45 protein-coding genes (2 of these 45 cut by a window edge) are annotated in these 57,671 nt (G+C 53.5%); 25 read left to right on the forward strand and 20 right to left on the reverse strand.

The genetic code is table 11. The features are described from left to right. The 4 genes in view from HCH_RS04435 to HCH_RS04450 are tightly spaced (at most 16 nt apart) and all read left to right on the forward strand, a layout consistent with a single transcriptional unit that may run on beyond the window. Positions 1 to 1,636, forward strand: the 3' portion of a protein-coding gene (locus tag HCH_RS04435) for a circularly permuted type 2 ATP-grasp protein (protein WP_011394943.1). The gene continues 860 nt to the left of window position 1, outside the view; the window shows 1,636 of its 2,496 coding nt (coding positions 861-2,496); the start codon falls outside the window, past its left edge; its stop codon occupies positions 1,634 to 1,636. A gap of 16 nt (positions 1,637 to 1,652) precedes the next feature. After that, on the forward strand, positions 1,653 to 2,549 hold the full coding sequence (locus HCH_RS04440; RefSeq protein ID WP_148212476.1) for a transglutaminase family protein: 897 nt from the start codon (positions 1,653 to 1,655) through the stop codon (positions 2,547 to 2,549). Further along, complete coding sequence (locus HCH_RS04445; RefSeq protein WP_011394945.1) at positions 2,524 to 3,975, forward strand: circularly permuted type 2 ATP-grasp protein; 1,452 nt, start codon at positions 2,524 to 2,526, stop codon at positions 3,973 to 3,975. The genes HCH_RS04440 and HCH_RS04445 overlap by 26 nt, the downstream gene beginning before the upstream one ends. 1 nt (position 3,976) lies before the next feature. Next, positions 3,977 to 4,930, forward strand: coding sequence for an alpha-E domain-containing protein (locus HCH_RS04450; RefSeq protein WP_011394946.1), 954 nt, complete (start codon positions 3,977 to 3,979; stop codon positions 4,928 to 4,930). A gap of 20 nt (positions 4,931 to 4,950) precedes the next feature. Here HCH_RS04450 and HCH_RS04455 read toward each other — a convergent pair whose 3' ends face one another. The 3 genes from HCH_RS04455 to HCH_RS04465 all read right to left on the reverse strand — a co-directional run bounded on the left by HCH_RS04455 (position 4,951) and on the right by HCH_RS04465 (position 6,509). Further along, a complete protein-coding gene (locus HCH_RS04455) occupies positions 4,951 to 5,274 on the reverse strand; it encodes a hypothetical protein (RefSeq protein WP_011394947.1) in 324 nt (107 codons plus the stop codon). A gap of 117 nt (positions 5,275 to 5,391) precedes the next feature. After that, a complete protein-coding gene (locus HCH_RS04460; RefSeq protein ID WP_011394948.1) occupies positions 5,392 to 6,084 on the reverse strand; it encodes a PspA/IM30 family protein in 693 nt (230 codons plus the stop codon). A gap of 17 nt (positions 6,085 to 6,101) precedes the next feature. After that, positions 6,102 to 6,509 carry a YjfI family protein gene (locus HCH_RS04465; RefSeq protein WP_011394949.1) on the reverse strand — a complete coding sequence of 136 codons (408 nt, stop codon included), beginning with the start codon at positions 6,507 to 6,509 and terminating at the stop codon, positions 6,102 to 6,104. Between the two features lie 192 nt (positions 6,510 to 6,701). On the opposite strand from HCH_RS04465, the gene HCH_RS04470 reads away from it, so the two are divergent. The 3 genes from HCH_RS04470 (at position 6,702) to HCH_RS04480 (ending at position 14,752) form a co-directional block, all read left to right on the forward strand. Next, complete coding sequence (locus HCH_RS04470; RefSeq protein WP_011394950.1) at positions 6,702 to 7,343, forward strand: hypothetical protein; 642 nt, start codon at positions 6,702 to 6,704, stop codon at positions 7,341 to 7,343. Between the two features lie 73 nt (positions 7,344 to 7,416). Continuing rightward, complete coding sequence (locus HCH_RS04475; protein WP_011394951.1) at positions 7,417 to 9,411, forward strand: flotillin family protein; 1,995 nt, start codon at positions 7,417 to 7,419, stop codon at positions 9,409 to 9,411. A gap of 88 nt (positions 9,412 to 9,499) precedes the next feature. Further along, positions 9,500 to 14,752, forward strand: coding sequence for a DNA repair ATPase (locus HCH_RS04480; protein WP_011394952.1), 5,253 nt, complete (start codon positions 9,500 to 9,502; stop codon positions 14,750 to 14,752). Between the two features lie 64 nt (positions 14,753 to 14,816). Here HCH_RS04480 and HCH_RS04485 read toward each other — a convergent pair whose 3' ends face one another. The 6 genes from HCH_RS04485 to HCH_RS04515 all read right to left on the reverse strand — a co-directional run bounded on the left by HCH_RS04485 (position 14,817) and on the right by HCH_RS04515 (position 21,156). Beyond that, on the reverse strand, positions 14,817 to 15,368 hold the full coding sequence (locus HCH_RS04485) for a zf-TFIIB domain-containing protein (protein ID WP_011394953.1): 552 nt from the start codon (positions 15,366 to 15,368) through the stop codon (positions 14,817 to 14,819). Between the two features lie 1,173 nt (positions 15,369 to 16,541). After that, positions 16,542 to 16,913 (reverse strand): hypothetical protein, encoded by a 372-nt coding sequence (locus HCH_RS04495; RefSeq protein ID WP_011394955.1) that lies wholly within the window; start codon positions 16,911 to 16,913, stop codon positions 16,542 to 16,544. Positions 16,914 to 17,030: 117 nt separating this feature from the next. Continuing rightward, positions 17,031 to 18,695 (reverse strand): pyridoxal-dependent aspartate 1-decarboxylase PanP, encoded by a 1,665-nt coding sequence (panP, locus tag HCH_RS04500; RefSeq protein WP_011394956.1) that lies wholly within the window; start codon positions 18,693 to 18,695, stop codon positions 17,031 to 17,033. A 227-nt stretch (positions 18,696 to 18,922) separates the two neighbouring features. Further along, the gene (locus tag HCH_RS04505) at positions 18,923 to 19,204 is read right to left on the reverse strand and encodes a DUF503 domain-containing protein (RefSeq protein ID WP_011394957.1); all 282 of its coding nucleotides are present in this window, start codon (positions 19,202 to 19,204) and stop codon (positions 18,923 to 18,925) included. A 25-nt stretch (positions 19,205 to 19,229) separates the two neighbouring features. Continuing rightward, complete coding sequence (locus HCH_RS04510) at positions 19,230 to 20,291, reverse strand: DsbA family protein (RefSeq protein ID WP_011394958.1); 1,062 nt, start codon at positions 20,289 to 20,291, stop codon at positions 19,230 to 19,232. A gap of 211 nt (positions 20,292 to 20,502) precedes the next feature. Continuing rightward, positions 20,503 to 21,156 carry a TetR/AcrR family transcriptional regulator gene (locus tag HCH_RS04515; RefSeq protein WP_011394959.1) on the reverse strand — a complete coding sequence of 218 codons (654 nt, stop codon included), beginning with the start codon at positions 21,154 to 21,156 and terminating at the stop codon, positions 20,503 to 20,505. 298 nt (positions 21,157 to 21,454) lie between these two features. On the opposite strand from HCH_RS04515, the gene HCH_RS04520 reads away from it, so the two are divergent. The 3 genes from HCH_RS04520 to HCH_RS04530 all read left to right on the forward strand — a co-directional run bounded on the left by HCH_RS04520 (position 21,455) and on the right by HCH_RS04530 (position 26,799). Then, on the forward strand, positions 21,455 to 25,198 hold the full coding sequence (locus tag HCH_RS04520) for a DUF1631 family protein (protein ID WP_011394960.1): 3,744 nt from the start codon (positions 21,455 to 21,457) through the stop codon (positions 25,196 to 25,198). A gap of 272 nt (positions 25,199 to 25,470) precedes the next feature. Then, complete coding sequence (locus HCH_RS04525; protein WP_011394961.1) at positions 25,471 to 25,740, forward strand: hypothetical protein; 270 nt, start codon at positions 25,471 to 25,473, stop codon at positions 25,738 to 25,740. Between the two features lie 264 nt (positions 25,741 to 26,004). Further along, positions 26,005 to 26,799 (forward strand): DUF3592 domain-containing protein, encoded by a 795-nt coding sequence (locus tag HCH_RS04530; protein WP_011394962.1) that lies wholly within the window; start codon positions 26,005 to 26,007, stop codon positions 26,797 to 26,799. 78 nt (positions 26,800 to 26,877) lie between these two features. Here the strand turns inward: HCH_RS04530 and HCH_RS04535 are convergent, their stop codons facing one another. Then, complete coding sequence (locus tag HCH_RS04535) at positions 26,878 to 29,064, reverse strand: FAD-dependent oxidoreductase (protein ID WP_011394963.1); 2,187 nt, start codon at positions 29,062 to 29,064, stop codon at positions 26,878 to 26,880. Between the two features lie 184 nt (positions 29,065 to 29,248). Between HCH_RS04535 and hemB the strand changes: the two genes are divergently transcribed. Genes hemB through HCH_RS04550 form a run of 3 tightly spaced genes read left to right on the forward strand, consistent with a single transcriptional unit; the run spans position 29,249 to position 33,492 of the window. Beyond that, entirely contained in the window at positions 29,249 to 30,256 is a 1,008-nt protein-coding gene (gene hemB, locus HCH_RS04540; protein WP_011394964.1) for a porphobilinogen synthase, read from the forward strand. A gap of 28 nt (positions 30,257 to 30,284) precedes the next feature. Further along, positions 30,285 to 32,423, forward strand: a complete 2,139-nt coding sequence (gene ppk1 / locus HCH_RS04545) for a polyphosphate kinase 1 (RefSeq protein WP_011394965.1) — start codon at positions 30,285 to 30,287, stop codon at positions 32,421 to 32,423. A 34-nt stretch (positions 32,424 to 32,457) separates the two neighbouring features. Further along, positions 32,458 to 33,492, forward strand: coding sequence for an AI-2E family transporter (locus HCH_RS04550; RefSeq protein WP_011394966.1), 1,035 nt, complete (start codon positions 32,458 to 32,460; stop codon positions 33,490 to 33,492). A gap of 8 nt (positions 33,493 to 33,500) precedes the next feature. Here HCH_RS04550 and HCH_RS04555 read toward each other — a convergent pair whose 3' ends face one another. The 4 genes from HCH_RS04555 to HCH_RS04570 form a co-directional block, all read right to left on the reverse strand. Next, complete coding sequence (locus HCH_RS04555; RefSeq protein ID WP_011394967.1) at positions 33,501 to 34,055, reverse strand: hypothetical protein; 555 nt, start codon at positions 34,053 to 34,055, stop codon at positions 33,501 to 33,503. 244 nt (positions 34,056 to 34,299) lie between these two features. Continuing rightward, the gene (locus HCH_RS04560) at positions 34,300 to 34,557 is read right to left on the reverse strand and encodes a YfhL family 4Fe-4S dicluster ferredoxin (RefSeq protein ID WP_011394969.1); all 258 of its coding nucleotides are present in this window, start codon (positions 34,555 to 34,557) and stop codon (positions 34,300 to 34,302) included. A 112-nt stretch (positions 34,558 to 34,669) separates the two neighbouring features. Beyond that, on the reverse strand, positions 34,670 to 35,155 hold the full coding sequence (coaD, locus tag HCH_RS04565; protein WP_011394970.1) for a pantetheine-phosphate adenylyltransferase: 486 nt from the start codon (positions 35,153 to 35,155) through the stop codon (positions 34,670 to 34,672). Between the two features lie 189 nt (positions 35,156 to 35,344). Next, positions 35,345 to 36,790, reverse strand: coding sequence for a coniferyl aldehyde dehydrogenase (locus HCH_RS04570; RefSeq protein WP_011394971.1), 1,446 nt, complete (start codon positions 36,788 to 36,790; stop codon positions 35,345 to 35,347). Positions 36,791 to 36,951: 161 nt separating this feature from the next. Between HCH_RS04570 and HCH_RS04575 the strand changes: the two genes are divergently transcribed. Next, entirely contained in the window at positions 36,952 to 37,611 is a 660-nt protein-coding gene (locus HCH_RS04575; RefSeq protein ID WP_011394973.1) for a TetR/AcrR family transcriptional regulator, read from the forward strand. A gap of 19 nt (positions 37,612 to 37,630) precedes the next feature. Here the strand turns inward: HCH_RS04575 and yihA are convergent, their stop codons facing one another. After that, positions 37,631 to 38,299: a ribosome biogenesis GTP-binding protein YihA/YsxC gene (yihA, locus tag HCH_RS04580; RefSeq protein ID WP_011394974.1), complete on the reverse strand. Its 669-nt coding sequence runs from the start codon at positions 38,297 to 38,299 to the stop codon at positions 37,631 to 37,633. A 282-nt stretch (positions 38,300 to 38,581) separates the two neighbouring features. Here yihA and HCH_RS04585 point away from each other — a divergent pair, with 282 nt between their 5' ends. The 3 genes from HCH_RS04585 (at position 38,582) to HCH_RS04595 (ending at position 40,922) form a co-directional block, all read left to right on the forward strand. After that, entirely contained in the window at positions 38,582 to 39,187 is a 606-nt protein-coding gene (locus tag HCH_RS04585; RefSeq protein ID WP_011394975.1) for a c-type cytochrome, read from the forward strand. Positions 39,188 to 39,409: 222 nt separating this feature from the next. After that, positions 39,410 to 40,015 carry a thiol:disulfide interchange protein DsbA/DsbL gene (locus HCH_RS04590; RefSeq protein WP_011394976.1) on the forward strand — a complete coding sequence of 202 codons (606 nt, stop codon included), beginning with the start codon at positions 39,410 to 39,412 and terminating at the stop codon, positions 40,013 to 40,015. 109 nt (positions 40,016 to 40,124) lie between these two features. Then, positions 40,125 to 40,922, forward strand: coding sequence for an endonuclease/exonuclease/phosphatase family protein (locus HCH_RS04595; protein ID WP_011394977.1), 798 nt, complete (start codon positions 40,125 to 40,127; stop codon positions 40,920 to 40,922). Between the two features lie 60 nt (positions 40,923 to 40,982). Here the strand turns inward: HCH_RS04595 and rpmG are convergent, their stop codons facing one another. The 3 genes from rpmG to radC all read right to left on the reverse strand — a co-directional run bounded on the left by rpmG (position 40,983) and on the right by radC (position 42,277). Further along, entirely contained in the window at positions 40,983 to 41,138 is a 156-nt protein-coding gene (gene rpmG, locus HCH_RS04600; protein WP_011394978.1) for a 50S ribosomal protein L33, read from the reverse strand. Positions 41,139 to 41,149: 11 nt separating this feature from the next. Further along, entirely contained in the window at positions 41,150 to 41,386 is a 237-nt protein-coding gene (rpmB, locus tag HCH_RS04605; protein WP_011394979.1) for a 50S ribosomal protein L28, read from the reverse strand. 216 nt (positions 41,387 to 41,602) lie between these two features. Then, positions 41,603 to 42,277: a RadC family protein gene (gene radC / locus HCH_RS04610; RefSeq protein ID WP_011394980.1), complete on the reverse strand. Its 675-nt coding sequence runs from the start codon at positions 42,275 to 42,277 to the stop codon at positions 41,603 to 41,605. A gap of 159 nt (positions 42,278 to 42,436) precedes the next feature. Between radC and coaBC the strand changes: the two genes are divergently transcribed. From coaBC to argA, 7 genes are all read left to right on the forward strand, one after another. Then, complete coding sequence (gene coaBC / locus HCH_RS04615; protein ID WP_011394981.1) at positions 42,437 to 43,657, forward strand: bifunctional phosphopantothenoylcysteine decarboxylase/phosphopantothenate--cysteine ligase CoaBC; 1,221 nt, start codon at positions 42,437 to 42,439, stop codon at positions 43,655 to 43,657. Between the two features lie 16 nt (positions 43,658 to 43,673). Further along, entirely contained in the window at positions 43,674 to 44,132 is a 459-nt protein-coding gene (dut, locus tag HCH_RS04620) for a dUTP diphosphatase (protein ID WP_011394982.1), read from the forward strand. Positions 44,133 to 44,280: 148 nt separating this feature from the next. Next, positions 44,281 to 46,929 (forward strand): phosphomannomutase/phosphoglucomutase, encoded by a 2,649-nt coding sequence (locus HCH_RS35095; protein WP_011394983.1) that lies wholly within the window; start codon positions 44,281 to 44,283, stop codon positions 46,927 to 46,929. Positions 46,930 to 46,997: 68 nt separating this feature from the next. Continuing rightward, positions 46,998 to 47,906 (forward strand): acetylglutamate kinase, encoded by a 909-nt coding sequence (gene argB, locus HCH_RS04630; protein WP_011394984.1) that lies wholly within the window; start codon positions 46,998 to 47,000, stop codon positions 47,904 to 47,906. 131 nt (positions 47,907 to 48,037) lie between these two features. Next, positions 48,038 to 49,330, forward strand: a complete 1,293-nt coding sequence (locus HCH_RS04635; protein ID WP_011394985.1) for a hypothetical protein — start codon at positions 48,038 to 48,040, stop codon at positions 49,328 to 49,330. Positions 49,331 to 49,386: 56 nt separating this feature from the next. Continuing rightward, positions 49,387 to 50,532, forward strand: coding sequence for an acetylornithine deacetylase (gene argE, locus HCH_RS04640; RefSeq protein WP_011394986.1), 1,146 nt, complete (start codon positions 49,387 to 49,389; stop codon positions 50,530 to 50,532). Between the two features lie 105 nt (positions 50,533 to 50,637). Further along, on the forward strand, positions 50,638 to 52,065 hold the full coding sequence (argA, locus tag HCH_RS04645) for an amino-acid N-acetyltransferase (RefSeq protein WP_238384969.1): 1,428 nt from the start codon (positions 50,638 to 50,640) through the stop codon (positions 52,063 to 52,065). 16 nt (positions 52,066 to 52,081) lie between these two features. Here argA and HCH_RS04650 read toward each other — a convergent pair whose 3' ends face one another. Continuing rightward, positions 52,082 to 53,251 carry an aminopeptidase gene (locus tag HCH_RS04650; RefSeq protein WP_011394988.1) on the reverse strand — a complete coding sequence of 390 codons (1,170 nt, stop codon included), beginning with the start codon at positions 53,249 to 53,251 and terminating at the stop codon, positions 52,082 to 52,084. 121 nt (positions 53,252 to 53,372) lie between these two features. Here HCH_RS04650 and HCH_RS04655 point away from each other — a divergent pair, with 121 nt between their 5' ends. Then, positions 53,373 to 57,245: a DUF1631 family protein gene (locus HCH_RS04655; protein WP_011394989.1), complete on the forward strand. Its 3,873-nt coding sequence runs from the start codon at positions 53,373 to 53,375 to the stop codon at positions 57,243 to 57,245. 65 nt (positions 57,246 to 57,310) lie between these two features. Here HCH_RS04655 and ntrC read toward each other — a convergent pair whose 3' ends face one another. After that, a protein-coding gene (gene ntrC, locus HCH_RS04660) for a nitrogen regulation protein NR(I) (RefSeq protein ID WP_011394990.1) crosses the window boundary here: on the reverse strand, positions 57,311 to 57,671 show its final stretch. Its footprint extends 1,076 nt past the window's final position; only the last 361 of its 1,437 coding nucleotides appear in the window; the start codon falls outside the window, past its right edge; its stop codon occupies positions 57,311 to 57,313.

Genomic DNA, 57,671 nt, shown 5'->3' on the forward strand with positions numbered 1-57,671 from the left:
GATTATCCGCCGAGTGGACGATGCCTTTTGCGACCCCCTGAACTTCCGCGCCGATTCCATGCTGGGCGTGCCGGGACTGGCGCAGGCGCAGGCGCTTGGACGTGTGGGAATGGCGAATCCATTGGGCGGCGGCTTTCTGGAGTCGCCAGCGATGCTGCCGTTTCTCCCTGCATTGTCGAAGCACTTTCTGGCGGAGGAACTCAAGCTGCCCAACGTGGCCACCTGGTGGTGCGGGCAGGAGAAAGAACTCAAACACGTCCTGCAGAATCTGGACGACCTGGTGATCAAAACGGTGGATCGCCACGCGTTGGTGCGTTTTGGACCCAAAATGAGCGCACGGGAGCGCGATGCACTAAAACGGCGCATCCAGGCGGAGCCTTGGCGCTATGTTGGGCAGGAATTGTTGAGCTTTTCCACCACGCCCACATTGGTCGGCTCGGAGATTCAACCGCGACATCTGGTGTTGCGAGGGTTCGCCGCAGGAGATGGTGAGCAATATGACGTTATGCCGGGCGGCTTGACCCGGGTCTCGCCGGATGCGCATACCTTTCTGGTGTCCAGTCAATCCGGCGGATGGAGTAAGGATACATGGCTGCTGAAAAGCTCTGGCTCCATGCGCGATGTGTTGCGGCTGAGCCCTACCAAACAACGACGCATCGCCTCGGCGGTGCTTACCAGCCGGGCGGCGGAAAATCTGTTCTGGCTGGCGCGCTATCTGGAGCGGACGGAGTCGCTGCTGCGCCATATTCGCGCTTATGTGCGACGCTTGGAAAATTATATCGACTATGGTTTTGACACCGACAAAGCCGTGCTGGAAGGCATGTTGCCGGCAGTGGAGGCGTTCTGTTCTCTTGATCGCGAAGGTCTGCCTACCGTTGAGGATTTGAAACAGTATGTGCTGGACTCCTCCCGCATTGGCGGAGTCGCTTTCAATCTGCGCGGCGCTATCAACTCCGCTTACACCGTGCGGGACCTGTGGTCCGGCGACTGCTGGCGCGCGGTGGAGGAACTTGAGGAATTGCTGGAGTACAGCGAAAAGAACCGCAGCGTGCTGGCGTTGGACCAGTTTATCCAGCCATTCCTTACTGCTCTGTTGGCGTTTTTAGGCGCGAGTCAGGAGAGTCTGGCGTTGAATCAGGGAGGACTATGGCTGCAACTGGGTCGTCGCTTGGAGCGGGCGCAGAACACGCTTTCCAGCACCCATAAAATCTGCGCGGAATTGAACGAAGACAACGAGGCGGGGCTACGGGAAATGCTGCTCGAAGCCCATGACTGCCTGAGTAGTCATCGTCGCCGTTATGGCACTGAGTTGCCTTTTTACACCCTATGGAAACATTTATTACTGGAGCCTACCAACCCGCGCTCGTTGGTCTATGCTGTCAGTGAGCTGGAGCCTTTGTTGAGCTATTTGAACCCAACGCCGCAACAAGGGCTGATCGGTCTCGAGAAAAACGTTCTGGCGATTCTTACGCCGCTGCGACTGGCGGATGCGGTGGAGTGGCGCGACCTCGAATTGACTCAGACAGAGTTGGCTCCCTTTTTGCAAAACCTGACACAACAACTAAATCAGTTCGGTCTGAATATTGAGCACCAATACTTCAAGCACGCCCAACCCCTCACCCGATTCATGCGCTGACGGCGTATTGCTGAGAGTGAAGCACGAGACGGTCTACCGCTATCCGGGACCGGCTTCGCTCGCCTATAACGCCGCCTGGCTGGAGCCGCTGTCCGGTGACGGTCAAATGCGCATTGAGCACCGCTTGAAGGTGGACCCCAAGCCGCAGTTTCAGAATCTGAGAACAGACGCCTTTGGCAATCAGATGCACTACTTTGAAGTGCATAAGCCTCATTCTGCGCTCAAGGTGGTGAGCGAGGCGATTGTGGAACGCCGCCCGAGACCGCATAACGAGGCTTGCGCGGCGCCGTGGGAGCTTGCGCGCTACGCCGCAGCATCCAGCCCGGCGGAGCGCACGGCGCTTTGCTCTTTCGCTTATCCAGACGCCTCTATTCCGATTATTGATGAAGTGATCGACTATACCTTGGTCAGTTTTAAAAAAGGGCGCGCGTTGAATGAAGCAGTAAAAGAATTCTCCGCCCGCATCTATCGGGACTTCAAGTACACGTCCGGCGCCACGCAGGTGGACACCAGCGTCACGGAATTCTGGGAGTTGCGCAAAGGCGTGTGTCAGGACTTCGCCAATCTGGCGGTGTTGGGGCTGCGGGCCATCGGTCTGGCGGCTGCTTACGTCAGCGGCTACGTGCTTACTTATCCTGCGGAGGGCGAGAAAAAGCGCCAGGGCGCGGACGCCTCTCATGCCTGGTTCGCCGTGCATGCGCCGGGCTACGGTTGGATTCATGTGGACCCGACCAACAACATGTGGGTGGCGAAAGAACATATCATCGTGGCGATAGGGCGGGGTTACACCGACGTACCGCCGCTCAAGGGCGTTTGTTACGGAGGGGGCCAGCAGCAGCCTGAAGTTGCGGTAACCGTAGACATAATAAAACGAGAGGATCTCTTCCATGGGCATTCAATGGAAAGACTATAAATACCCTGAACTCTATGACGAATTGATTGATGGCAAAGGGAAGCCAAGGAAAGTGGCGGAAACGTTGGCCAGACATATGGCGGAAATGGAAGACGAGGAACTGGAGCGACTGAAAAGCACCTCCGAGCTGGCGATCAAGGAAATGGGCATCACCTTTACCGTCTACGATCAGGAAGGCGGCTCTATCGACCGGCAGTGGCCCTTCGACATTATCCCCAGAGTGATGAGCAAAAAAGAGTGGGATGTGGTCGACGCCGGACTTAAACAGCGCGTCAAAGCGCTCAATATGTTTATCGACGACATCTATCACGACCAGAAGATCGTTAAAGATAAAGTCTTCCCCAAAGATCTGCTGAGCAAATCCAAGAACTTTCGTAAGCAATGTATTGGCGTGAACCCAGCGCATGGCGTGTGGGCGCATATTTGCGGTTCGGATTTGGTGCGCCATTCCGATGGGCAGATATACGTGCTGGAGGACAACCTGCGGGTGCCGTCGGGCGTGTCCTATCTGCTGGAAAACCGGCAGGTCATGAAGCGCGTATTCGCGGACCTGTTCGGCGACTTCAGCATCTTGCCGGTGGACGATTATCCCTCGCAGCTGTTCGATACGCTGGCGGCGCTATCGCCGCGCCCGGCGGATTATCCTCAGGTCGTGGTGCTGACCCCGGGCATTTATAACTCCGCTTATTTTGAGCACGCTTATCTCGCTCAGCAGATGGGGTGTGAGCTGGTTGAAGGCACTGATTTGGTGGTGACCGATGACGACTGCGTTTACATGAAAACCATTTATGGTCTGGAGCGGGTCGACGTGATCTATCGCCGCGTGGACGACCTGTTTCTGGACCCGGAAGCCTTCAATCCTGATTCCGTGCTAGGCGTGCGCGGTCTGATGCGGGCCTGGTTGAAAGGCAATGTGGCGCTGGCCAATGCGCCGGGCGCCGGCGTGGCGGACGACAAAGTGGTGTACGCCTTTGTGCCGGACATGATCAAGTACTACCTGAGCGAGGAAATGATCCTGCCCAATGTGCCCACTTATTTATGTATGAAGGACGATGATCGCAAATACGTGCTCTCGCATCTGGAGGAACTGGTGGTGAAGCCCGCCAATGAATCTGGAGGCTATGGCATGTTGGTCGGGCCTAGGTCCACCAAAAAAGAGCGGGAAAAATTCGCGGAGCTGATTGAAGCCGACCCGCGTAACTATATCGCGCAGCCGACCCTGAATCTCAGCACTGCGCCTACGCTGGTGGACGGTAAGGTGGAGCCGCGACACCTGGACATGCGTCCTTTCATTCTTTCCAGCGACCAGATTTACGTGACCACCGGCGGACTGACCCGGGTGGCGCTGAGAAAAGGATCGCTGGTGGTGAATTCCTCCCAGGGCGGGGGGAGTAAAGATACTTGGATCATAGACGAGGAGGCCTGAAATGCTCTCACGAGTAGCCGGAAACATATACTGGATGGCCCGGTATCTTGAGCGTGCGGAGGACATGGCGCGCCTGATCAACGTCAACGCCAATCTGACCCTGGACTTGCCGAAAGGCTTGTCGCCAATTTGGGGACAGCTCATCGCCATCACCGGCGTCGGCGAACTTTATGAAGGTGAATTTGATGAGCGCTCGGTGCTGAAATTCTTGATTGCGGAAAACAACAATCCGGTTTCCATCCTGTCCTGTATGGCCTATGCGCGGGAAAACGCCCGCACCATTCGCGATGTCATTCCCCGGGAAGTGTGGGAAGCCATCAACCGGGTTTACCTTTACGCCAAAGATCATGCGCAACAGGCGTTGACCAAGCGCGGTCGTTATCCTTTTCTTTTCGAAATCATCAGTGAATGCCAGCATATAACCGGTATTCTGGCGGGCACGATGAATCACGACGCGGGATATACCTTCCTGAAGGTGGGGCGCAATCTTGAGCGGGCGGATATGACCAGCCGCATCATCGACACCCGTTCCGCTAACTTGGTGCCAGACGCCATAGTGACCAAAGCCACTAACGATAACCTGCAATGGATGAGCGTGCTCAAGTCGCTGACCGGCTATCAGATGTATCGGCGCGAAATGCAGGTGCGTATCCAACGCCAGGAAGTGTTGAAATTCCTGATTCAATCGAAAGTGTTCCCCAGGGCGATAGCCCATGCCATGTCGGAAGTGGAGAAAGCGTTGGAGTCGCTGCCGAACCATGAAAAGGCGCAATTGGTGATTCATCGCATCAACCGGCAGATCGACAATGTGGAGATCGCCAAGCTGAAGCAGACGGAGCTGCAGAACTTTATGGATCAATTACAGGTAGGGTTTGCGCAGACTCATGAGGAACTGGGCGTCGCCTATTTTGGCGGCCAGGTCAGCGCTCAGACGCAGAGCCAGGACGCAGCATAGCGGCTGCGCCCTGTATTGGATCACTCCAGCAGAGACTGGGCGAAGGCGATCAGCTCTTCCGCCGCTTTCTCCCGGATAGCAAGGGTGTCTTCAGGATCAATATCGTACTTCTGCGCCAGTAAAGTGAAGTCCTCTGCGCGCAGAGATACGGTCAGGCGGGGACGGATGGGGGTTTTGTTGTAAGACAGCCCCAGTATCTTGCGAATCATGTCCGGCGGATTCAGGTCCTGCTCCAGAGCCGCCCGCTTCAACACTTGCTGCACTTCCTTGGATACGTCAAAAGCAAGTTGGGTGGCTCTCACCGCTTTTTGTTCTTCAAGCCAACGATCTTTACCTTTATTCAACGTTATCTCCTGGCGCCGCTCCGGTTATCAGGTCGCCTTTCATATGATTTCTCATTGATAGTAAAAGCAGCCTGTGAGGGCTGCGTAGATGTCATTAGCATGTTTGTCGCAACGCATTTAAGACTTCTGCGCCTTCAGGCGATCAAGAATGTCGCGGGCGCTGTGTTTGTCCCCGGTCAGACCGGCGGCGTCAAGTCGCTTGGCCAATGGGTCTTCATTACGCTCAGCCTGTAGTTCTTCGCCGGCTTCTATTTGATAGTCCGTCATCTGCTGGCTGCGCTTGATGCGCTCAAGCGTCTCTCGCGCCGATCCCAGATTGGCGTTGTGGGCGGCGGCGCTGTCTGCAATCTGCAGCGTGGCTTTTTGCACTTTATCTGTAGTCTGTACGACAGCGAGATCGCGCTCGTTATCGGCGATTAATTTTTCCGCCTTCTGAATATTGTTCTTGAGACGCTGGATCTGCTCGTTATAGCGGCGGCTGATGGCTAGCTGTTCGTTCACGTCCGCTTCCAGCTTGGCGATTTTCTCCGCTGCTTGCAGGGCGAGCGCTTCGTCATTCTGTTTGAGCGCGGCCAGGGCTTCGGCTTCACGCTTGGCGATGTCCAGGCGTAGAGACTTTGTTGTGGCGTCCGCCTCCAGTTTATGGGCCATGACATCCGTCAGGCTGCGTTTTGCGTCCTCAATATGGCCTTTGGCGGTATCAATTTCTTTTTCAATGGCGCGTACGCCGTCCGCATCCATCACGGCTTCTCCCATTTCCCTCACGCCCCCGCGTAATGCGGTCAGTAGCTTTTCGATGATGCTGCTCATGGAACACCTCCGGTGATCTATTTCAAATACTCTTCAAAGGCCTGGAAACAGTCGTTGGCGTTGCGGGCCAAGGTCACCAGTTCTTTCAGGACGTTTTCGAGAATGGATAGAGGCGACAGGGCGCCGTAAATGACGTAGAAGTCGTCGACAATGGCGAAAGCGCTCAGGGGCATCGGTAAGCTCATTTCCAGTAGCGACTCATTTAACTCCGCGAGACGGGATTCCAGCAGTTCCCCCTTGCGGAATAGATAGCTGATGCATAGGATTTGTGTCTCTGTAGCGGTTACGTATATCGGTAATGCATCCAGGTCCGACACCTGCACCTGCAACACCTCCACTTCTCCCCGAATCGGGAGGCAGTCGAATGTGTGGCCTTCATAAGCGGCGTCGGATAACTTGAGGGCTAAATCGTTTATTAAACTCACCGTTGTCTCCTCGCGACATAATATGTCCCGCGTCGATCGTAATGGTCGCGCCATATCATGTCAATCTAAAAAAGCGTCGGATTTACAGCTAAGCTTAAACGCTAAATGATTTGTTTGAAGGACGAAATTTTCTGTTGACATAATATGGCCGTCCTGAGTATTAATGACATAGTATGTCGTAAGAGGTGAGATATGGAAGCATACTTGGCAACAATTTTTTCGTTTCCGACTGTGGTTTTCACAGTCCTTTTAGGGATTGTCGTCTGCTATTGGATTCTCGCCATTATCGGCCTGCTTGACCTTGATCCTTTCGATTTGGATCTTGATCTGGATGTGGCCGACGCGCAGGGGTTGGCGGGATTGATGGTTACCCTTGGCTTAACCGGCGTTCCACTGCCTTTGGTGTTGAGTTTCCTGGCCATGTACGGCTGGCTTCTCACCTATTTCGTTTCACTGTATATCCTGATTCCCATGTTTGGAGGCGTTATCCTGTATATCGCTGGAGCAGGCGTTATCGCCATCGCCTTTGGGATATCTATTCTGTTGACGGCTAAATCCATACGGCCTTTGCGTCCTTTGTTTCGCAAAGCGTATGGGACGGCAAGCGCTAAGGTCGTTGTCATCGGAAGAACCGGGACGGTTCGTTCAGGGAGCATCAGTGAGACGTTTGGTGAAGCGGAAATAACCATAGACGGCGCGCATCTCATTCTGAAGGTCAGGGGAGAGGCGGGCTTGAATCTGAAGCGTGGAGATAAAGTCATATTCATTAAATACCTGGAAGCGGAAAACGCATATCAGGTGATGCCCGAAGAAGACTTTTTGGCGGACTCTTGATAGTCGCTTTGCAATATTTCGAACTAAATAAATTCATAAATCAACTAGGCATAGAGCTAGGAGAAAGTAGCTTATGGAAGCGGGAGCTTTTATTGGTGTTTCTGTTTTTATCGGAGGTGGTTTCCTAATACTGCTGGGAATTATCGGCCTGTTTAAAGCCTTCTACAAGAAAGTAGAACAAGGACAAGCGCTGATTGTTAACGATACAACGACCCAGCCGAAAGTGTATTTTACCGGCGCCATGGTGCTGCCGGTTCTTCACAAAGCCGAAACCATGAAAATTTCGGTTATCACGCTGGAGATTGATCGCCGCGGTAAAGACGGCCTGATCTGTCAGGATAACCTGCGCGCTGATATTACTGTCGCGTTCTATTTGCGGGTGAACGAGACCGCGGAAGACGTGCTGAAAGTGGCGAAGGCGGTGGGCGTGTCCCGCGCATCCGATCGCGTCGCCGTCAACGAGCTGTTTAACGCCAAGTTCTCTGAGGCGCTGAAGACTGTCGGTAAGCAGATGGAGTTTCTGGGTCTGTTTGAAGACCGTATCGGCTTCCGTGACCGCATTGTTCAGACCATCGGTAACGATCTGAACGGTTATGTTCTGGAAGACGTCGCCATTGACTATCTGGAGCAGACGCCTAAATCCAGCCTGGATTCCAGCAATATCCTCGATTCCGAGGGTATCAAGAAAATCACCGAGATCACGGCTCAACACAATATCCACACCAACCGTCTGGAGCGTGACGAAGAGCTGGAGATCAAACGCAAGAACGTCACCACGCGCGAAGCCATGCTGGAGCTGGAGCGCCAACAGGCTGACGCTGAAGCGAAGCAGAAGCGTGAAGTGGAATCCATTCAGGCCCGTGAAACGGCTGAGACTCAAAAGGTTCGCGAAGAAGAGCGCAAGAAAGCGGAAGAAGCGCGCATTCTGACGGAAGAGCAGCTGTCGATTGCGGAAGAGAATAAGCAGCGTCAGGTTGAAATTGCGGTTAAAAACCGTGAACGCGCAGTGGCGATTGAGCATGAAAAAGTTGAAAAAGCCCGTCAGTTGGAAATGGTCAACCGCGAGCGTGAAGTCGAATTGCAGCGTATCGCCAAAGAGAAGGAGCTGGAAGAGCAGCGTAAAGTCATCACTCTGACAATCAGCGAGCGTATCTCCGTCGAGAAGAAAGTGGCGGAAGAGGAAGAGCGCATCAAAGAAGTTCGCGAAGTGTCTCAGGCGGAGCGCGAGAAGCAAGTGCGTATTCTGGCGGCTCAGGCGGAAGCCGACGAGCAGCTGGTCAAACAGGTGAAAGCGGCGGAAGCTGAGAAAGAAAAAGCCGTGTTCCGCGCTCAGGAGATCAACACCATTGCGCAGGCGGAGCTGGAAGCTTCTTCCAAGAAAGCGGAAGCCAACAAGAAAGAAGCCGAGGGCATCCAGGCGATGGAAGCCGCATCAGGGCTGGCGCAGGCCCGCGTAGCGGAAGCCAAGGCGGCCGCCTACGAGCGCGAAGGACAGGCGAAAGCCAATGCCCAGAAAGCGGAAGGTCTGGCGAAAGCGGAAGTCATCGAAGCCCAAGCTGCCGCCAACGAGAAGAGTGGTCTGGCGGACGCCAAAGTGCTGGAAGAGAAACTGACCGCCAAAGCGCGCGGCGACGAGAGCATTGGTATGGCGAAAGCGCGGGCGGAAAGAGAGCTGGGCGCGACCGAAGCGGAAATCATCCGTCAGAAAGCCAAGGCGGAAGCAGACGGCCTGGTGGAGAAATTCAACGCGATGGGCAATATGTCTCCAGAAGCGCGCGAATTCGAAGAGTTCCGCATGCGTATGGACGCCGCCATCAAAGAAGTCATGGCGAGCATCGAAGCCAACAAGTCTATTGCGACCGATCAGGCGCAAGTGCTGGCGCAAGCGCTGCAGAAGTCCAATATCGAGATTGTCGGCGGCGGCGGGGAATATTTCGAGAGCTTCTCCAAAGCACTGGCGGTTGGCAAAGCCATCGACGGCGTGGCCGGCAAGAGCCAGGCGGTGCAAGCGGCGCTGGACAAGCTGTTGTCCATCACCGGCAAATCGTCCGGCGAAAAGTCCCACTAACCCTTCGATCCTTTCTTTACAGTCTGACGGGCGACCTGGGTCGCCCGTTGAGCTGATCTGATAGAACCGCAGTTTGGATGGAGTCTTTATGACATCGCAAACCAATGATCTGGTTGAAAACGCCGTTGCTGAAGGGGGCGCTTATGAAGTGCTGCGCAAACGCCTTCAGGAGCAGGGGCTTCGCCTGCGTGAGCTGGTGGAGGCGCTCAACAAGGAGCGTCTGCAAGAGTTCGGCAGCTCCGATATGGACATCCTCAGTCGTATCCGGGTGCGTACCGAAAATAATTGCGTCGCCCGCGACATCGTGCGGGTCGGAGATTTTCTGTTATTCGGATACAACGTTTTTATCGGCCTGAAGAAAGAAACCAAAGTCTCCGATGTTTTCGCGCTGTATCAACTGACCGAAACTGAACAGGGACTGGAGCTCAGCGAGCATACTTCAGACGGAACCTTTCTGGCGGACGCCAAGTTCCAGTCCGATTTCAATGAGCTGTACACTTATTACAAAAACGCCAAGCTGTTGCAGATAGTGGTGCGCCAGGGGCGTCTGTTGGCGGCGTTTCAGATTGGCGAGCGTTTGGAGGATCTAAGGGTTTTCCAATGGGCGGTCAACGCCGCTGGTGAGGTGGAGAGTTACATCGACAATCGCGGCGAGCGCTATATTCAATTGCCGCCGCGCCATGATTTCGAATGGACCGAAATCAAACGGGAGCAAGTGATCGAAGGCCTGCACCCGCACATCAATATTCTCGACACCCTGTTCGTCGATAATATTCGCGGTGATCTGACGTTCAAGATAGAGAACAACACCCGCACCGGCGAAGGCATCTTTTCCGATCCGGTTGAGGACGAGAATCAGTCGCTGGACGACGGCCAGTTCTTTTACGCGCAAGTGGGCGAGCTGATCCTGATTAAGGTGCTGCCATATCGGGAAGAGAGCTGGCGCTACTACGTTTTCAACAAGCGCCTCAGTAAAGTGACGCGCATCGACGCCATCGGCCAGTCCTGCGTTCAGCTGCCGGAAGATCATGGCCTGATGTTTCCTGGCGGCTATTATCTGGAAACCGGCGAACTCAAACACTTTGACGAAGAGATAGACGGTTTTCGCTTCAAACGTATGATTCGCTCACCCAATGGTGAGGACGTGTTGTTTGTCTTCTATGAAATTCCCCAGGGCATCAGTGGCTTATACAGCTACAACCTGATCACCAAGTCCCTGCAGAACCCCATCGTCGGTCATGGCTACGCTTTGCTTAACGACGGGCGCATGGTGGTGTTCACGGCGGACGACGAGCCGACGCGCATTCATCCCATGCAGGTATGGAAGACGCCTTATTTCAGCGAAACGTTTGCGGCGCAGGAAACCACCAGCCAGACGTTTCTGGGGCGTATCGGCAACAAAGAGCTGGTGCGGGGTATTTCTGATCTGCTCAGCATTTGTCGTCTTGTGGAGCAGAATGTCGCCTCGTTCGAGCATTACAACTCATTGATCAAATCCGCGATGCGCTTGTTCGACCAGTATTACTGGCTGGACTCCAAAGAACTGGCGGAGGTGCACGGGCTACTGAAAGAGCTGGTCGCCAGTGGCGAACTGGTGCTGGACGAATATGAAAAAGTCGCGTCGATTCAGGACAGCTCCCGCACGGCGCTGGAGCAGGCGGCGGCAGACAAGAAAAAGCTGATTCAAAGCCTGTCGCCGGAATCCTGGAGTCAGCCGGGAGATTTCGTCAACGCGCTGGATAGCGCGCGCAAGTTGCGCGGCCGATTGATGACTTTACGGGATTATCGCTATATCGACCTCTCGGCGATCGACGCAATGGAAGCTGAGCTGGTGGAGACCGAGCAGGAACTGGCGCAGGAAACCGTTAAGTTTCTGGCCACGCCAAAAGCGCTTGATGGTTATTATGAGCGTCTGGATGAACTCACGGAAAAAGCCGAGAAGTTGGAAACGCGGGTAGAGCTTAAGCCGTTACTGGAAGAGTTCGGCTCCATCAGTGCGGGTCTGGATTTACTTTCTGAACTGGTGGCCACACTGGAAGTGGAAGACGCGGTGCAGCGCACGCGCATCATTGACGGCATCTCCGAGATTTACGCCAAGATCAACCAACAGAAAGCAAAGGTTCAGAACAAAGCCAAATCGCTGGGCTCGAAAGAAGCCACAGCGCAATTCGCCGCCCAGTTTCGCCTGTTCGAACAGAGTTTGAGCAATGCTCTTGGCCTGGCGGACACTCCTGATAAGTGTGACGAACTGCTTTCCCGCCTGCTGAACCAATTACAGGAATTGGAAGGGCAGTTCGGCGAGTTTGACGAGTTTCTGGGCGATATCCTCGCCAAACGCGATGAAGTGTACGACGCCTTCGACAAGCACAAACAGCGCCTGATCGAAGAGCGTCAGCGTAAGACGCACACCCTGGCGGACGCCGCCGGACGCATTCTGGAAAGCATCGGCAAGCGTAGCCAGCGTTTCCAGCAAATGGATGAAGTGAATACATTCTTCGCTTCGGATGCGTTGGCGCAGAAAGTTCGACAGATCGTAAAACAGCTGCGAGATCTGGGCGATCAAATTGCTGCGGACGACCTGGAAAGCCGCCTGAAGTCCGCCAAGGAGCAAGCGGTCAGAGGGTTGCGGGACAAAACGGACATTTTCGAAGAAGGCGGCAAGGTTATCAAACTGGGGCCGCGCCACCGTTTCAGCGTTAATACCCAGGAGCTGGATCTGTCAATTCTGCCCAGGGACGACAAGCTGTTTATCCACGTCACTGGCAGCGACTACTACCAGCCTATCGACGACCCTGAGCTGGACGCCTGCCGTCGCTATTGGGACATGACATTGATGTCGGAAACGCCGGATGTATACCGCTCCGAGTTTCTGGCGCATCGATTTCTGGAACATATTAACAGCCCCAGACAAACAGCTCTCAAGGATAAGGTGATGCAGGCGCTGGCCGCGGGCGATGGCGTTCAGCCATTTGTTACGGAATTCGCCGGGCCTCGCTATAAAGAAGGTTATGAGAAAGGCATCCATGACCATGATGCGGCGTTGATTCTGGCCAAGGTTCTGCCTGTGATAAGTCAGGCGCAATTGCTGCGCTACACCGGACGCATTCGCGCTTTAGCCTGTCTGTTCTGGTCTGCGCGTCAGCACGATGAGGAAAGCGCCGCCTGGCGCGCGCAGGCGCGAGCGGCGCAAATCATGCTGGATGTGCTGAACAGTCCGCAGGCGATGATGCAACTGGAAGACGCATTGGGGCGTCTGCTGTGGGAGTTTGTAGAGCGGCAACGCCTTGATTTCAGCGAGGTGGATGTGGCTCAGGCGGCGGCCTATCTGGCTGCGGAACTGGGCAAGGACGCGCTGGCGTTTGAGTCTGGCAAGTACGCAATGGACAGCTATGAGCGTATGAAGCTCAACCTGCAAACCTCCACTGCCTGGAATATGCTGCAGGAAAGCATGAAGTCGCTGGATGGCGACCTGGGCGCGCGCTGGCGTTTGGCGCAAAGCTGGTTGCAGGCGTTTCTGCAGAAGGCGGACCAGACATTTGAGGATTATCATTACGAAGCAGTCGCTATTCTGGCCGCGGAGCAGGAAATCCCCAGAGATAAACGGGAGGTCGACTTGCGCTTCGCTGTGTCCGGTCTGCTGGGATCGCACCCACGGATCAAAGAGCAGACGCTGCAATTGGCGCTGGACGACTTCATGGCCAGGATGACGCGTCACGTCGAAGAAGACATCGCCGGCTATGAGCGTTATCTCAAACTGCGGCAGCAGAAACTGGAGCAGGCTCGCAAGATGCTGCGCCTGAATGAACTGAAGCCTCGGCCATTGACCTCGTTCGTGCGCAACAAGCTGATCAATGACCACTACCTGAAATTTATTGGCGATAACCTCGCCAAGCAGATGGGAACGGTCGGCGAAAGCAAGCGTACTGACAACATGGGCTTGCTGATGATGATATCTCCACCGGGATACGGTAAGACCACTTTGATGGAGTATACCGCCAGCCGTCTGGGGCTGACCTTCGTTAAAGTGAACTGTCCTTCCCTGGGTCATGATGTGGTTTCGCTGGACCCTGAAAAGGCTCCTCACTCGACAGCCAGGCAGGAGTTGATCAAGCTGAACTTTGGTTTCGAGCTGGCTAATAACGTCATGCTGTATCTGGACGATATCCAGCATACTCACCCAGAGTTTCTGCAGAAATTCATCTCCCTTTGTGACGGCACGCGAAGAGTAGAGGGGGTCTGGAATGGAGAAACACGGACTTACGACCTGCGTGGCAAGAAGTTCTGTATCGTCATGGCGGGCAACCCCTACACGGAGAGCGGCGAAACCTTCAAAGTGCCGGATATGCTCGCCAACCGGGCCGACATTTATAACCTTGGCGACGTTTTGGGTGGCATGGAAGACGCCTTTGCGATGAGCTATATCGAGAACGCGATGACATCCAACCCAGTCTTGGCGCCACTGGCGACCCGGGATATGGAGGATTTCTACAGGTTCATTGATGCGGCGAAGGGCCGCGAAGTCGCTGCGACGGATATGAAGCACACTTACAGCGGCGCTGAGTTCAAAGAAGTGGTCGATGTACTGGGCAAGCTGATGGACGTGCAAAAAGTCGTGCTGCGGGTGAACCAGGAATATATTCGCAGCAGCGCCCAGGCCGACGCCTACCGCTCCGAGCCCACATTCAAGCTGCAGGGAAGTTATCGCAACATGAATAAGCTGGCGGAAAAAATCACCTCGGTGATGACGGGAGATGAATTACAGCAACTGTTGGAAGACCATTATCAAGGAGAGTCGCAGCTGTTGACTCAGGGGGCGGAAGAGAACCTATTGAAGCTGGCGGAATTGCGTGGAACGTTGACGTCTGATCAGCAAATCCGCTGGGCCTCTATTAAGGAAGAATTCGCCAAAAACCGTGGCCTGAAAGACATGGATGCATCACAGCAGGCAGTGCGCCAACTGAGGGAAATGACGGATGGATTGCGCCGTCTTACTGAGGTTGTCGGTCAAGGGAACAAGCCTGCTTTGCCGGTGGAAGCGTCTAAGGACTACTCCGCTGATGTGGTCAAGCAGCTGGCCAGAATGGTCAAGGCCATGAGCGACTTAAAAGACGCAGCGCCGAAAGTGGACGTGGCGCCCAAAGTGGAAGTCGTCAACCAGCCCATGCCTGGACTGGATAAAATTCTCGCGACCCTGGCTGACACTATTCAAAACAGCATTTATCCCCTGGTAAAAACGATGGATGGTAAATTGCAGTTGGACCTGGAGACCCATAAGCGCATGGCGGAGTTAAACGCCAAAATAGACAGTCTGCGTCTTGAGCTGAAGAAACCGGAAGCTTAAATAGGTAGAGGCGGCTGCCTCTACTGATATGACAAAGCGGGCGTTAAGCCCGCTTTTTTGTGCGCTAGCGATTGGCGGAGTAGGGATCTTTCGCCAGCAAATAGGCGATCATTGATTTCTGCTTGGGCTGCTTGTCCAGCCACTCGCGAATTCCTTGCAGTTTGGCGTATTCCTCTTTGCCGAACTCTTCTTCATACAAGGCTTCGAAGACGTCCCGAGCTTTGCTTTCACGAATCTTGCGCTGCCAGGGATCGGTGAAAATCGCATTCAACTTGGTGGCGAGTCCTTCCCGCTTCAGCAGTTCCCACTCTCCTTTATCCAGCCACATGGCGAGAATTTCCGGGCTGAGGTCGAGTCGATGATCGGTATTTTTTGAAATACGATATTTCAGCATCAGGCGGCCGGTTTTAGGGCAGAGCAGCGCTTTTTTGGAATCTTCCGCATTAACGGCGAGATCAAAGTCAACTTCGGTTAGTGAGTGCTCGGAGTTCAACCAACGCAGATAGTCCTGCAGATAGATCAAAGTTCCGCCGCAGTTATCACAGATATGGCAGGCCAGTAGATCTTCGAGGAAACCGGGCTTCAGTGCGCCTGAGTTACAGCTTGTGCATTTCATGGAATCGTCTTCCTTTAGTAGAGGCTGTCGTGAGGAAAAGCGCTGATAGATGGCTTTTCACTCCGCGCCGCGGCTGGATAAGCGCGGACGCCCTTAAATCGAAGCGTCGCCAACAGAAAGTATGCAGGATGCCTTCCGCCGGTCATATTGTTTAACCGGGCAACGTTCAAATACGAACAGGTATTGTATTAAGTCAGAGAAGGAAACGACAGGCCCAAATGACTCAATGAATCAGTGAGGATATGGCGCGTTCAATGGGGAGGCATGGCTGTTATTCTGGAAGCGGGAAGAGAAAGCCGCCATTGAAGCGGAAGGTGGCGTTGGCCCTGACTTCGCCTGCTACTGGCGTATACTGCTGCCAGTGTATGAGCAGGCGTAAAAGGGGCGCTGATCACGGAAACCTAGTTGGTTTCGTTGTTCAGCACTAACGTTCTTTTCCTTTTCACAACAACCTTCGGCGTGTGGGCCGGGGCTGACCTGCCGCCATAATAATGGCCTCGGTCTTCTGTCCTTGCAGTACTTTCAATGGCGGATTTAGACTCGCGTATAAGTTGGCATACTTGAACCGGCGACAGGTGCTTGGGTACCTGGATAGGTCTCAGCTCCACAATTTCCCCGTTCCGTAGTTCAAAAGCCATTTCGAAACCACTTATATGACGAGCTATATTGAGTTTTGAATCAATGTTCCATTCCATGTGATTCACGCTCCGTAGTTTTTCTGGTTATCTAGGGTGTTGCCGGTAGACGAGGTCGCCTCCATACGATTTAAGTGGGCCTTACCAAACCTGGAAGGCGTCCTTTGCTGGAAAATCGAAGAGGGCGTGAGAGCCTTCCACAATCCTCCAAACAAGACTTGGATGATCCCGCAAGGGGGCGTCCACGAACTGGCCGGAACGGCTAGTATAGTCACTTACGCGGCGAATAATAACAATGACTGTGTAACAGGATGTATCCCGGCAAAAGCGGCGCCAGGATTATAAGGTGAGCGGCGCTCAGATTAGTTGCGATGCGCCGGTGATTTTTGCGACGAAAATGCGTCGATATGGTAGTTATCTTAGCAGGAATATCTTCTTATTGTGTGGAGGTAATGTAAAAACATGTCAAATGCCGCCGCTGCGATATTTGCCTGAGCCAGAGGCTGCTGCGATAGGTAATCGCCGCGCCAGAGCGCGGTTAAAAATAGACGTCGTCGGGATTGAAGCGGTAGTCGCCCATGTTCTGTTTGCGCTCCTGGCGTAGTCTGCGAGCTTGCGCCTGAGCTTGCAGGCCCCAAATGCTGACGGCGTTTTCAAGAAGATCAAAGTTGATGTTCAATAGCGACCCGGCTATCGCATTCATCGCCGCACGGGCTTGTTGAAAGCTGTGATAGGGACCCTGTAGTTTCACCTTTACTGCAGGTTTGCTCTCCGGACCCGCCAGCGCAATCAAGGTATAAGTGGCGTCGCCTGTATCTTTGATAAATAACTCTACCCGTTGCCGGTCATTGCCCGAGAGGGCGCAGAATTTGGCGTCGTCAGCAAGAGGGGAACGGTAATCCAGACGCATAAGCTTCTCCCATAGTGGTACTGCCGGGAAGTTTTTAATGTGCACTGAATTATTTGTTGGCGCAATGACATTGATCGAATTTTGCGCTGTTTTACCGTTTTGTAGAAATGCGGCGTCTCAGGACGCCGCTACTTTTGCTGTCGGGATGGCGCAGAGGTTACGCAGCTCGTCCATTCGTTCCGAGAGTATGTCTTCTGCGGCGATGGCGCGTTGCTCTTCGAGGATGTCTTGAAGAATCTCCACTGTCGTCAGCGGATTCGCCAGCACCACTCTGAATACGACGCAGGCTTGACCATCATACGCGGCGGGATTCAGACGCGTGCGGGACACGAACGCCTTGCCCCGCGCCCGTTGGGTTTTCTGAATGCCTTTGGTGATTCGGCTGAGACAATCGTTGATAGCCTGCCGGCGCTCTTCATCGGCGAACTCAAAGGCCTGCCTGACCCAGACGGGATGATAACGGTAAGTGAGGATATTCAGCTCGGGCTCGCTGACCAGTTCGAAGTCGTCCGCCTGATCGATCATCGCGGCGAAGGTCTTGGCCTTTTCGATACCGAGATCTATCAGAATTTCGTAACCGGTGCGGCCGATGATTTTCAAACCGGACTGGATGAGCATGGCCATGCCCGGGCGAGAGCCTTCAAGGGTTTTACTGCCAAGGTCGCGAGACCCCTGACGAATAATATATTGAGCATGATGCTCAATGGCGTTGCTGGTGGATGGCGTCTTGAACACCACCAGCCCTGCGCCCATGGGCACATAGAGCTGCTTGTGGGCGTCCATGGTGACGGAGTCAGCCAGTTCGATGCCTTTCAGCAAGTGCTTGTAGTTGTTGGAGAATAAAGTAGGGCCGCCCCAGGCTGCGTCTACATGGAAGTAGGTATTGAACTCTTTGGCGATGGCCGCCATGTCCTCTAAAGGGTCAATGTTGCCGGTTTCCGTCGTGCCGGCGATACCCACCAGGCTGATAACGCGGACGTTGGCGTCGCGTAATTTTTCACAGGTGGCGCGCAGGGCCTGTAAGTCTATCTTGTTATTCGCTCCGGTCGGGATGGCGATAATATTATCGCTGCCCAAACCAAGCAGGTCGGCGGACTTACTGAGAGAATAGTGGCCTCGTTTGGAGACCAGCACCGCCGCGCCTTCATAACCATAATGCTTCAGGGCTTTGAACATGCCTTCCCGGCGTACGCCCTTGAAGACGGAGTCTGCGGGAAAGCACAGGTTTCTCGCCACCCACAGCGCCGTGATGTTGGCCACTGTGCCGCCCGAGCACATGCTGCCCAGCGCCACGCTACTGTTGTGCATCCACTCATGGTAGTAAGCGTCGTCACGGTCATAGACGAGGCGATGCATCATACCGATAACTTGACGCTCCAGCGGCGTAAAGGCTTTGGAGGTTTCCGTCTTCACCAGGTTCTGGTTCAGCGCGATCATGATTTTCGACAGCGGCAGCATGAAATACGGCAGCGCTGACGTCATATGGCCGATAAAGCTGGGAGAGGCTGTATGCACAGACTGTGAGACGAGCTTATCCAGCAAAAACTGGGTTTGCTCGGAGACGAACACGGGATCTTCTGGAATGCGGGACTCGGCGAAGTCTTTCTCCATTTCGCTGAGATCTTTTTCCACCGCCACAATGTGATCCTGTAGGAATCCGGCCAGATTTTGTGAAATTTTCTGGTCGATTCGGCCAAGTGTGGAATTGGGCGCCTCGGGGATGGTGAATACCCGATACATGGTTTCCAAACTGGCTTTGGCGATTTTTTTGGTCTTCGACATAGGACCCCGCTACCGCTTAATGGCGCTTTCGGGACGCGCGGAGCCGTCCCCGCGTGTCCAGCAACAATATTCCTGGGCTCTGTCACGCCGCAGGGGGCGGGCTGAGCCGACGCGCAAGTATAGAGGTTGTCAAATACAAGCGCCAGTCGCCCGATATTACACCACTTAGCTGCTGTTTTGCATCAATCCGGCATCCTGTCGAGCCCGCTGGTATGGGGCTCGGGGTCTTACAATGGCTCTTGTTCGAAGACCGTGATGCGTGCATCCAGGTTTTGCGCCAGTGTTTGCTCAAGTTGTGAGAGATGCTTGTCCGCTGTCGCTCGGTTGGGGGCCAGGAGAATGATGGTCCACTCGCCGGTTTGCAAGGCGTCCGCCTGTCCGGATTCGATAATCGCCAAGTGCGGCTGTCGCCCCAGCTTCTCGCGGACGCCGCTGGTGCGCTGACGTTTTTCCTTTAGCGAGGCGCAGCCCTGCAATTGAAACTCTATTCTCACTACGAAGCCATGCATGGCGTTATCCTCGTCAAGCTATCCGTTAACCCGCGCGGGAGCGCGCCACTGCGGCGTTAACGGCCTCTTCCAGCACGGCTTCCAGGTTGTCGCCATGGAAGGGCAGACCATTGATGAATATTGCTGGAGTTCCGCGCAGTCCAAGCTCTATGGCCTGGCTTTGCTCTTTTTCCACAAATTGCACTGCTTCAGGGCTGGAAGCGCACTCTTCAATTTTGGCCGCGTCGAGCCCCAGGCTTTCAGCGACGCCAGCAATAGAGGCTTCGCTTAATTTGCCGTCATAGTCGAAGAGGGCGTCATGGAACTCCCAGTACTTATTCTGCTTGCCTGCGCAGTAAGCGGCTTGCGCCAGATAGACGGAGGTTTTGCCAGTCACGGGGAAATCCACCATGGTCCAGCGTACGTTATCGCTTTGCGCCGCGACTATCTTGCGTAAGGTGTGCGATGCATGCTTGCAATGGGAACAACGGAAATCCGCAAACTCGACGATGCTGACCGCCGCCTGCGCATTTCCCCGCACGGGATAACCTTCCAGTTGGAGGTCGGCGACTGGAGCATGGGGCTCTTTCAGGTTAATACTGAGTTGCCCCTGTTTTTTCAGATTTTCGATAAGGCCATGTTCAGCGCGCTGGATGCGGTCTTTCTGCAGCGCGTCTTTAATGGCGTCTTTGATTTCGTAAAAAGGGCGTTGAATCTGTTGCTTGTTAGCTTCGAAAAATTGCGACACTTCGTCGTCGGTGACTGGCTTGACCTCAATCAGTTCGTCGCGGATCTGCTCTTTAGATACATTGCGCGCCTTCGCCAGATTTTGAAAATGCACCTGAAGCGCGGCGTTTTCCAGAATTTGTGACTTACGTTCAAAAACTTGTTGCTCCAGCTCGAACAGCGCGGCGGCTTCGGCGTACTGCAGTTGTTCCGGATTATATTCCTGCCCTTGCAAAGTGAATAGCGAATCGCCTGCGGCGGGGGCCGAGAGGGCGCCTTGAGTAAAACGGGCAGAGTGCAAGAGCGTAGCGATCAAGAGGCCAAGCGCGAACATAATTACGCCGATATAAAGAGCCGGAACCGGTTTTTTCTGAGTAGCCATGAGCGTTTTTGATGGGTCTAGTCTAATTGGTTGATATTAATGTGCTATCGATTGCGATAAATAATTGTTGATCCGCGTCAGGACCTTGCCTGAGGGCCATGGCATTCTGACAGACCCGTTAGGCTTGCGCCAGTAGCGTTCCGGCTTGTTTTCGGCGATCATTACGCCCCCTGACGAGCTTTGTTGAAAGCATGAAGGGAGCCTTTTGTTATCAGCGCTTTGGAATAGGCCCGACTGCGTTAATGCAGAATTCTGCAATATCTATGATGATAGGGTGGTCTGCGGTGATGGGTGGTTGCATATCGCTGCTCAGGCCGGGAACGTAGGATTTGATCTGTTCGGCGAGGGGGCCGATCAGGGATTCCGCCAAAGCGCCGACCAGTGCGGCTCCGCTGACTTTAGGGTTCTGTGGACGCAACGCTGCGGAATTGACGCCTTCCGCTATCGTTTGGCTGAATAGCTCAGCATAGGCTTGACGGTAGTTCAGACGCTCCTGGTCCAACACCGGGTCTACCGGCTCTGCGATCAGCGCATAGGCGAGACGTCGGCCACGCAAAGCGCGGCGCGCGAAGGTGGCGATGGCGAGACGCAGGCGGTCATCAATGCCGCCCGGTGTATTGAGAGAGGCGGCGACCTGATCCACTTCGCGTTGGGTGACATGGCGAAAGACTTCGGCGCAGAGCGCGGATTTGTCTGGAAAGTAGCGATAGACGGTGCCGGTGGCGACGCCGGCGCGAGCGGCGATCGCCGCTACAGAGGCTCCTTTGAAGCCCGCTTCGGAAATGAGTTCCTCCGCGGCTTTGAACAGGCGCAATTTGATGGTTTCTTTGCGCGCCCGCACTTTCTCTGTTTCTCGGTAAGCCATGGAGCGATTGACGCGGTCTGTTGCAGCAAGGGAAAAGTAAGTGCGTGAAAGTATTACGAAGTTTCAATAAATATAAAAGAGGTTTCCTTCTCTGATGAGTTGTTCCCTGCAGTAATCCGCGACGGATTTCCCCATGCGGCGTCGAGTTTGCGCCGCATCGGAAAATCCGTCGTCCAGGAATGTCTGGTGATGCGCGACTTCTATAAATTCGGCGGCCCAAGGGGCTGGCGGTTGCCGAATCGTGGGCGATGACTAAACTGATCTAAGGGAACCTTCATATGACGCCCGTATTGTTTTGATGCAAAACAACAAACGCCAACACCCCCGTTATTCGCTGCAGCATGAGGCGCTTATCGTGGCCAAAGGGTTCACCCCTGCTTCCTGCGGGGTGGCCAATATTTGTGCGGGCGGTATGTTGTTGTCCGACATTGACTCGGAAAAGCTGGCGCATCATTTAAAGGAAAAGCCCGACTGCCGCGTGGAAGTGCATATTTTCTGCCAGTACAACGGCAGCGAGCATCACCTCAGGTTGCTGGCCGACTCCCGCAGGGTGGAGGGGCGTAAGGTGGGGATTGAGTTTCTACAGTCTCAGCCTCAGCTGGTGGAAATGATGCTCAAGATCCGGCAAAGCGCATCCAATTTGCCTTCCTATACCTCCCGCAGCAAGCGTCAAAAGCTGAAAGAATGGTTTGAGAATGCGGCCGAGCGTCTCATCGGCAATCTACTGGATGCATACTTCGCCAATATCGAAACCGAGTTGAACACCCGCATCGCCTCCAGCGCGGTATTGCGTGACATCAATGCGTTCCGGGACGCGAAAGTCCTGTTTACCCAGGGGCGCAAGAAATTCAAAAAAGATTTCATCGAGCATTGGCATCAGGAACTGGATTTATTATTCGGAGCCCGCCCCATGGGCGAGTGGACGTCCAGCGAGTTGGAGCTGGTGGATAAGTCTCAGTTTGAAGACTGGTTGGAAGTGCAGATGGTGGCGACGGCGGTGGCGAATCGGCAGCGCACCCGTCTGTTCATGCTGAACCAGATGCTCAGTCAGGTATCGGGTAAGGATATTGATGATCGCTGGAATCCGATAGGTCCGGCGGTGCTCTGTCAGTGCCTGCATTACGCCGTCAACTCTCTGCAAACGCCAGATCCCGCGAAGCCGGTGCTATATCTGGCCTTTGAACGCTTGCTTACGCGGGAGTTGGGAGAGTCCACCGACGAATTTATTGATATGTTCAAGTCGCATGGTCTTAAGGCCGTGCCCCTGGATCAGATGCGCACTAACTGGTCAGAAGGCCGCGCCAAACCCCGTTCGCCGGCGCCAAAAGTCATTGAAGGCGCTGCTTCCGAACTGGAAAGTTTGGACTTCTCTCATGACGCGCCGCTCGCCTCGGCGCCTTTGCATCCCAGAATGCGGGCTCCTCGCGGCAGCATTCTCAGCTTGGTCAGAATGCAGCGAGGGGGCCATACCCCTGCACGCGGCGTTTCGGAGCCTGGGGCGGATTACGAATACGGCGCAACCCAGCTATTGCAGGACTTGCAGCAAAACCAGCGTGAGCTGTTGGGTTCTCTTGCGCAGCAGGATGGAACCATCCGGGAAGTCGTCGAAATTATGGCGGAAGGCGGGCGTGTGCATATGCCTTCCGACTCTCAGGAAGTCTGGGACCGCGTTGACCTCGTAGATCGCATTTTCGCTCCCCTGTCTTCGCGCAATATGCCCACTGAGCTTAAAGGGCTGATCAACCAGCTGCGTATGCCGCTGCTTTTTTTGCTGCTGAAAGACAGCACTTTTCTGGATGACAGCCGGCACCCCGCCCGCAGCGTGCTCAACCACTTTATGGCGCTGGCTTCTGCAGACCGGGTTTCCAGCAAGAGCCTGGAGAAAGTGCTTAATGAAGTGATTGATGAGCTTTCCGCAGGCCGCTTGGATGCGGCGTTGCTGGAGTCGGTGTCCGGTCGCCTGGAGCAACTGGTGGAACGGCAGGAGCGGGCCTTTGTCCGCAACGCGGAACGCATTGCTAAGACCTGTGAGGGGCGTGATCGACTGAAGCGGGCGCGTAAAGCGGTATCCCGGCGCATCAGCACTCTGTTGGCGAGCGCTCAGGTGGCGGATGTAGTACTGGAGTTGCTGGCGGCTGGCTGGGAAAACTTCATGGTGTTAGCGCTGTTGAAAGAAGGCGGCGATAGCGACAGCGTGGCGGACTACTTCGCCGTTATTGAGCAGTTGCACGATTGGCTCGGCAAAGATAACGACAGTGAAGACCTGGCGTTTGAGCGTGAGCTTGAAGGCCCCGCTATGCTGGATTTGATAGAAAAAGAGTTAGCCAGTAGCCCGGACCCTCAAAAAGCTTCCGCCGTTTGCAAAAAGTTACGCGCCATATTTGCAGATGATTTGGCGGTTACTTACACTTTGGTCGCCACTTACCCCACTGACGAAGAAGCCGATGAAACCGGCGCTGAGAGCAATTCTGAGCTGGCGGAACGCTGGCAGGAAAGAGCGCACCAGTTGCAGGTCGGGGACTGGGTGGAAATGTGCGAGGCGGACACTACTCAACGCATGCGTCTGGTGTGGGTTGGAGAGGATGCTTATAAATTTGTCTTTCTTACCCCCCAGGGTTTACATGAGGTGCACTTGGACTATAGCGATTTGGTGACAAAGATGGATCGGGGGCAGCTTGCGCGTGTGCAAGAGGGAGAAGTACCTTTTGTCGATCAAAGCCTTTACTCAATCGTCCAGGACCTTTACCACAAGATGGCCATTCAGGCCGTTCACGACCCGCTTACCGGGTGTATGCACCGGCACGAATTCGAAAAGCAACTGCAGTATCTCGCCACCTGGGTGAAAAATAACGACGAAACCGCTGCGCTGATTGTTTTCGATATTGATCAGTTCGGCGCTATTAACAGCAACTATGGCAACGCTATTGGCGACCGGCTGTTGCGCGACTTCAGTCTGCTGGTCGATAGCTGGCTGGATGAGTTGCGAATTGAGCTTAAATTGGGGCGTATTGGCGGTAATGAATTCGCCCTTTTAGTTTCTCCCGCCAGCCAGGACGTTGCGTTAGACGCGGCGGAGCGTGTATGCAAACAGTTTTCCAAGCATCGGTTTGAAGCCGGGGAAGGGCACTTCTCAGCTACTCTCAGCGTGGGTGTAGTCATGATCAACGGCGGCGGCACTGACGCCAGCGCTTTCCTGAATCACGCCAGTCTGGCTTGCCGCTCAGCCAAGCGCGCAGGCGGCAGTCGGGTAAAACTGTTTCTGGAAGAAGACCGCGATCAGGCGTTCCAACAGGAAGTGCTGCATTGGGTTTCCCGGATCGACCAGGCGATTGACGATTGCGACCTGTGGTTGCGCGCGCAGCGCATTCAGTCGATGGATAAATCCAGTGATGAGCATTTCTACGAAATTCTACTGGGCCTGAACGACCAGAACGGTAAACCGATTTCTCCGGCCGCCTTTATCGAGGCGGGAGAGCGCTATAAACGCTCCATATACATAGATCGCTGGGTGGTGGATAACGTGTTGTCCTGGATGCGCGCTAATCCCGCCAAACTCGAAAATATGGGCGGCTTCACGATTAATCTGTCCGGTCACTCTCTCAGTGACGACGGTTTTCTGGAGTTCCTTGAAGGCCACTTCCGTAAAGGCGGTTTTCCCGCTCAGAAGGTTTGCTTTGAAATCACGGAAACTGCGGCGGTCGCCAGCTTACACTACACTGCTGATTTTATTCGTGAGCTGAAACGCACTGGATGCCGGTTCGCCCTGGACGACTTCGGTACCGGCTTCTCTTCCTACGCCTACTTGCAAAGTCTGCCTGTAGACTTTCTTAAGATCGACGGCGTGTTCGTCCGCGATATACACGAAAACATGACCAACTACGCTATGGTGCGCTCCATCAATGAATTGGGACGTTTCATGGGCATGGCGACGATCGCCGAGTGCGTGGAAAGCGTAGAAGTTCTGGAAGCGCTGAGTGAAATCGGCGTAGATTGGGTGCAAGGTTACATCGTAGGCAAACCGGTTCCTTTGTTGGACCTTTAAGCGCGACTTACTATATTTACCTCTCGATTCTTCTCTCCGCCCCTATATTTTGTGTTCTGACATTTCGACTTGGGATGTGAGGCTGTACGTTATGCTTGTGGGCCTCAATCCCTTGCAGACCGCTACTTACAGAAAATCACAGTTTGATACAAATTTCTTCTCATAGAACATTTGCAGAGTCTCATGGCTCAACTATAAATAGGTTGAAAATTCCCAGAGGACATAACAACAAAGGATAGCGACCACCTACTCTGTCTTTTGGAGGTAACCCCATGAGCGACATTGATAACGACGACTTTGAGGATCTGGAGCCGGCCTATGATTCCGGTGCGGCCGATTCTGACGATGATGGCGTAGCCGCCAAACAAACTGCGCAATCAGAGTCTCAGTCGCTTGCCCTGAAGAACAAGATTCGCGAGCAATTGCAGAGCGATATTGAAGCCTTCCTGCAACGCGGAGGCCAAGTTCAAACTATCGCCAATGACGTGCGTGCAGATCCGCCCCGAAAGCCGGATATGCAGTACGGCAGTAACCCTATTTAGCGATAATATTGCGTGGCGTCGCGAAGCCCGTTTCGATGCATGATAGGCGTCGGACGGGTGACTCGGCGCTTACTGGTTTTTCCTTTAAGTCTTTGTTCTGTTTGTCAATAATATTTCTCCTCCTTGCTTTTCTTTAATTCCTTGCCTGAGACCTGCGTCACGCTATTGCTGTGAGATTTTTCCTTCTTTATACTCTCCCTTCGCAGCGTGCACTCATCAAATAATAAATTGCGTTGAAAACAAGATAATAATAAGGAAAACACAATGGACGTCCTGATTCTGCTCATGGGCCTTACGCTCATTACTGCAGGGTGGGTCCTGATATGGGAGTTCACCCGGTTTCTCCACTGCGCTTACGCTGTTCAAGGGCGCGTCGTGTCGCTTGAGCCCGGTTATGGCAGGCGCAAAAAACAGGCGCAACCAGGTAAAGCGTCATACAGCTTCTTTCCTGTTATCGAATATCACTGGCAAGGCGATAGAATTCGCTTCACCTCTCTTGATGACAAGTGTATCGCTGGTCTGCAGATTGGCGATCAAGTTCAACTTTCGTTTTCCCGCTCCCGTCGCAAGCATACGCGCATCGGCCGTTTAGTGGCCTTGATGATCGCCTCCATGACCATGCTGGTCGCCGGCATCCTCGGCGGCGCCATGTTGCTGGGGCAGCAGGTGGATGTTATCCACATCCTGCTCGGTTCGGTGGTGTTGGCTATTTGCCTGTTCATTATTGTGCTTTACCTGCGTCAGCAGGACGAAACCGCCGCCGACAGCGTTCACCATGTACGCCGTCGCGTGCTTAACTGCGTGTTTCTGCAGGAGCCCACCAATGTATGTCATTGGCGCGCTTTATTTACCAACCGGAGACAGCGACGTCGCATATGGGCGTCCCGTGTGCTGGGAGGAGGTTGTCTGGCGACAGGGGCTTTTCTGTTTGCGGCGGCTTTTTTCCTGGGCGGCGCTGGATTGGCTCCGCAATTATCAGGCGGCGATTACACCGCGGATGCTGAGTTTGTTCAACCTGCTGCAAGCCGTGTCGTGCAGCATACGGTCATTCGAAACTAGCCTCTCTTGGCGCGCTAACTGAGCAGGGGGAGGGCGGCTCCTTCACAGTTTGCTGAGCGCGCCCATACTGTCTCCTCACTAAACTTCGTTGTTGCTTCGCCCTAACGCAGAGTTCATATCTGTCTCGCTCTTGCGTCGCCAGCGATGCCATTTCTCCAGCCATTGCAGCGTTTTTTGCGGCGCGTGCGCGCGTTTCCATTCGCCGGCGGCGTATTTATTGGTTTCTGACAAAGTCGGGTAGATGTGGATGACCCCCAGGATTTTGTTCAGACCAATGCCGTGCTTCATTGCGGTGATGTACTCTGTTATCAACTCACCCGCATGATGGCCGACGATAGTGGCGCCGAGGATTTTGTCTTTTCCGGGGACGGTCAATACTTTTATAAACCCATGGGCTTCACTGTCTGCAATAGCGCGGTCGAGGTCGTCAATGCCATAACGGGTGACTTCGTAAGGAATATTGCGAGCGATAGCATCCTGCTCATTTAATCCAACGCGTGCGACTTCAGGATCAGTGAAGGTCGCCCAGGGGATAACCCGGTAGTCCGCTCTGAATTTTCGAAGTACGCCGAACAGGCTGTTTACCGCCGCATACCAGGCTTGATGAGCGGCGGTATGGGTGAACTGATAAGGGCCTGCAACGTCTCCTGCGGCGAAGACTGTCGGTATTTCTGTCTGCAAGAATTCATTCACTTGCAACGTTCCATCTTTATTGACGCCTATCCCCAGTTTGTCCAGCCCCAGATTACTGGTGTTGGCTCTTCGCCCAACCGCCAACAGCACTTTGTCAAAGGTGAGTTCTACTTCCTCGCCGTCTTTTTCACAAATCAGAAGGCTGGCGCCAGAGGCGTTACGCTTGAAGGCTTTCGCACTGTATCCCAAGCGCAAGTCAATGCCTTCGTTACGAAAACGCGCTTCGACTGCGGCAGACACGTCCGTATCCTCTCGTGGCATCAGCCTGGGCGACATGTCCAGTTGCGTCACTTTGACGCCGAGGCGGTGAAACGCCTGGCTCAATTCGCAGCCGATTGGGCCGCCGCCAATAACCAGCAGACGTTCTGGCTTGTCACGCAGACTCCAGATGGTGTCCGAGGTGTAATACTCCACAAGATCCAGCCCTGGAATCGGCGGGACGAAAGGGCGAGCTCCAGTTGCAATGACGATATTGCGAGTAGTCAAAACCTGCCCGTTCACCTTTACCCGGTAAGGATCTAGGATAGTCGCCTCACCTTCGAGACATTCAACGCCCAGGCTGGTGTAGCGTTGCACGGAGTCGTGAGGTTCAACCTGTTTGATCACAGACTGTACGCGCTCCATTACTGCGGCGAAGTTAATCTCTGGGCTGCTGACCTGGACGCCAAACTCGCTGGCTCGCTCCACATAATTGGCGATCTTTGCTGACCGGATTAACGCTTTGCTGGGCACGCATCCCGTGTTCAGACAGTCACCACCCACTTTGTGCTTTTCGATAAGAGTGACTTTAGCCTTTACCGCCGCAGCGATATAGGACGTCACCAGCCCTGCGGCTCCTGCGCCAATAACCACCAGGTTACGATCAAAATGGGCGGGCTTATCGACGCCCGCCAGAGCTTTGCGCGATTTCAGCGCGTCCAGGATGCGTCGGGCGATAAAAGGAAATATGCCCAGCAGTACGAAAGAGGCAATCAGTCCGGGAGTCAAAATACCCGAAGCGGACTGCACCTGTCCGAGTTGGGTGCCGGCGTTTACGTATACGATCGTGCCGGGGAGCATGCCCAATTGACTAACCCAGAAAAAGGTGCGGGCTTTTACCGGCGTCAGGCCCATGACCAGGTTAATGACAAAAAAAGGAAATAGCGGTACAAGCCTTAGCCCGAATAAGTACATGGCGCCTTCACGTTCCACGCCAGCGTTGATGGCTTGAAGAGAGTCGCCGAATTTATCCTGCACCCAGTCGCGTAAGGACAGGCGTGAAACCAAAAATGCAATGGTGGAGCCGATTACACTGGCGAAAGACACCAGCAAGGTTCCTTCGAACAAGCCGAAAACAGCGCCGCCGACAAGTGTCAAAACGGTCGCCGCCGGCAAAGACAGGCCTGTAACCACCACATAGACGATAAAATAAATAGCTGCGGCGGTTAGAGGATTGGCGGTGGTGTAAGCGGATATTGCCTCCCGTTGCTCCGCAAAATACTCAAGGCTGAAGTAGCGGTTAAAATCGAACAGGAAAAATGCGCCGATCAGCAACGCCAACAGCAATAACAGGCCAAGTCTTTTTGCTTTCATGTCTTATTTCCGAAACCCAAGGGCGTTAAAAAGTCAGTGATGGAATAGACCTCATACTGAGGAGAATAGTTCAATTTATCTTGCCTTAAATCCCTTCTCTGAGGTGAGGAAATGGCGTGGCGCTCATGAAAACAAAGGCTTATCATGATGCGATAAATTTTCTGACAGCATAGAGGGCGATTACGTGGCATTTACCCCCCGTCAATATCCGGCTGTGCGCATGAGACGCATGCGTTACGATAGCTTTTCCCGTCGACTGATGCGCGAAACCACGCTTACCGTTGATGATTTGATTTACCCGATGTTCGTTCTTCCCGGTAATGAGAAGGCGCAGAAGATTGATTCTATGCCAGGAATTGAGCGGGTCAATGTCGAGGACTTGCTGCGTGAGGCGGAAGAGCTGGTGGGACTGGGTATTCCCGCTATTGCATTGTTTCCTGTGATTCCTGCGGCGGGTAAAAGCGAGAATGCGGCGGAGGCCTATAATCCCGAAGGGCTGGTCCCGACGGCGGTGCGGGCGCTTAAAAGCCGTTTTCCTGAGTTGGGTGTGATTACCGATGTCGCCCTCGATCCATACACCACCCATGGGCAGGATGGCCTGATTAACGATAAAGGTTATGTGCTCAATGACGCAACGGTGGAAGTGCTTGTCAAACAAGGCCTCACCCATGCTGAAGCAGGCGCGGATGTTGTAGCTCCCTCGGATATGATGGACGGCCGCATTGGCGAGTTGCGCGGCGCCCTGGAAAAACAAAGCTATATTAATACTAGGATACTCGCTTATTCGGCGAAGTATGCGTCCGCTTATTACGGGCCATTCCGCGACGCGGTCGGCTCGGCGGCCAATCTGGGGAAAAGCGATAAATACAGTTATCAGATGGACCCCGGCAACAGCGATGAGGCCATGCAGGAAATCGCGCTGGATCTGGCCGAAGGCGCTGACATGGTCATGGTCAAGCCTGGTATGCCCTACCTCGATATAGTGCGTCGAGCCAAATCTGAGTTTCAGGTTCCGACATTTGTATATCAGGTCAGCGGCGAATACGCCATGCATATGGCGGCGGCCCAGCAGGGTTGGTTGAATGAGACCGCGGTGATGATGGAGTCGCTGACGTGCATCAAGCGCGCAGGCTCAGATGGGATTTTGACCTATTTCGCCAAGAAGGCGGCGCAACATTTAAAACAGACATAACCTACAAACGCTTAAGGATTACAGTTTCATGAGTAGCGATTCGACAACGGTTGCCGTTAACGATGTGTTAGAAGGGGAGATGGACTCCTCACAGGTCCCTGTGATAGACCTGAACAGTTCCGAGTATTTCTTCAACCGTGAGCTGAGCCATCTGCAGTTTAACGCCCGAGTGTTGAATCAGGTCATGGACACCTCCCACCCGCTGCTGATGAGGCTGATGTTTTCATGCATCTTCAGCAGCAACATGGACGAGTTTTTCGAGATCCGGGTGGCGGGCCTTAAGCAGCAGATCAAATACGGACGCGAAACGGTCGGCGCCGACGGCATGTCGCCAGCGCAGACTTTACAGCATATCGCCGAGCAGGCGCACAAGCTGGTTGAGCAGCAGTATAGTGAGCTGAACGATTTAATGATTCCCGCACTGGAGCAGGAAAATATCTTCTTTCTGCGCCGCGCAGACTGGACGCCTACGCAGCGAGACTGGGTGGCCCAGTACTTTGAGCGTGAACTGCTGCCGGTCATCAACCCCATCGGCCTTGACCCCAGTCACCCCTTTCCCCGTCTTGTCAATAAGAGCCTGAACTTTATTGTTGAGCTGGATGGTAAAGACGCCTTCGGCCGCGAGACAGGTATGGCGATCGTTCCGGCTCCGCGTTCGTTGCCAAGGTTGGTGCGGTTGCCGGATGAAGTCTGCGAAGGCGGCGACAATCTGATCTTCCTTTCTTCCGTCATTCACGCCCATGCAGATGACCTGTTCCCGGGCATGACCGTGAAGGGGATGTATCAGTTCCGTATCACTCGTAATGCGGACTTGGTGCTGGAAGAAGACGACATGGAAGACCTGGCGCAGGCGTTGCGCGGGGAGCTTCTGAGTCGTCGTTTTGGCGATGCGGTGCGGTTGGAGGTGGCGGATAATTGCCCTGAAGAACTGGTGCAGTTTTTGTTGCAGGAGTTTGGCCTGACTGAGACAGAGTGCTATCGCGTCGCGGGCCCCGTCAACCTGACGCGTTTGCTTGCCGTAAATGACTTTGTTAATCGGCCTGATCTTCAGTACCCGGGGTTTACCCCTGGATTACCCAAAGAAATGCGGCATAAAGAAAATCTGTTTGAGGTTGTCGCCAAGCAGGACATTCTGCTGCTGCATCCTTTTCAGAGCTTTACGCCGGTCATTGACCTGCTGCGCCAGGCCGCGAAAGACCCCAATGTATTGGCCATCCGCCAGACGCTGTATCGCTCAGGCAGCCAGTCTGAAATAGTCGCGGCTTTGGTTGACGCCGCCCGTCGTGGTAAGGAAGTGACGGCGGTTATCGAGCTGCGCGCCCGCTTCGACGAGGCGGAAAATCTGGAGTTGGCGAGCCGCCTGCAGGAAGCGGGGGTTATCGTGGTGTATGGCGTGGTCGGCTTTAAGACCCACGCCAAAATGATTTTGATCGTGCGGCGCGAAGAAGGCCAGTTGCGACGCTATGTGCATTTGGGCACCGGCAACTACCACGCCAGCAACGCCAGACTATACACGGACTACAGCCTGCTGACCGCGGAGAACGCCCTGTGTGAAGATGTGCACAGAATATTCCTGCAGCTGACCGGCATGGGCAAAGCGTTAAAGATCAGGAAGCTGTTCCATGCGCCGTTCACATTGCATGACAAGTTGCTGGGGCTGATCAGCCGTGAAGCGGAGAATGCTAAAGCGGGTAAAGAGGCGTATATCCTCGCCAAGTTTAATGCGCTGACAGAGCCCAAAGTCATCACGGCGCTGTATGAAGCCTCGCAGGCTGGGGTGCGCATCGACCTGCTTATTCGCGGCATTTGCTGCTTGCGTCCGGGGGTCCCCGGAGTGTCCGAAAATATCCAGGTGCGTTCGGTTGTCGGACGTTTTCTGGAGCATACGCGCGCGTTCTATTTCCACAATCATGGCAAGCATGAAGTGTATGCATCCAGTGCGGATTGGATGGTGCGCAACCTGTTGAATCGGGTGGAGACCTGTTTCCCCATCGAGCGAAAAGAGTTGGCGGAGCGTATTAAAAGCGAGCTGGATGCTTACTTGCGGGATAACTCCAACGCATGGCTTCTGCAGCCTGACGGCTCCTATGAGCGTAAGGCGATAGAAGAGGGCGAAGAGCGTTTCAACGCCCAGAACTTTTTGCTTACTCAGTTGGCTTCCGTCTAGGGGGCCCTCTCCGTAATTTCCAGGAGCATTTCTTATGTCTCAGCAGGCAGGCTTCTCTGCAGGCGCGCGATTTTTAATTACCCTGGCGGCGTTCATCATTGTCGTCGCTGGTGTTAAACAGGCGGAATCCATTGTTTCGGTTTTTCTCCTTTCCGCATTTTTCGCCATTTTGTGTACGCCGCCATTTGTTTTTCTCCAGTCCAAGGGCGTACCTGCCTGGCTTTCCTTGGTTCTGGTGCTGGTGGGCATCACCTGCGCGCAGTTACTGGTTGTGAGCGTCATAGCCTCATCATTGGCGGACTTTAAGGAAAATCTGGATTTTTATCAGGAGCGCCTGCAGGGAGTGAGTGGGGAGTTTATCAACTGGCTCAATTCTCTGGGGATACACATTTCGCAGGATGTGGTGAAGAATTACTTCAACCCCGGCTCACTGCTCAAAGCCGCGGCGAATATGCTGGGTGGGTTGGGGGGCGTATTATCCAACGCCTTTCTCATCGTTCTCACTGTGGTTTTTATGGTGTTTGAGGCTACTGTGCTGCCCAATAAGCTGCATCGCGCCTTTGAGGAGCGCATGACCTTCGAGCGCTTGGATTTTTTTCTCGACAATGTAAAACGTTACATGTCGATAAAGACCATTATCAGTCTGGTAACGGGATTGACGGTCTGGGTCATGTTGCTGACGTTGGGTGTGGATTATGCGCTGCTATGGGCGCTGCTGGCGTTCTTATTCAATTTCATTCCTAACATAGGCTCAATCATTGCGGCGATTCCCGCCGTGTTATTGGCGCTGATTCAACTCGGACCCGGTCATGCGGCTATTGCTGGCGTTGGCTATGTGGTCATTAACGTGGTGATGGGAAACATTATCGAACCCAAATTTATGGGGCGAGGTCTGGGGTTGTCCACGTTGGTGGTGTTTCTATCTCTTGTCTTCTGGGGTTGGGTGCTTGGGCCGGTAGGAATGCTGCTGTCCGTTCCTCTGACCATGATGCTCAAGATTGCTTTGGACTCCAGCGAAGAAACCCGCTGGATGTCCGTATTGATGGGGGCTGAGAGCGAAGGAAGCTGAACAGACGTTCAGCCGCCCGGTTCTACCAGTACGCCGCCGGTATTCAGCCGCTGCAGCTCCCGCTGGCGCTCTTGACTGAGCTGGAGCGCGCGATCCATCTTCTCGTTGTAGAGCTCCAGCCAGGTGCGAGACCCTGGCACCATGCGAGCCAAGTCATACATGCCTTCTTTGACGCCGCGGATAAACTCCTGATAGCTGGCTTCCTGTTTCAGCAACAGGCGTTGAAAAGCGGGTGCGCTGCCATTAGCGATGGCTGTTTTCATGGCAGGGATTTGGGCGTTCAAGGTCGCGACTTGCTCACGGGTGGCTTGGAGTTCCTGTCGCAACTCCTGTACTTTGTTCTGCAGATCGACGATCTCCGCCGTTTTGGCGGTATCTCCTCCGTCCATGGCGCTGATGATGGAAACTGTAATCGTGACGGACAGGGTCACCACGATCAGCATGGCGAGCAGCAGCAAGAAAAAGCGGTTCAGCGACATGCTTTTTTCAAGCAGCGTCAACCGCTGTGCTTCGGTCATTTGCTCGTCTTCCGCTTCTTTCTTTTCTCGCTCACGGGTAGCCATGATCTATCTCCAGCAAAAATACAATGATGAGACGGCCTCACCGTTTGGAAATACATTTCCAGCTTATAAGTTTAGCTTACATTGCTTAAAAATGTCGTGAACTAATGAGGGTAAGTCCTTTATATCAGGTAAAAACAAGTTAAAGCGAGTGAGGATTCTTTGCCGAATTTATATGGGGAAGTATGGAGAAGTGTAGAAATAAAGGTTGGGACGGACAGGAGATAGGTCCGTCCCTGAAATAGAATCAGGCGGGCGTGTTGCCTGTCAATTTGTAATATTTCGTCATCAGTTCCTCTTCAGTTTCCACTTTGTCAGGGTCCAGAGGAATACAGTCGACAGGGCATACCTGCTGGCACTGTGGTTCGTCATAGTGGCCGACGCACTCAGTGCATTTGTTGGGATCGATAATATATATTTCTTCGCCCGGAGAAATCGCTTCATTCGGGCATTCCGGCTCGCATACATCACAATTGATGCAGTCGTCCGTAATCATTAGCGCCATAGGGTACCTCATGCTTGTCGGACAGGGTGGCCGACGCCACTCTTTTCTCGCCCTATCCGACTATACAGTGCTCTAGAAACACGCTGATTGTATCAAAAACACAACCCGGTAATCACTTGCGCAATGCGAATTGTTGTTGCAAGGCTTTAGACACGATGGGATCTACAAACTCCGTCACATCGCCGCCTAGCGCAGCGATTTCTCTGATCAGCGTAGAGGAGATGTAAGACAGATGGTTGGCGGGGGTCAGAAACAGGCTTTCTACATTCGGGGCCAACTTTCGGTTCATGTCTGCAAGCTGGAACTCATACTCAAAATCGGACACGGCGCGGAGTCCGCGAAGAATGATATTGGCTTGATTCTGTTGTACGAAGTCCGCTAACAGATTACTGAACCCTTTTACGTCCACATTAGGGAACGGCTTGACGACCTGACGCACCAGGTCCACCCGCTCTTCCAGTGAAAACAGGGGATTCTTTTTCGGGCTGGCTGCGACGGCCACCACCACTTTATCGAAGATGCGCGAGGCGCGGGCGATCAAGTCTTTGTGACCATTAGTGATAGGGTCAAAGGTGCCTGGGTAAATAACGGTATTCATAGACGGAAGATTCCGGCGTCAGCTAAAGAGGGTTATGAGTATCTGTGAGCGCTTGGCCTGTACGGCGCGCAATTCGCGTATAGGCTACGCGCCATAAAGGCGCTGCGCAAGCCGAGCGTCAGTCACGTATGGCGGCGGACGCTCGATGAGCCGTATCTGGTTCGAGTAATGCCAATAAAGCTGTCCCCGCTATCGCAGGAACAGCTTATATACCAATTGGTGCAGCAATGTGCCGTGAGGGGGAAAGATAATTTTTCCGCTATGGAAACGCTGCTTCGTATGCACGGCTTTGTGGTTGGAGAAATTGAGGAAGCCTTCCCTGCCGTGATAGTGACCCATGCCAGAGTCCCCGATTCCGCCGAAGGGGAGGTCGTCCTGAGCGAAATGCACCAGTGTATCGTTTATGCAGACGCCGCCTGCGTGGGTGTGCTCCAGCAAATGTTTCTGCTCGCTTTTCTTGTAGCCGAAGTAATAGAGCGCCAAAGGGCGAGGGCGATTGTTAATGTAACGAATGGCGTCGTCGATGGAATGATAGGGGACAATTGGCAGTAAAGGACCGAATATTTCCTCCTGCAACACCTTCATTTCCGGCGTGGCGTTGAGAATAAGCGTCAGCGGGAGTTTGCGGGCGCCGCGGCTGAAATCCTCATTGGCCGGATTTACTTCAATCAGCGTGGCGCCTTTCTCTTCCGCGTCTTTCAAGTAGCCGTTCAGGCGCTTGAGTTGGCGGTCGTTGATGATCGCAGTGTAATCCGGGTTGTCTTTCAATGACGGATACAGCTTGCGAAACTTTTCTCTAAAGGCGTCGATGAAGTGCTCTACTTTGTCTTCGGGACATAAAACGTAGTCTGGGGCAATACAGGTTTGGCCGGCGTTAAACGCTTTGCCGAAGGCGATCCGCTCCGCGGCGTCAGAGATTGGAATATTTTTCGAAATAACCGCCGGGGACTTGCCGCCCAGCTCCAACGTCACTGGGGTAAGGTTTTCCGCAGCCGCCCGCATCACCATGCGGCCAACCGCAGTGGAGCCAGTGAATATCAGATGATTAAATGGCAGGCGAGAAAACTCGGCGGCGACATCGGCTTCGCCGATAATCACGGACACCAAGTCTTCGCTAAAGGTGTTGGCCATCAAATCCTGAAATACCTGGGAGGTGCGCGGTGTGTACTCGGACATCTTTATCATCGCCCGGTTGCCTGCCGCCAACGCCGTTATCAGAGGACCAACCGCCAGATTGAGAGGGTAATTCCAGGGCGAAATAACGCCAACGACACCGAGTGCTTGGTAATGTACCGCATTTTCGGAACCGAAAAACAGCAAGCCGACTTGTCGGCGGGACGGCTTCATCCAGGACTTAAGATGCTTCAGCGTATAGTTGATGCCCTGGATAGCGGGCATAAATTCCGCTAAAAGCGTTTCGTCGCGAGAACGGGAGGAAAAGTCTTCGTTAATGGCGTCAAGCAGCGCCTCTTGATTGTTGAGTAACGCTTTCTTCAAGCGAATCAACGTGTCGCGCCGCACCTCGTAACTGGGGTTCGGGTCATGCTCAAACGCACGTTTTTGCGCGTGAAACGCTCGGTGCAGGTGCTGAATTTCCTTCTTGCTGGTAGTAATCGTGAGAACGTCCGCCGCCATTATCGCCTCCTGGGCGTCTTGCCCCGTCGTGCTGATTTTTGTTTTTCTGCGCTTGCATCAGTGGTTATATTTTTAGAGTATATACTCTAGGTGTCAAGGCCTGGATGTGTAGAAGGAACTATTCATAATGAAAGCCGCCGGTTTGGATCAGAGCAGTCGTAATGAACACTAGAGAAAAGATTATTTTAGCCAGTCTGGATTTATTCAACGAGCGCGGAGAGCGCAATGTCACCACCAACCATATCGCCTCTCACTTAGGTATCTCGCCAGGCAACCTCTATTATCACTTTCGCAATAAAACGGACATTATTTACGAGATTTTTTTGCAGTATCAACTGCTGGTCAACCATTACCTGCAGGCGCCAGAAGGGCGACCGCTGACGGTGGAGGATCAGTTCGACTATCTGGAGTCTGTGTTCGATGGGTTGTGGAGTTATCGTTTTTTTCATCGCGACCTGGAACATTATCTGGAATCGGATGAACGCTTGAAGACGGACTATCGGAAATTCACCCAGCGCTGTATCGGCAGTGTAGTGAATATCATTCAGGGAATGGAGTTGTCTGGAATTCTGAGGCCGGTTTCCGATCACTTACGTCGATCTTTGGCCTTAAACGTCTGGCTGGTGGTGACGAACTGGATGTCGTTTCTTAAAACCGCCGCGGATGAAGAGAGCGCTTTGATCCGTAAAGACACTCTCAAACACGGGATATACCAAGTGATCTGCCTGGAGACACCGTATCTTCAACCTGCATTCTATGATCAGGTGACAGGTTTGCAGCAGAACTATTCCCCCAGCGTTCTCAATGATTTAGGGTTATGAATAACTGTTTGTGAGATCTCTACGCTTGGGGCTCTTCCGTAGTTTCGACGTCTGAAGTCGTCTCGTCAGGTGGGATAAAAAAGCGGTCCATAAACGCATGTGCTTCTTCAACCCCTACTTTGCTGACGGATGAGAATAGTTGTGCTTCGACGGGGAAGCGCCACTTTTGCTTAAGCTCTTTCTTTACTTCCTGCAGTGTGGTCTTGGCCGGACCATACTTCAGCTTGTCGGCTTTGGTCAGCAGCACCAGCGTGGGTAAATCCCGCGCTTCGCACCAATCCAGCATGCTGCAATCGAAGGGACTGAGAGGATGGCGGATATCCATGACCAGGATCAATGCGTTCAGCGTCAATCTATGTTCTAAATAGCGCTGCAAATTGCTCCGCCATTTTTCGAGCATGGCTTTCGGCACTTTAGCGTAGCCATAGCCGGGAAGGTCGACGAGGCGGCAACCTTCACTATTAAGGGTGAAGAAATTGATCAGCTGAGTGCGGCCTGGCGTCTTGGACGTTTTCGCTAGTTTTCCGTTTTGCGTGATCGCGTTCAAAGCGCTGGATTTTCCTGCATTGGAACGTCCTGCGAAGGCGACCTCTACGCCCACGTCAGGAGGGCACTGCTGCAGCTGTTCTGCGCTCATAAGGAAGCGGGCGCTTTGATATGAGACGGGGCGTTTGGTGGTCTGGGTCATACCTTAAATGCTTTCAATTATCGAGATGTGAATGGATGCAGCGCTATGCTGGAGCTGCGTTTTCGAGTGGCGATGTCGCGTTGTTTATTCGTTCATGTTTTGAGTGTTTTATGTATAATACCAGACCGTTTTAAGGGCGTGGGAAGATAATCCTGTTCTTTTCACGTAATTGCAGCATGCGCGAATTGGTAAAATAAGATACTGATTGTGCTTGGGGTATCTTGGATCAAAGCGCCTCAAACAATGTAATTGCAAATTAATAGGTAGCTGATGGGGTCAACAATGAGAATTTTCGTAACTGGTTTGGTGCTGGCGATGGGTATGATTGGCCTGGCGCACGCTGAGGGAGACCCCAAGGAGGGACAGACCAAATCTGCAGTTTGCGCGGCCTGTCATGGTGCGGACGGTAACAGCGCCGTTCCTACCTTCCCCAAACTGGCGGGACAGGGCGAAAGGTATTTGATCAAACAGATTCTTGATATTAAATCCGGTGATCGCCCAGTACCGGAAATGGCGGGGATGACTGACGGCCTTACGGAACAGGATATCGCCGATATTGCTGCGTACTTCGCCAGCCAGCCAGCCACTGTAGGCTCCGCCAGTGAAGCAACCTTGAAGCAAGGTGAGTCGCTTTATCGCGCAGGTAATGCGGCCAAGGGCATTCCCGCCTGTTCAGGTTGCCACTCTCCAGATGGCGCAGGAAACTTTCCGGCTGGATTTCCACGTCTGAGTGGTCAGCATTCCGACTATGTCGCCAAGCAGTTGCAGAACTTCCGCTCCGGCGACCGCTCCAATGATGGCGAAAGCCGTATTATGCGCGATATTGCTGCGAATATGAGCGATGCGGAAATCAAAGCGCTGGCTAACTACATTTTAGGTCTGCATTAAGCACTGTTTGAGCTATACCTGTTCAAAAAAGGCGGCATTGTCCGCCTTTTTTGTTATGCGCAGCTTGCAGCCAAATTAATTGTTTGTCATAAGCGTGGCCCTGGAGTTGCATAATGCATGGTAAGAGGTAAAACTTTTTTCCTTACTGCATGCCTGCAATATTTTTTAATCAACGGAGCTCGGAGATCGTAAATGCGGAAGTTCGCCAGGATTCTATTAATAATGACTTTGGGTCTGGTCGCTCTGGCGGCCAGAGCTGAGACTTATGTTGAGGGACAGCACTACAAGACGCTACCTGCGCCGATTCCGGTGCGTGATGCTTCCAAAATCGAAGTGGTGGAGTTGTTCTGGTACGGCTGTCCTCACTGTTACAAGTTTGATCCACTCGTCAACGTGTGGAAAAAGAGCTTACCGGAAGATGTAAGCTTTTTCCGTTCGCCAGCTGTGTTCAATAAAGTCTGGAAGGCCCATGCCCAGGCTTTTTATGCCGCTGAAGCATTGGATGTTTCAGAGAAAATGCATCAGCCTCTGTTCGACGCCTTGGCGAGAGATCACCAGTCTCTTAATTCTGAAGACGATTTGGCCAAATTCTTCGCGCAATATGACGTTGAAGAGGCGCAGTTTAAAAAGGCCTATAATTCTTTCAGTGTGAAGTCTAAAGTTGAGCAGGCGGCCTCCCGCGCGCTTTCCGCCAGAGCGACTGGCGTGCCGGCGCTGGTGGTGAATGGTAAATACCGTATAGATGCTATTCGTGGCGGGACTTACGAGGATATGCTTAAGGTCGCGGACTTCCTGATAGAGAAAGAGCGTCAGGCCAAAGGTTCCTGAGAGGGCGCTAACAAAACTAACGTAGTAGGAGTGGTGGGGCGTGTATCAAAAGTTCAGAGATAAATTTGGCGTCCTACTACCTCGTCGCTCTCCGGTCACGGAGGGCGACATGAATGCTGCTGAAGAATTTCCCCACCACAGACATATCCGTCTCCTCAGTTTCAATATCCAAGTCGGCATTTCGACCGCTGCATACAGGCATTATGTGACGCGTAGCTGGCAGCATGTTTTGCCTAGCCAGTCCCGCAACAAGAACCTTGATCGCATAGCCGCTTTGTTGAGTCAGTATGATGTTGTTGCGCTGCAGGAATGCGATGGCGGCAGTATCCGCAGTGGCTTTGTTAATCAGGTGGAGTATCTGGCGGAGAAAAGCGGTCATCCGTACTGGTTCCAGCAGTTGAACCGCAATCTTGGGCGTATTGCTCAGCACAGTAATGGACTGTTGAGCCGCTATCGACCGAATTCCGTTACGCAACACAAGCTGCCGGGCGTCATTCCTGGGCGAGGCGCTATTATTGCAACCTATGGCGATCCCACTAATCCTCTTGTTGTGGTGATGCTGCATCTTTCGCTTGGTGAAAAGGCGCAATGTCAGCAATTGGAGCACGTTTGTAAATTAATTGAGGGGTATGAGCATGTTGTTTTGATGGGAGATCTGAATAACCATGCGGAACAACTGCTTAGCTCCACCGCGCTGGGGCGTACGACGCTGGTGTCACTGCCTGAGCGGGTAAATACATTTCCCAGCTGGCGCCCAGAGCGCTCTCTTGATCATATTATGGTTAGCCCTGGACTACAGATAAGAAACGCGGGCGTTGTCTGTTTTCCAGTGTCTGATCACCTTCCCGTTGCGGTGGATGTGGCGTTGCCGGTAGGGTATGGAAAGGGCGTAAAAAAACCCGACTAGGCCGGGCTTTGGTCGGCCAAGCTAGGAAGGCTTGGCCGTTATCTTGAAGAAGTAAGATGTTTACTTGATCTTGGCTTCTTTATAAGCAACGTGCTTGCGAACGACAGGATCAAACTTTTTGATCTCCATCTTCTCAGGCATAGTGCGCTTATTTTTAGTGGTAGTGTAGAAATGGCCGGTTCCAGCTGAAGAAACCAATCTGATTTTCTCGCGCATAATCTAGCTCCTTAAACCTTGCCGCCGCGTGCGCGAATATCGCTCAGCACTTTATCAATGCCGACTTTATCGATGATTCGCATACCTTTAGTAGAAACACGCAACTTAACGAAGCGCTTTTCATTCTCGACCCAGAAACGATGAGTTTGCAGATTCGGAAGAAAACGGCGCTTGGTTTTGTTGTTTGCGTGAGAAACATTGTTACCGGTTATAGGGCTTTTGCCCGTAACCTGACAAACTCTAGACATTTGACTCGCCTCCAACCAAACGTTGGTACTGAAAAATTCCTGCTTCTGGGTGGAGAATTTCCCGCTTTACCCAGACCCGTAAAAATGAGCACGACTTTATAGCAGAAAGAGGCGTTCAAAGCAAAATGTTTTGCATTTTTTGCACAATTCCCATAGGGCTAATCGCGTCTCTTTTTGCTTTTTCGCTGCAAGCGCTTTTTTATATGGGCGGTGTGCTCAAATCCAACCCCGCTCCGCCAGAGAAACGACTTCTCCGTCGCCGACAATCATATGGTCCAAGACTCGTACGTCAACCAATCTCAACGCTTTGCGCAAGGTTTCTGTAATTTCTTTGTCGCTAAGACTGGGCTCTGCGACTCCAGAAGGATGATTGTGAGCGAATATTATAGCGGCGGCGTTGTGTTTTAGCACTCTGCGAACGACTTCCCGCGGATGCACGCTGGCGGAATCAATCGTGCCGCGAAAGAGTTCTTCGTAGGCGATGACGCGATGTTGATTGTCCAGAAACAAGGCGGCGAAAACTTCATACGGGTAATGGCGCAGGTGCGCGCTGAGATACTCACGTGTTAATTCAGGGCTGGTGAGGTTATGGCTGCGCTGCATTTTTTCCTGCAGGTAGCGTTTGGCGAGCTCTGTCGCAGCTTGCAGTTGAGTGAACTTCGCTTCTCCGAGACCGGGTATTTGCCGGAACTCTTCGAAGGAAGCGTCCAGTAGAGGTCGCAGGCCCCCGAAATGATTGATTGTATCGCGAGCAAGGTCCACTGCGCTCCGTCCGCGAGTGCCGGTGCGGAAGAATATGGCCAGGAGTTCAGTTTCGCTTAATTTGCTGGAACCGTGGGCAATTAGTTTTTCACGAGGGCGGTCGGCTTTCGGCCAATCTGAGATAGGCATATAAAATTCCCTTTTAGTTAGGTTCATCCATGGATACTTCTGTGTATTGATATGCAACGGCAATCAAAACGGCCGCTATTATATACAAATGCAATGAAAAAAAAACGGACTGGTGCTATCGTAGCCCCAGTCAAAACGGGGACAGAGTGAAGTAACGCGATGCTTACCGGCAGAAAAATTTTATTGGCGATTACTGGCGGAATCGCCGCTTATAAATGTGCTGAATTGACTCGGTTGTTGGTAAAAAGCGGCGCTGAAACGCAAGTGCTGATGACCTCGGGGGCGAAAGCGTTCATTACTCCGCTTACTTTTCAGGCGCTGTCTGGTAGACCCGTCAGAGACAGCCTCTTAGACCCCGAAGCCGAGATGGGAATGGGCCATATCGAATTAGCCCGCTGGGCGGACCTGATTATTGTCGCGCCTGCAACGGCGGACGCAATAGCCCGGATCGCAGGTGGGTTGGCGGATGACTTGCTCACCACTGTGCTACTGGCCAGTGACGCGCCTTTGGCGGTTGCTCCGGCAATGAACCAAGCCATGTGGCGCAATCCTATGACGCAAGCGAATGTGCAAAAGCTGGTTTCGCTTCGGCCTCGTACTTTTGTATGGGGACCTGACGCGGGTGAGCAGGCGTGTGGCGATCTGGGCCCTGGGCGCATGTTGGAGCCGGCTGCTATGCTTGCTTTAACGGAAGCACATTTCGCTTCGGGGGGGGAACTCAGGTATTGCAATGTTGTGATTACAGCCGGGCCGACTCGTGAACGCATCGACCCCGTGCGTTACATCAGTAACGACAGCTCGGGGAAAATGGGATATGCCTTGGCGGAGGCGGCGGTCAGCATGGGCGCGCAGGTCACTTTGATTTCCGGTCCGGTTTCCTTGCCCCGGCCAAGTGGCGTGAAGGTCGTTAATGTGGAAGGCGCACTGGAGATGCATGCGGCGGCGTTGGCTGCGGTGCAGGCGGGAGCGGATATCTTCATCTCTGCGGCGGCGGTCGCTGACTATCGGCCTGTTACAACTGCCGACCAAAAAATGAAAAAGTCCGCCGAACAGTTACAGATAGCTTTGACGCGCAACCCTGATATTCTTGCGGACGTCGCCGCTGCGCCGAACGCTCCATTTACCGTTGGCTTCGCTGCGGAAACTCAGAAAGTGGAGGAGTATGCGCGCGGTAAGTTGGAGCGTAAAAATATCAATTTGATCATCGCGAACGATGTCTCTCGCAAAGATATCGGGTTTAACAGCGATGATAACGAAGTTTCCCTCATCAGCCGGGATGAGGTAATTCCAATAGCCAAACAATCCAAGCAGGCGCTTGCTGGACAATTAATGTCTCAAATCGTCCGGCAATATCAAAAAACACAATCCACTGATATTTGAATTTGGTCTGAGGTTCATGAAACAAGCATTACTCGTGAAAGTTCTGGATAAACGTCTGGGCAATGAAATTCCACTCCCTGCATATGCAACTGACGGCTCCGCTGGTCTGGATTTGCGCGCCTGCCTGGCGGAACCAGTCACGCTACAGCCTGGGGAGACTACGCTTATCCCGACGGGAATGGCGATTCATCTTTCTGATCCTGGCTTGGCGGCGATGCTGCTGCCCCGCTCGGGCCTGGGACACAAGCACGGAATCGTCCTGGGAAATCTGGTTGGACTGATTGACTCGGACTACCAAGGTGAAGTCATGGTCTCATGCTGGAATAGAGGGAATGAGGCATTCACCATTAGTGTTGGTGAACGTATAGCGCAGATGGTTATCGTGCCGGTAGTGCAAGTCGGCTTTGAAATTGTTGATGACTTCGACGACAGTTCACGTGGCGCAGGCGGCTTTGGTTCAACGGGAACTAAATAGCCATTTGCCCGTTTTGATAACCGCCGCAACTAAGCGGCGTATGCCGTGTTGCAGTAAATGTGTATTCTTTACATGACGTTAGCCTCGGTGTGCGCAGGGCGCGCTGAGGCCATGTGGCGAAATGCGAAAAAGGTAAATTGGCTTATCAATGAAACCGATGAAAAAGAAGCAGGCGGAGACTAACGGCAAAGCGAACGGTAATGGCGCAAAGAAGCCCAAACCGGCCCCAGCGAACAACAGCAAACAGACGGAAACCAAAGGGCTTGCCGGTCCGGGACTTTTTACCGGATTGAGCGCGGTCCTGGCGGCGCTTTGTGTCGTCATCACCGCTTTTGTATTGAAGTCTACGGTGTTGCAGCCTTTGGTGGATGAAGTAAACGCCGCAACTCAGAAGAGTAATCTGGACGCGGCGGTATCGGTAATTAACAACCGTCTGAAATTTATCGAGGACCAGGTCGCAGTGTTGGCGGGCAGTGTGGACGCCGCCAGGTTTGTGGATGATCAGGTGCGTGCTCAAGTTACCGGTATCGCCACTAAAACTTTGCCTGCTGCCGTGCGAGCGGTCGCGTTCCCGAAGGGAAGAGGCGTACGTGACACAGAATCTCCTGTGCCGGTGAGCTTCGCCAGCCTGGATATGGTGCGCAATGTAGAACAGGGCAAGCCGGTGCGTCTGGAAGCCTTCGTATCTAACGAGAAGTGGTTTATTCAAGTCGTAAAGCCGGTGCAAACAGACTCTAACGTTATAGTCGGCACCGTATTGGTGATGTTCAGCACAGAGATTCTTGAGCCTACTTGGCGCCAGACCGGCGGTGGAAAGTATCAACTGTTACAGTCCGCTGGCGGACAGCAGCGAGTAGTGATAGAACATGGCCAAGGCTCCGGCGACAAGCTTGTAGGGAGCACTGCTTTGCCGCAATGGCAAGTGGCGTATTACCCCAACGAGTCCGCCCGCTTTTCGTATAGCGACCAGACGCTGTGGGTCGTCGCGCTGGCTATCGCTTTATTGGCGGCGGGATTGGCGGCTGCGCCTGTGTTTTTGCTTACTAAGAAGGTGCGCAAGGATATTTCGACGGTTACGGCGTTCGGCCAGGCCTGCATTATGGGGGAAAAGCCAAGCTCGCCGAAGATCTCCCTGCTGGCCTTTCACTCCATGGTGGTGTTGCTGGATCAGGCGCGCCAGATCGCTGTGAAGCGTTCTATCCCCACAAAATCCAAAGCCACAGCTGCTGAGACAGAGACGGCCCCGGCCAAGAAGACGTCTCAGCCAGCCAAAAAGGAGGAGGCTGCGCCGCTATTTCAAAATGATGATGCATTGGACATCAGCATGTTGGGAGACGACGACGACCTTTTGGGGCTGCATGATGACGAGCCGGCTTCCGACTTTGGCGAGGGGGCGTCAATGGAAGTCAATGAATCCCAGGTGGTGAATGTCTCCGATACAATCTTCCGTGCCTACGATATTCGCGGGGTTGTGAACGACACCTTAGACGCCAAAGTGATGTATGAAATCGGGCGGGCGCTCGGATCGGAGGCGCGCCAGAGAAATGTGACGGATATGTGCTTGGGCTATGACGGTCGCGAATCCAGCCCAGCCCTGGCTAAGGCGCTGGCGCAAGGGATTATGGCCACTGGCGTTAATGTCATTAATGTGGGACTTGTGCCCACGCCGGTGCTTTATTTTGCCGCGCACCATACTCAAACGCTTTCTGGCGCAATGGTGACCGGCAGCCATAATCCCGCGGAATATAACGGCGTTAAGATGATGCTGGCGGGAGATACGCTGGCGCAGGCGGAGATCCAGAAGCTGCTGCAGCGGATACGTACGCAGAATTATGTCAAAGGACAGGGCGAGCTGAGAAATCAGGACATCCGCCAGAATTATATTGACGCCATTGTCAATGATATTGCTGTCGCTGCGCCGCTCAAGGTGGTGTTGGACGCAGGCAACGGCGTCGCTGGCGATATTGCGCCCAAGTTGATTGAAGAACTGGGCTGCGAAGTAACGCCCCTGTTCTGTGAAGTGGATGGTAACTTCCCGAACCATCATCCTGATCCTGGCAAGCCAGAAAATCTACAAGCCCTCATTGCCAAGGTCAAAGAAGTAGGCGCCGATATTGGTGTGGCGTTTGACGGTGATGGCGACCGCATAGGCGTTGTCACGGCGAAAGGCAAGATTATCTGGCCGGATCGTCTATTGATGCTGTTCGCCAAGGATGTGGTTTCGCGTAACCCTGGCGCTGACGTTATTTTCGATGTGAAATGCAGCCGCCGATTGAACTCTCTTATTTCCAGTTATGGCGGTCGTCCAATCATGTGGCGCACTGGGCACTCGCTGATCAAGGCGAAGATGAAAGAGACTGGCGCTTTATTGGCGGGCGAGATGAGCGGCCATATTTTCTTCAAGGAGCGTTGGTTCGGTTTTGACGATGGCATATACAGCGCGGCTCGCCTGCTGGAAATTCTGGGTATTGACGAACGTAACGCAGACGCCGTGTTTGACGAGTTTCCAGAGGATGTTTCCACACCGGAAATCAATGTTGCGGTTAGCGATAGCAGCAAGTTCATGGTTATGGAAAAACTGTCTCAAAACGCATCCTGGGGTGATGGCAATGTGTCCAGCATCGATGGGGTGAGAGTTGAGTACGCCGATGGCTGGGGTTTATGCCGGGCTTCCAATACTACGCCGGTGTTGGTGATGCGCTTTGAAGCGGAGAGTCAGGAAGCATTGGCGCGCATTCAAAAGGTTTTCCGCGACCAGTTGCTGGCCGTGGACCCTTCTTTGTCGATTCCTTTTTAAATCACGGCGGGCCCGGGAGTGGGCTCGTTGAAACTGTGTATTGAGATTCGCAGGAGACTAACGGAATTATGCTTGATCGAGATAACGCCCTTCAGGTTGCGGCGGTATTGAGCAAAGCGCTGCCTTACATACAGCGCTTTGCGGGTAAAACCATTGTGATCAAATACGGCGGCAACGCCATGACGGACGAAGAGTTGAAGAACAGCTTCGCCCGAGACGTGGTCATGATGAAACTGGTAGGCATCAACCCTATCGTGGTACATGGCGGCGGTCCGCAAATCGGCGATTTGCTGCAGCGGCTTAATATCAAATCCAGCTTTATAAACGGGCTGCGCGTCACGGATAGCGAAACCATGGATGTGGTGGAGATGGTGCTGGGCGGTTCGGTTAATAAAGACATCGTGGCCTTGATCAATCGCAACGGCGGAAAAGCTATTGGTCTGACAGGCAAAGACGCCAACTTCATTACTGCGCGTAAACTGGAAGTAACCCGCGCCACGCCTGACATGCAAAAGCCGGAGATCATCGACATTGGTCATGTCGGAGAAGTAACCGGCGTGCGTAAAGATATTATCACCATGCTCACCGACAGCGACTGTATCCCTGTCATTGCGCCGATTGGCGTCGGGCAAGATGGCGCCTCCTATAATATCAACGCCGATCTGGTCGCAGGTAAAGTGGCTGAAGTCCTGCAGGCGGAAAAGCTGATGCTGCTTACCAATATTGCAGGTTTGATGAACAAGGAAGGCAAAGTGCTTACAGGCTTGAGCACAAAACAGGTTGATGAGCTGATTGCTGACGGCACTATTCACGGAGGAATGCTGCCCAAGATCGAATGCGCCCTGTCGGCGGTGAAAAACGGCGTGCACAGTGCGCATATCATTGATGGCCGGGTCCCCCACGCCACGCTTCTGGAAATCTTTACCGATGAAGGCGTAGGCACCTTGATAACCCGCAAAGGCTGCGACGACGCCTGATCTGGCCCCAGACCGCAGAAAAGCCTTCAGGCTGAGGCCCGGTTCACACCGGGCCTGTTTGTTTTTGCGGACTAGGCTGCTTTAATTAAGACGCGCATTGATTAGTAAGCAAATATTCGGATGCTGACCTCATGAAGAAATTTATAGTCACTACTTTTTTAGTTGTATTAGGGGCCTATGGGGCGTTCAAAGGACTGGTCTGGTATCAGACGGATCAGGCTATCGCCAGGTTTAAAGAAGCGACGGCGCTTCATATGGCGGTGGATTACGGCTGGATCAGCTCCAATCTGGAAGGTGAGATCATCATCAAAGACGTCAAGCTCACGCCTTTCCAACTGCGGGAGACCATTCCCATTCAGGAAGTCAGCCTGAAGTTTCCGTCTGTATTCGCCATGCTTGACTACTACTCCCCTTTGAATCGCCGTTCGCCGCAAAGCTCGAATGCGGGGATGCCTGAGTCGCTGGAAATCTCTATCGTCCACGCTAATCTGCCGATGGTGGATTCTTGGGAGAATTACAAACCGGAGCCGGACGGCTCTCATAACATAGGGGATTTTCTGGCGATCGACTGCGGCGATGTGGACGGCGTTGATGTAAAAGAGATGCGTGAAATGGGATACGACCGCCTTCAGGTAGACGCCTCTTGGGGATATAACTACAACTCAATGTCTTCCCTGTTGAGCCTGTTTTTTAACACAGATATCCAGGGCGTGAGCAATATCCAAGGGCGTCTGGATATTGATGTGGATCGTAATTTCTCTTGGCCGCCATCGGAAGGGACTAAGTTGCCGCGCCTCAAATATCTGACGTATTTGTACGAGGATGCTTCCTTTATCAAGCGTCTGACCTTGTTCTGTACTAAGAAAACAGGCGACAGTCCTGCGCAATTTGTAGAGGGAAGCGTAGAGAAGAGTCAGCAGATCATGGCTGAAGCGGGTGTAACGCCAAGCGCTGATATGATCAATGCGTACGCAGACTACCTAAAAGGCGACGGTTCTTTCGAATTTATTCTGAACCCCGTTGAGGAGCTGGATTACAGCTTGCTGGCCTTTATGGACATGAACTCCATCGTTGATGCACTGGGGCTGCAACTCAGAATGAATCAAGTCATGATTCCAGATTTGAGCGCAACGATTGATCAGGCCAGGTTGAAGGCGTTTCTATCGCCTCCGCCAGTGGTTGTGGAGGCCCCCAAGCCACCGCCTCCCAAGGTTGAAAAGGCGTATCGCCAAGTAGAAGTGGAAGAGCTGGACGCGTATGTCGGGTATCCAGTGAGACTGAAGGAAAACTCCGGTAAGTTGATCGAAGGCAGCATTGAAAAAGTCTTGGAATATCAGATTGATGTGGCCGTGCCATTGCAGACTGGCTCAGTGAGTTTCCATATTAAGAAGCGGGATATTGCTGAAGTTAAGGTATATAAATAGCCATTATGCGGTCGCTCATGCGGCCCGTAATTAACGTTCAAGCCAGAGGAGTACGCATGCCCGAGCTGCCGAAGCTGGAAACCATGGTTCGCGAGTTAGTCGCCATTCCTTCCGTGAGCAGTACATTGCCTCGATGGGATCAAAGCAACCGCCCTGTGGTGGAACGGTTGGCGCAATGGTGCGAAACCCTGGGGATGGAAGTCGCCTTACTGCCAGTGAACGAAGCTGGCGATAAATGGAACCTGGTCGCCAAAGCCGGCCAGGGCGAGGGCGGCCTGGTGCTGGCGGGGCATACGGATACTGTGCCCTATGACGAAGGTTCCTGGAGTAGCGACCCGTTTAAGCTAAATGAAAGGGACGGCAAATGGTATGGCTTGGGCGTTTGCGATATGAAAGGCTTTTTTGCTCTTGCGCTGGCGGCGTTAGCGCCAGCCTTGGCGTATTTACGCAAGCCGGTGACGTTGATCGCTACGGCGGATGAAGAAAGCTCAATGGATGGCGCGCGGCGGTTGATGCAGGCGGCTAAAAACTACGGTGACTATGTCGTCATCGGAGAGCCGACAGGCATGCGCCCCATTCGGCAACATAAAGGCATTTTGATGGACGCCATCAAAGTGGAAGGCCGTTCTGGCCATTCCTCCCAACCGGCGTTAGGACGCAACGCTCTGGAGGCTATGACGGATGTGATGATTGGTTTGAGAGAATTGCGCACTTCCTGGATGGAGCAATACAGCAACCCAGGCTTCGCTGTGCCTTACCCAACCCTCAACCTGGGATGCATCCATGGCGGCGATAATCCCAACCGCATCTGCAAGAGTTGTGAGCTGCAGTATGACGTGCGCTTGATGCCAGGTATGCCAATGGAGACGGTGCGTGACAGTATCCGCCGTCGATTGCGTAGCGTGGCGGAAAAGCATGAAGTGGATATTCAGCTGCAGCCTCTGTTTGATGGCGTGGACAGTTTCCAGGAGCGTGAAGACAGTCGCCTGGTTCGTCTTTGCGAAGAGCTGACAGGCAAGTCTTCCGGAAGTGTGGCGTTTGCGACGGAAGCGCCGTTTTTCAAGCAGTTGGGAGCGGAAACGGTTGTGCTGGGACCTGGAGATATTGATCAGGCGCATCAGCCTGACGAATACGTAGCCCTGGATCGCATCCCCCCTATGATGAAACTGCTGGAAGAGCTTATACGACGTCTGTGTCTATAGCGCTCGGAATAAGTTATATCCCCGGACTTTTCAAATCTGCAAATTGCCTTATGCTAAGCGGCAGTCGCTCCTGCTGGAAGGTAAGTAAAGCTTCAGTATGAGCGTATGGCTGGATTAACCGCCTGGGATGCGCCCAGGAAAGAATTGAGACTGGCGACTATGAATGAATTAAATCAGGAAAAACCTCCCTCCCTCGGCGCGCAAACCGGCGGCGCTGTGCACCGCGATCCAGCGCAGCAGGTTTACTGGTTCCGACATTCGTCGCCTTATATCAATGCTTATCGTGGGCGAACCGTCGTTATTCTTCTCACCGGCGAAGCGTTGGCGCATGCTGGAATAAACACGATCGTGCAGGACATTTCTCTGCTCAACAGCCTGGGCCTGCGGTTGGTCGTGGCCTTCGGCGCCCGGCCGCAGATCGAGGCCAGATTGCAGGAGTCCGATTTACAATCTCACCATCATCATGGCGTGCGTATAACAGATGGGGAGGCCTTACCTTGCGTGTGCGAAGCGGTTGGACGTTTGCGCACGGAGCTGGAGGCCAAGCTGTCCATGGGGCTGGTGAACTCTCCCATGCACGGCGCTGCGCTGCAGGTGATCAGCGGCAACTTTGTCATCGCGAAACCCGTAGGGGTTGTGGATGGGGTTGACCACTGTCATACGGGGTTTGTCCGGAAAGTCCAGGCGGAGCCCATTCACAAGCTGTTGGCGATGGGGCAGATCGTCCTGTTGCCTACACTGGGATATTCGCCGACAGGTGAAGTTTTCAATCTCTCTTGTGAAGATGTGGCGGCTTCCGCTGCAGTGGCTTTGAAGGCGGATAAGCTGATCGTCTTTGGCCCTAAACGGGGACTAACCGGGCCGGATGGCGGTGTTCTACGTGATTTATCTGTGAATGACGCATTACAGCATTTGCAGAATTTATCCTCCGACACAGAAGAGTATCGGCAGCTTTCTTCAGTTTGTCGCGCCTTGCAAAATGGGGTGCGGCGAGCGCATCTGATCAGCTATGCGGAAGACGGCGCTTTACTGCAAGAGATGTTTACGCGTGATGGCGTCGGCAGCTTAATCACCGATGACTCCTATGATGAGATTCGTCCCGCCACCATTGATGATGTCGGCGGCATCTTGGCGTTGATCCGGCCTTTGGAAGAGCAGGGCATACTGGTAAGACGGTCTCGCGAACTCCTCGAACAGGAAATTGGCAACTTCATCGTTGATGATCGCGACGGCGCTATCATTGGCTGCGCCGCCCTGTATCAATTCGAAGATGAGCGCTGCGTGGAGTTGGCCTGTGTCGCGGTCAGAAACAGCTATCGCAAGCAGGGCCGCGGCGACCAGTTATTGGCTTACGCTGAGCGTCGCGCCAAGTCCGCCAAGATGAGCAAGCTCTTTGTTCTGACCACACAGACGGCCCACTGGTTTATCGAACGGGGCTTTCAGTTGGGACAGGTTGCGGATTTGCCGGTGAAAAAGCAAAGCATGTATAACCTGCAGCGCAATTCGAAGGTGTTTGTGAAAAATTTGGACTAAGGGGCCGCACCGTCCTCTATTTATCTGTCTCGCTCTTGCATGAACTGGCTGCGGGGTGTTGCGCCAGTTCATTCAATTCTTGCAACACCTCCTTGCGCTCTTCTTTACTCAGGTCCGTCAAGGATTCCGACCACTGATAGAATGCATTGAGATCGTTCAGTTCGCGGATTTTGTAACGCAATCCTGGCGTCCATTGGTGGTAATTGGCGACGGTCAGTAACTTGGCGTTGTTGATCGGCGCGTTGAACCAGCGTTCATAGCCTGAAGATATCTTGTGCTGTTGCGCCAGCTCCGCGTATCGGGTGCGCAATGCTTCGATGATTTTCGTCTTGCGGGCGCGCTTGTCTTCTGGAGATATGTCTTCTTTATATAGCGCTTCCAGTTCGCCAATAGTTTGCTTCACCAAGGCGACGAACTGCTCCCGACTCTGCGCGCGCACGGCGTAGCGCGTGTTAATGGCGTCCGCGGAGTAGGCGCTGAGTAGTGGCGGCGTATTCTGAGAAGTTGTGTTGGCGGTGTGTTGAAGGTATTGATGCACCCCTTCCTGCTCGACGGCGGTCGCCCAGCTTTCATTAAAGGCGGTGTCTCCCTTTATATAGAGTCTGCGATGCGCCAGTTCATGAAAAAGCAGCCCGGCCAAGTCCACAGGGTCATACCATATGAATGTGTTCAGGACCGGGTCGTTGAACCAGCCCAAGGTGGAGTAAGCTGGGACGCCGCCCACATGGGTGTCGAACGCTTCGCTCGCTAATTCAGCCGCCGCCTCATGGGCGGGCTGCTCGGCGAAGTAACCCTGGTAGGCGACGCAGCCTGCGATAGGGTAACACCAGGTTTTACTGCGCATGGAAAACTCCGGCGCTGCAAAAACGTTCCAGACGACATAGGGACGTTCAAGGTCGGCATATTCGCTATACGCTTCCTCCACGGGAAGGTGCAAGGAGGTAGCGGCGAATTCTCTGACCTGTATGACGTATTCAAGCCGCTCACGGAGATTGGGGGGCGTTGCGTCTTCCTGCACGACCTCTTCAATGGGGCGCTTTTTCTGCAGGATTTCCCACTGTCCCTGAATCGCCTGCAACATAAACCCCGTGGATTGACAGCCTCCCAGAACCAGTAACCCCATCAGTAACAGAGGTAAAAGTTTTATAACTGGAGATAAAGGAAAGGTTTTTTTTAGTAAAGCCATCGGTGAACTCTTTCTCCAAAAATTTATTGGCTGTCTATACTGGTAATAGCGCTCTGATGCGGGCGGAGCGATAGCGGCGACCGGCGCCTTCTTAGTTAATTAACTTAACCTACAGAAACCCATGTCGGAAATCAGTGGCAGAGAACAGGAACGGCGTGCGAGTCAACGTCGCCCCATTCAGTTGAGCGCCTCTCTCGACTTTAAGGGATTGAGCGGCCTGTCATGCACAATTGCGGATTTCTGTCCGGAAGGCGTTTATGTCACCTATCCCACAGAGACGGCTCAACGGCTAAAGCATAGCGGCTTTACCGCCGGTCAGCGCATTCAGGTGAGTTTTATCGATCCTTTCGTGAATCGCAACCATACGCTGAAGGTGAACGTGGTGAGAGCCATCGACAGCGCGATGGGAGGGAGCTTCGCAGAAGGCAATATGGCGGCGGTGACTGCTCTACTGCGAATATGTGGGGCCGAGAACATTGGTCATGGCGCTCCAAAAAGCTCCACGGACTCCGCCTCATTGTTGATGAGGCAGTGCGAGCGGGTCATCCACCAGCACCTGACGCCTTTGTTTGATACCTATCTGCGCGCTTTGCCGAAAAGTTTCGATGAGGCCATTAATACTGCGCCTACGGATAACCAACGCTCTCAACTTGCCGACGCCGCCATAGCCTTGGCGAAGCAGAATGAAATTTTTTCCAGCCAGTTCTTCAAACATATTGGCCAAGCGCTGACTCCCCGAGCGGTGAGCGCTGTGAAAAAGGAAGAGGAGTGTACGGATTTATCGCTGATTGATAAGTCCGAGTTTGAAGACTGGCTCACGCTGAAAGTCATGGTCACAAAAGCGGAAACTGCGTATCGGGCGGTTTTGGTGCAGCTGAAAATGCGTTTGGACGCCGCCGGAGTGGTTTGCCACAAAGGATATAACAACGCGGTGGGGCCGCCGCTTTTGTGTTATGCCTTGCGTGACACCTTGATGCAATTGCATTTACCGCTGCCGGCGGAGCGCCTGTGCTTGAGAGTGTTTGAGCGCACTGTACTGGCCGAATTAGGGCCTGTGTATGCAGAACTGAATGAACTGCTGGTTCGACGAGGCGTGCTGCCCAATCTTGATTTGTCCAAATACTTAAGCACACCGGAAGCGGAGAAAAAGGCGGAGGAGGAAATTGCCAAGAAACCGCCAGCCGAGGGCAAGCAAGATCCGTTCAGTGCGGAGGACAAAGAGCGTGCTGAGCAATTGCGTCAAAAGTTGATGGGCTCAAACCACGAGGAGTCCAAGCAGCCCGCCAAGCCTGTCACTCCCCCGGCCCCTCCTCCATCAGGAGCGCAGGGCGAAAGAGATATGCATGGCTACTTGGCGGATGCGGAAACCAGCTTCGCGGCGGTGAATAAACTGTTTGAAATTCTGGAAAGCAATCGCGCTTTATTGAAGCAAAAAGAGCTGCAGGCGCCCCCTTTTCCAAAACCCTCCGAAGCGCCCCAGTTCCGCAACGAAGAAATTCTGTTCAACTTGCAGTCCGTGCAGCAGCACCCGCCCGGGGAGGGCGTCAGCCTTGATGAGTCAGGATTGCGAGAGCGCTTGTTCAACGTACTTCAGAATAATGAAGCAGGTTTGAAATCTTTTGGCGCGGAGCAGGACAAGGCCCTGGATGTGGTGGACCGATTTTTCGCCAGCCTTTTGAAAAACCAGAAGCTTAGCGGAATCGCCAAGATGCAGATCAAGGGACTGGAGCTACCTGTGCTGCGCTTGCTGATGCGTAATCCAGACTTCCTGGAGCAGCACGAAAATACGGCGCATAAAGTCATCAATCGTATTGCGCAGATCGGCGTCAAAGGGGGAAGGAACAGTCAATCGGTCTTGGAGCGCATTAATACGCTGATTCATCGTATTCAGGCGGATCATGAACGGGACCCAGGCGTATTTGATGAAGCGCTGGCGGAGTTGGATGAATTGCTGGAGCGCCAGAATCTGCTTTATCGCCGGAATGTGGAAAGGGTCACAGCAGCGGCGGAAGGGCAGCAGAAAGTTGAGGAAGCCAAGCAGGCTGTGATTGACGAAATAGAGCAACGCATCGCCGGCAAGCAGGTGCCGCGGGCGGTGGCGACGCTGCTGAATGGCGGCTGGCGGGATTTGCTGTCGCTGACCTATATTCGGCAAGGCCCTTCCAGCCAGGCCTGGTATGACTACCTGAGCGTTTTGGATACGCTGATTCATGTCGGCAATGACCCAGGTTTCGAGTTCAACTTGCCGGAACTGTTACGCATTATTCAGGACGGCCTCTCCGCAATCTCCTCCAATCATATGCCGTCCGGCCACATTCGCGATGAGCTTAAACGTTTCCTCGTACGTCGTGTGGGGGCCGAGCCCGAAATGGTGACCATGCCGGATAATCGGGAAGAAACCAGTGACCCAGGCGTGCAGTTACTGGGCGAAGCCAGGCAACGAGGTTTGCAGCGCTGGCTGATGCGGGCGCAAAAACTGAAAGTCGGGGATTGGCTGAGACTGGAGCGAGACGAGAAGGAGGCCGAGTTTATTCGGCTGGTCTGGGTCGGCCGCAGCTTTTCACGTTATGTTTTCGTGAACCATCAGGGAATGAAGGTGATAGACCTGGACGCGCTGACGCTGGCGGCCTACCTGCAAAAAGGCATCGCCGCCCCGGACGAGTCGGTGGATACGCCAGTGGTGGATCAAGGCCTGGACGCTATGGTTCAGGACCTTTATGAGCAACTCAGCCACGCGTCGTCACATGATGAGTTGACCGGGTTGATTCAGCGTAAAGAGTTTGAACGTCAGGCGCTGGTGAAACTTTCCCAGTCCAGTGATGGCGATAAGTTTGTAGGACTGCTGGTCAGTCTTGGGCAGTTCCGCCTGATCAACGAATCCGCCGGTATTGAGGCGGGCGATCAGGCGCTAAAGGATATCGCAAGTTTATTGAAGTCGCTCTTTACGCCAAAAACATTGGTATGCCGGTTTGGCGGCGATGAATTCATGTTGCTGGTGGAAGGCGAGGCGACGGCGGCGGTGGAGAAAATCACCACGGCGCTGCGTCAGTATCAGCTGCGATGGGAAAGCAATGTATTCTCTGTCTCTGCGAGTATTGGTTATGTTGAGGTCAGCGGGGGCGTGCTGGATGTGCCGCATATGGTGCAGGCCGTTGAAGAGGCTGCTCGTCGCGCCAAGAGCAAAGGAGGCAATCGCGTTGAAGAATTCGATGTCGATCGGGCTCTGATCGCCAGGCGTGACGCTATCGCCTCAAAAGTGGCGAGTTTGGGTAAAGAGCTGGAGAACGAACGAGTCCTGTTGCGTTGTCAGAAAATCATACCGCTGCATCCCGGCGCCAAGATGGGAGCCCAATACGAGATACTGCTCAGCATATACGATGACAACGGCAACCTGATTCCCGCCGGCGACTTTGTGCGCGCAGCGGAAACCTACAAGCGAATGCAGGCGGTGGATCGCTGGGTGGTCGGACATATGCTGGATTGGATGTCTAAGAATCGACAGCAGATTGAAACGATGGGCGGGGTCAGCATTAACCTTTCCGGTCACTCTTTGAATGATGAGGGATTGCTGGAGTTTATCTTTGAGCGGCTGACCAAATACGACTGCCCCATGGACAAAATGTGCTTCGAAATCACGGAGGCGGCGGCGATTTCGAATCTCTGCGATGTTTCCGAGTTTATTGTGGAGCTGCAAGAATATGGCTGCCGTTTTTGCCTGGGTGATTTCGGCACAGCGATGGCGTCCTATCAATATCTCAAGCAGTTGCCCGTTGATCTGATCAAGGTGGATGGCTCTTTTGTCAAAGACGTGGCGACCGACCAGAATGATCAAACGATGATTCGTTCAATGACGGAAATGGCGCACTACTTGGGGCGTGAGATTATTGCCCCGCAAGTGGAGACCAAAGAGTCATTGGAGATGCTGCAAAAGCTGGGCGTCGACTATGTGCAAGGCTTTTACATAGAGCGCCCGAAATCGCTGGCGAATTTCTAGAGGAAAGTAGGGGCTGGGGCGCGAAGGCCCCTTATGTTTCGTCTGCCGCCAGACTTGGGGGAGACTTAATCATCATCTTCGCTTTCGTCGTGACCCGCCATCCCCAGTTCTTTGATTTTTCTGGTGAGGGTGTTGCGTCCCCAGCCAAGCAATAGCGCTGCGTCGCGTTTTCTTCCCGCCGTTTGCTTAAGCGCGCTTTCTATCATGATGCGTTCAAACGTCGGCACTGCCGTATCCAGTAGGCTGCTCTTGCCTTTCTTGAGTTCTTGCTCGGCCCAAGTGCGCAACGACTCCTGCCAATCCTGAGTCGGGCTACGGTGGTTGGATTGCTCCTGGAGTTCCGGAGGGAGGTCGGAAACGTGAATTTCCCGGCCTGAGGCCATCACCGTGAGCCAGCGACAGGTGTTTTCCAGCTGCCTTACATTA

The sequence above is a fragment of the Hahella chejuensis KCTC 2396 genome, assembly GCF_000012985.1.
Taxonomy (GTDB): Bacteria; Pseudomonadota; Gammaproteobacteria; order Pseudomonadales; family Oleiphilaceae; genus Hahella; species Hahella chejuensis.

Excerpts from the sequence above, each read along its gene's own strand:
- HCH_RS04445 (WP_011394945.1), top strand. The coding sequence starts at position 2,524 with ATGGGCATTCAATGGAAAGACTATAAATACCCTGAACTCTATGACGAA.
- HCH_RS04450 (WP_011394946.1), top strand. The coding sequence starts at position 3,977 with ATGCTCTCACGAGTAGCCGGAAACATATACTGGATGGCCCGGTATCTT.
- HCH_RS04460 (WP_011394948.1), bottom strand. The coding sequence starts at position 6,084 with ATGAGCAGCATCATCGAAAAGCTACTGACCGCATTACGCGGGGGCGTG.
- HCH_RS04470 (WP_011394950.1), top strand. The coding sequence starts at position 6,702 with ATGGAAGCATACTTGGCAACAATTTTTTCGTTTCCGACTGTGGTTTTC.
- HCH_RS04475 (WP_011394951.1), top strand. The coding sequence starts at position 7,417 with ATGGAAGCGGGAGCTTTTATTGGTGTTTCTGTTTTTATCGGAGGTGGT.
- HCH_RS04480 (WP_011394952.1), top strand. The coding sequence starts at position 9,500 with ATGACATCGCAAACCAATGATCTGGTTGAAAACGCCGTTGCTGAAGGG.
- HCH_RS04485 (WP_011394953.1), bottom strand. The coding sequence starts at position 15,368 with ATGAAATGCACAAGCTGTAACTCAGGCGCACTGAAGCCCGGTTTCCTC.
- HCH_RS04495 (WP_011394955.1), bottom strand. The coding sequence starts at position 16,913 with ATGCGTCTGGATTACCGTTCCCCTCTTGCTGACGACGCCAAATTCTGC.
- panP (WP_011394956.1), bottom strand. The coding sequence starts at position 18,695 with ATGTCGAAGACCAAAAAAATCGCCAAAGCCAGTTTGGAAACCATGTAT.
- HCH_RS04505 (WP_011394957.1), bottom strand. The coding sequence starts at position 19,204 with ATGCATGGCTTCGTAGTGAGAATAGAGTTTCAATTGCAGGGCTGCGCC.
- HCH_RS04510 (WP_011394958.1), bottom strand. The coding sequence starts at position 20,291 with ATGGCTACTCAGAAAAAACCGGTTCCGGCTCTTTATATCGGCGTAATT.
- HCH_RS04515 (WP_011394959.1), bottom strand. The coding sequence starts at position 21,156 with ATGGCTTACCGAGAAACAGAGAAAGTGCGGGCGCGCAAAGAAACCATC.
- HCH_RS04520 (WP_011394960.1), top strand. The coding sequence starts at position 21,455 with ATGCAAAACAACAAACGCCAACACCCCCGTTATTCGCTGCAGCATGAG.
- HCH_RS04525 (WP_011394961.1), top strand. The coding sequence starts at position 25,471 with ATGAGCGACATTGATAACGACGACTTTGAGGATCTGGAGCCGGCCTAT.
- HCH_RS04530 (WP_011394962.1), top strand. The coding sequence starts at position 26,005 with ATGGACGTCCTGATTCTGCTCATGGGCCTTACGCTCATTACTGCAGGG.
- HCH_RS04535 (WP_011394963.1), bottom strand. The coding sequence starts at position 29,064 with ATGAAAGCAAAAAGACTTGGCCTGTTATTGCTGTTGGCGTTGCTGATC.
- ppk1 (WP_011394965.1), top strand. The coding sequence starts at position 30,285 with ATGAGTAGCGATTCGACAACGGTTGCCGTTAACGATGTGTTAGAAGGG.
- HCH_RS04550 (WP_011394966.1), top strand. The coding sequence starts at position 32,458 with ATGTCTCAGCAGGCAGGCTTCTCTGCAGGCGCGCGATTTTTAATTACC.
- HCH_RS04555 (WP_011394967.1), bottom strand. The coding sequence starts at position 34,055 with ATGGCTACCCGTGAGCGAGAAAAGAAAGAAGCGGAAGACGAGCAAATG.
- HCH_RS04560 (WP_011394969.1), bottom strand. The coding sequence starts at position 34,557 with ATGGCGCTAATGATTACGGACGACTGCATCAATTGTGATGTATGCGAG.
- coaD (WP_011394970.1), bottom strand. The coding sequence starts at position 35,155 with ATGAATACCGTTATTTACCCAGGCACCTTTGACCCTATCACTAATGGT.
- HCH_RS04570 (WP_011394971.1), bottom strand. The coding sequence starts at position 36,790 with ATGGCGGCGGACGTTCTCACGATTACTACCAGCAAGAAGGAAATTCAG.
- HCH_RS04575 (WP_011394973.1), top strand. The coding sequence starts at position 36,952 with ATGAACACTAGAGAAAAGATTATTTTAGCCAGTCTGGATTTATTCAAC.
- yihA (WP_011394974.1), bottom strand. The coding sequence starts at position 38,299 with ATGACCCAGACCACCAAACGCCCCGTCTCATATCAAAGCGCCCGCTTC.
- HCH_RS04585 (WP_011394975.1), top strand. The coding sequence starts at position 38,582 with ATGAGAATTTTCGTAACTGGTTTGGTGCTGGCGATGGGTATGATTGGC.
- HCH_RS04590 (WP_011394976.1), top strand. The coding sequence starts at position 39,410 with ATGACTTTGGGTCTGGTCGCTCTGGCGGCCAGAGCTGAGACTTATGTT.
- HCH_RS04595 (WP_011394977.1), top strand. The coding sequence starts at position 40,125 with ATGAATGCTGCTGAAGAATTTCCCCACCACAGACATATCCGTCTCCTC.
- rpmG (WP_011394978.1), bottom strand. The coding sequence starts at position 41,138 with ATGCGCGAGAAAATCAGATTGGTTTCTTCAGCTGGAACCGGCCATTTC.
- rpmB (WP_011394979.1), bottom strand. The coding sequence starts at position 41,386 with ATGTCTAGAGTTTGTCAGGTTACGGGCAAAAGCCCTATAACCGGTAAC.
- radC (WP_011394980.1), bottom strand. The coding sequence starts at position 42,277 with ATGCCTATCTCAGATTGGCCGAAAGCCGACCGCCCTCGTGAAAAACTA.
- coaBC (WP_011394981.1), top strand. The coding sequence starts at position 42,437 with ATGCTTACCGGCAGAAAAATTTTATTGGCGATTACTGGCGGAATCGCC.
- dut (WP_011394982.1), top strand. The coding sequence starts at position 43,674 with ATGAAACAAGCATTACTCGTGAAAGTTCTGGATAAACGTCTGGGCAAT.
- HCH_RS35095 (WP_011394983.1), top strand. The coding sequence starts at position 44,281 with ATGAAACCGATGAAAAAGAAGCAGGCGGAGACTAACGGCAAAGCGAAC.
- argB (WP_011394984.1), top strand. The coding sequence starts at position 46,998 with ATGCTTGATCGAGATAACGCCCTTCAGGTTGCGGCGGTATTGAGCAAA.
- HCH_RS04635 (WP_011394985.1), top strand. The coding sequence starts at position 48,038 with ATGAAGAAATTTATAGTCACTACTTTTTTAGTTGTATTAGGGGCCTAT.
- argE (WP_011394986.1), top strand. The coding sequence starts at position 49,387 with ATGCCCGAGCTGCCGAAGCTGGAAACCATGGTTCGCGAGTTAGTCGCC.
- argA (WP_238384969.1), top strand. The coding sequence starts at position 50,638 with ATGGCTGGATTAACCGCCTGGGATGCGCCCAGGAAAGAATTGAGACTG.
- HCH_RS04650 (WP_011394988.1), bottom strand. The coding sequence starts at position 53,251 with ATGGCTTTACTAAAAAAAACCTTTCCTTTATCTCCAGTTATAAAACTT.
- HCH_RS04655 (WP_011394989.1), top strand. The coding sequence starts at position 53,373 with ATGTCGGAAATCAGTGGCAGAGAACAGGAACGGCGTGCGAGTCAACGT.